The 54651-nt window shown below is 61.1% G+C and carries 43 protein-coding genes and 1 other RNA gene (1 of these 44 cut by a window edge); 17 read left to right on the top strand and 27 right to left on the bottom strand.

The window, feature by feature from the left end; translation table 11 throughout:
* Positions 1–73 precede the first annotated feature (73 nt).
* From HU743_RS20570 to HU743_RS20555, 4 genes are all read right to left on the bottom strand, one after another.
* Positions 74–1744 (bottom strand): bifunctional protein-serine/threonine kinase/phosphatase, encoded by a 1671-nt coding sequence (locus HU743_RS20570; RefSeq protein ID WP_186650892.1) that lies wholly within the window; start codon positions 1742–1744, stop codon positions 74–76.
* A 7-nt stretch (positions 1745–1751) separates the two neighbouring features.
* The gene (locus HU743_RS20565) at positions 1752–2963 is read right to left on the bottom strand and encodes a nitrate/nitrite transporter (protein WP_186551566.1); all 1212 of its coding nucleotides are present in this window, start codon (positions 2961–2963) and stop codon (positions 1752–1754) included.
* 381 nt (positions 2964–3344) lie between these two features.
* Complete coding sequence (locus tag HU743_RS20560) at positions 3345–3920, bottom strand: ANTAR domain-containing protein (protein WP_007916390.1); 576 nt, start codon at positions 3918–3920, stop codon at positions 3345–3347.
* Positions 3921–3935: 15 nt separating this feature from the next.
* The gene (locus HU743_RS20555) at positions 3936–5147 is read right to left on the bottom strand and encodes a CmpA/NrtA family ABC transporter substrate-binding protein (RefSeq protein ID WP_186650890.1); all 1212 of its coding nucleotides are present in this window, start codon (positions 5145–5147) and stop codon (positions 3936–3938) included.
* Between the two features lie 218 nt (positions 5148–5365).
* Between HU743_RS20555 and HU743_RS20550 the strand changes: the two genes are divergently transcribed.
* On the top strand, positions 5366–6385 hold the full coding sequence (locus tag HU743_RS20550) for a quinone-dependent dihydroorotate dehydrogenase (RefSeq protein ID WP_186551564.1): 1020 nt from the start codon (positions 5366–5368) through the stop codon (positions 6383–6385).
* A 275-nt stretch (positions 6386–6660) separates the two neighbouring features.
* Here the strand turns inward: HU743_RS20550 and HU743_RS20545 are convergent, their stop codons facing one another.
* Positions 6661–6876 carry a ribosome modulation factor gene (locus tag HU743_RS20545; protein ID WP_003223300.1) on the bottom strand — a complete coding sequence of 72 codons (216 nt, stop codon included), beginning with the start codon at positions 6874–6876 and terminating at the stop codon, positions 6661–6663.
* A 532-nt stretch (positions 6877–7408) separates the two neighbouring features.
* Here HU743_RS20545 and rlmKL point away from each other — a divergent pair.
* Together rlmKL and HU743_RS20535 are read left to right on the top strand one after the other, a co-directional pair.
* On the top strand, positions 7409–9679 hold the full coding sequence (gene rlmKL / locus HU743_RS20540) for a bifunctional 23S rRNA (guanine(2069)-N(7))-methyltransferase RlmK/23S rRNA (guanine(2445)-N(2))-methyltransferase RlmL (protein WP_186650888.1): 2271 nt from the start codon (positions 7409–7411) through the stop codon (positions 9677–9679).
* 146 nt (positions 9680–9825) lie between these two features.
* Positions 9826–12210, top strand: coding sequence for a GGDEF domain-containing protein (locus HU743_RS20535; RefSeq protein WP_186650886.1), 2385 nt, complete (start codon positions 9826–9828; stop codon positions 12208–12210).
* A 151-nt stretch (positions 12211–12361) separates the two neighbouring features.
* On the opposite strand, the gene dacB is transcribed toward HU743_RS20535, so the two are convergent.
* Positions 12362–13822 (bottom strand): D-alanyl-D-alanine carboxypeptidase/D-alanyl-D-alanine-endopeptidase, encoded by a 1461-nt coding sequence (gene dacB, locus HU743_RS20530; protein WP_186650884.1) that lies wholly within the window; start codon positions 13820–13822, stop codon positions 12362–12364.
* Between the two features lie 234 nt (positions 13823–14056).
* Here dacB and HU743_RS20525 point away from each other — a divergent pair, with 234 nt between their 5' ends.
* The gene (locus HU743_RS20525; RefSeq protein ID WP_016773843.1) at positions 14057–14401 is read left to right on the top strand and encodes a YggL family protein; all 345 of its coding nucleotides are present in this window, start codon (positions 14057–14059) and stop codon (positions 14399–14401) included.
* 163 nt (positions 14402–14564) lie between these two features.
* On the opposite strand, the gene HU743_RS20520 is transcribed toward HU743_RS20525, so the two are convergent.
* Positions 14565–15755 carry a benzoate/H(+) symporter BenE family transporter gene (locus HU743_RS20520; protein ID WP_186650882.1) on the bottom strand — a complete coding sequence of 397 codons (1191 nt, stop codon included), beginning with the start codon at positions 15753–15755 and terminating at the stop codon, positions 14565–14567.
* Positions 15756–16110: 355 nt separating this feature from the next.
* Between HU743_RS20520 and HU743_RS20515 the strand changes: the two genes are divergently transcribed.
* On the top strand, positions 16111–16875 hold the full coding sequence (locus HU743_RS20515) for a GntR family transcriptional regulator (protein WP_186551559.1): 765 nt from the start codon (positions 16111–16113) through the stop codon (positions 16873–16875).
* A gap of 182 nt (positions 16876–17057) precedes the next feature.
* Here HU743_RS20515 and guaD read toward each other — a convergent pair whose 3' ends face one another.
* The 4 genes from guaD to xdhA form a co-directional block, all read right to left on the bottom strand.
* Positions 17058–18362, bottom strand: coding sequence for a guanine deaminase (guaD, locus tag HU743_RS20510; RefSeq protein WP_186650881.1), 1305 nt, complete (start codon positions 18360–18362; stop codon positions 17058–17060).
* Positions 18363–18375: 13 nt separating this feature from the next.
* Complete coding sequence (gene xdhC / locus HU743_RS20505; RefSeq protein ID WP_186650879.1) at positions 18376–19233, bottom strand: xanthine dehydrogenase accessory protein XdhC; 858 nt, start codon at positions 19231–19233, stop codon at positions 18376–18378.
* A 143-nt stretch (positions 19234–19376) separates the two neighbouring features.
* Positions 19377–21779: a xanthine dehydrogenase molybdopterin binding subunit gene (gene xdhB, locus HU743_RS20500; protein WP_186650877.1), complete on the bottom strand. Its 2403-nt coding sequence runs from the start codon at positions 21777–21779 to the stop codon at positions 19377–19379.
* Positions 21772–23226 carry a xanthine dehydrogenase small subunit gene (gene xdhA, locus HU743_RS20495; RefSeq protein WP_186650875.1) on the bottom strand — a complete coding sequence of 485 codons (1455 nt, stop codon included), beginning with the start codon at positions 23224–23226 and terminating at the stop codon, positions 21772–21774. Before xdhA ends, xdhB begins: the two co-directional genes overlap by 8 nt.
* A gap of 268 nt (positions 23227–23494) precedes the next feature.
* On the opposite strand from xdhA, the gene HU743_RS20490 reads away from it, so the two are divergent.
* From HU743_RS20490 to ffs, 6 genes are all read left to right on the top strand, one after another.
* Complete coding sequence (locus HU743_RS20490; RefSeq protein ID WP_186650874.1) at positions 23495–24154, top strand: GntR family transcriptional regulator; 660 nt, start codon at positions 23495–23497, stop codon at positions 24152–24154.
* A 2-nt stretch (positions 24155–24156) separates the two neighbouring features.
* Positions 24157–27645 carry a chromosome segregation protein SMC gene (smc, locus tag HU743_RS20485; protein ID WP_186650872.1) on the top strand — a complete coding sequence of 1163 codons (3489 nt, stop codon included), beginning with the start codon at positions 24157–24159 and terminating at the stop codon, positions 27643–27645.
* Between the two features lie 239 nt (positions 27646–27884).
* Positions 27885–28748: a cell division protein ZipA gene (gene zipA, locus HU743_RS20480; protein WP_186650870.1), complete on the top strand. Its 864-nt coding sequence runs from the start codon at positions 27885–27887 to the stop codon at positions 28746–28748.
* A gap of 170 nt (positions 28749–28918) precedes the next feature.
* On the top strand, positions 28919–31276 hold the full coding sequence (gene ligA, locus HU743_RS20475) for an NAD-dependent DNA ligase LigA (protein WP_186650868.1): 2358 nt from the start codon (positions 28919–28921) through the stop codon (positions 31274–31276).
* A gap of 296 nt (positions 31277–31572) precedes the next feature.
* The gene (locus HU743_RS20470) at positions 31573–32736 is read left to right on the top strand and encodes a putative zinc-binding metallopeptidase (protein ID WP_186650866.1); all 1164 of its coding nucleotides are present in this window, start codon (positions 31573–31575) and stop codon (positions 32734–32736) included.
* A gap of 121 nt (positions 32737–32857) precedes the next feature.
* Positions 32858–32954: signal recognition particle sRNA small type (gene ffs, locus HU743_RS20465), an RNA gene on the top strand.
* Between the two features lie 197 nt (positions 32955–33151).
* On the opposite strand, the gene HU743_RS20460 is transcribed toward ffs, so the two are convergent.
* Complete coding sequence (locus tag HU743_RS20460; RefSeq protein ID WP_186650896.1) at positions 33152–33901, bottom strand: transporter substrate-binding domain-containing protein; 750 nt, start codon at positions 33899–33901, stop codon at positions 33152–33154.
* A 145-nt stretch (positions 33902–34046) separates the two neighbouring features.
* On the opposite strand from HU743_RS20460, the gene dnaX reads away from it, so the two are divergent.
* The 5 genes from dnaX to HU743_RS20435 all read left to right on the top strand — a co-directional run bounded on the left by dnaX (position 34047) and on the right by HU743_RS20435 (position 39900).
* Complete coding sequence (gene dnaX / locus HU743_RS20455) at positions 34047–36149, top strand: DNA polymerase III subunit gamma/tau (RefSeq protein ID WP_186650864.1); 2103 nt, start codon at positions 34047–34049, stop codon at positions 36147–36149.
* Between the two features lie 68 nt (positions 36150–36217).
* Positions 36218–36556: a YbaB/EbfC family nucleoid-associated protein gene (locus tag HU743_RS20450; protein WP_003223337.1), complete on the top strand. Its 339-nt coding sequence runs from the start codon at positions 36218–36220 to the stop codon at positions 36554–36556.
* A 306-nt stretch (positions 36557–36862) separates the two neighbouring features.
* Positions 36863–37897, top strand: coding sequence for an NADP-dependent oxidoreductase (locus tag HU743_RS20445; RefSeq protein WP_186550952.1), 1035 nt, complete (start codon positions 36863–36865; stop codon positions 37895–37897).
* A gap of 66 nt (positions 37898–37963) precedes the next feature.
* The gene (gene recR, locus HU743_RS20440; protein ID WP_186623097.1) at positions 37964–38566 is read left to right on the top strand and encodes a recombination mediator RecR; all 603 of its coding nucleotides are present in this window, start codon (positions 37964–37966) and stop codon (positions 38564–38566) included.
* Positions 38567–38751: 185 nt separating this feature from the next.
* A complete protein-coding gene (locus HU743_RS20435) occupies positions 38752–39900 on the top strand; it encodes an acyl-CoA dehydrogenase family protein (RefSeq protein WP_186650862.1) in 1149 nt (382 codons plus the stop codon).
* A 134-nt stretch (positions 39901–40034) separates the two neighbouring features.
* Here HU743_RS20435 and HU743_RS20430 read toward each other — a convergent pair whose 3' ends face one another.
* Positions 40035–40583 (bottom strand): adenine phosphoribosyltransferase, encoded by a 549-nt coding sequence (locus HU743_RS20430; protein WP_007918333.1) that lies wholly within the window; start codon positions 40581–40583, stop codon positions 40035–40037.
* A 75-nt stretch (positions 40584–40658) separates the two neighbouring features.
* A complete protein-coding gene (gene fnr / locus HU743_RS20425; protein WP_186550955.1) occupies positions 40659–41393 on the bottom strand; it encodes a fumarate/nitrate reduction transcriptional regulator Fnr in 735 nt (244 codons plus the stop codon).
* Positions 41394–41547: 154 nt separating this feature from the next.
* On the opposite strand from fnr, the gene HU743_RS20420 reads away from it, so the two are divergent.
* Entirely contained in the window at positions 41548–42030 is a 483-nt protein-coding gene (locus tag HU743_RS20420; RefSeq protein WP_186550956.1) for a hypothetical protein, read from the top strand.
* On the opposite strand, the gene hemN is transcribed toward HU743_RS20420, so the two are convergent.
* From hemN to ccoP (HU743_RS20355), 13 genes are all read right to left on the bottom strand, one after another.
* Positions 42027–43409 (bottom strand): oxygen-independent coproporphyrinogen III oxidase, encoded by a 1383-nt coding sequence (gene hemN, locus HU743_RS20415; protein ID WP_186638153.1) that lies wholly within the window; start codon positions 43407–43409, stop codon positions 42027–42029. The genes HU743_RS20420 and hemN overlap by 4 nt on opposite strands.
* Before the next feature lie 211 nt (positions 43410–43620).
* Positions 43621–44304: a sulfite exporter TauE/SafE family protein gene (locus HU743_RS20410; RefSeq protein ID WP_186650860.1), complete on the bottom strand. Its 684-nt coding sequence runs from the start codon at positions 44302–44304 to the stop codon at positions 43621–43623.
* Positions 44297–44509, bottom strand: coding sequence for a cbb3-type cytochrome oxidase assembly protein CcoS (gene ccoS, locus HU743_RS20405; protein WP_039763029.1), 213 nt, complete (start codon positions 44507–44509; stop codon positions 44297–44299). The genes HU743_RS20410 and ccoS overlap by 8 nt, the downstream gene beginning before the upstream one ends.
* 22 nt (positions 44510–44531) lie before the next feature.
* Positions 44532–46982, bottom strand: coding sequence for a heavy metal translocating P-type ATPase (locus HU743_RS20400; protein WP_186650858.1), 2451 nt, complete (start codon positions 46980–46982; stop codon positions 44532–44534).
* A gap of 164 nt (positions 46983–47146) precedes the next feature.
* Complete coding sequence (locus HU743_RS20395) at positions 47147–47686, bottom strand: FixH family protein (RefSeq protein ID WP_186550960.1); 540 nt, start codon at positions 47684–47686, stop codon at positions 47147–47149.
* Between the two features lie 11 nt (positions 47687–47697).
* Positions 47698–49113, bottom strand: a complete 1416-nt coding sequence (gene ccoG, locus HU743_RS20390) for a cytochrome c oxidase accessory protein CcoG (protein ID WP_186623105.1) — start codon at positions 49111–49113, stop codon at positions 47698–47700.
* A gap of 222 nt (positions 49114–49335) precedes the next feature.
* Positions 49336–49746, bottom strand: a complete 411-nt coding sequence (locus tag HU743_RS20385) for a type II toxin-antitoxin system VapC family toxin (protein WP_186650856.1) — start codon at positions 49744–49746, stop codon at positions 49336–49338.
* On the bottom strand, positions 49746–50000 hold the full coding sequence (locus tag HU743_RS20380) for a type II toxin-antitoxin system Phd/YefM family antitoxin (protein WP_186650894.1): 255 nt from the start codon (positions 49998–50000) through the stop codon (positions 49746–49748). Before HU743_RS20380 ends, HU743_RS20385 begins: the two co-directional genes overlap by 1 nt.
* Positions 50001–50173: 173 nt before the next feature.
* On the bottom strand, positions 50174–51157 hold the full coding sequence (gene ccoP, locus HU743_RS20375) for a cytochrome-c oxidase, cbb3-type subunit III (protein WP_186638145.1): 984 nt from the start codon (positions 51155–51157) through the stop codon (positions 50174–50176).
* Positions 51154–51339 carry a CcoQ/FixQ family Cbb3-type cytochrome c oxidase assembly chaperone gene (locus tag HU743_RS20370; RefSeq protein WP_003175465.1) on the bottom strand — a complete coding sequence of 62 codons (186 nt, stop codon included), beginning with the start codon at positions 51337–51339 and terminating at the stop codon, positions 51154–51156. Before HU743_RS20370 ends, ccoP (HU743_RS20375) begins: the two co-directional genes overlap by 4 nt.
* Before the next feature lie 5 nt (positions 51340–51344).
* Positions 51345–51953 (bottom strand): cytochrome-c oxidase, cbb3-type subunit II, encoded by a 609-nt coding sequence (ccoO, locus tag HU743_RS20365; protein WP_007917161.1) that lies wholly within the window; start codon positions 51951–51953, stop codon positions 51345–51347.
* Positions 51953–53395, bottom strand: coding sequence for a cytochrome-c oxidase, cbb3-type subunit I (gene ccoN, locus HU743_RS20360; RefSeq protein WP_186550964.1), 1443 nt, complete (start codon positions 53393–53395; stop codon positions 51953–51955). The genes ccoO and ccoN overlap by 1 nt, the downstream gene beginning before the upstream one ends.
* 499 nt (positions 53396–53894) lie before the next feature.
* Positions 53895–54651, bottom strand: the 3' portion of a protein-coding gene (ccoP, locus tag HU743_RS20355; protein ID WP_186650854.1) for a cytochrome-c oxidase, cbb3-type subunit III. The gene runs 200 nt beyond the window's last position; the window shows 757 of its 957 coding nt (coding positions 201–957); its start codon lies beyond the right edge, outside the window; it ends in the stop codon at positions 53895–53897.

The raw sequence follows: 54651 nt of genomic DNA, 5'->3' as shown, positions 1-54651 counted from the left end.
CAGGCTCACTCCTACAGGGGAACGCATTTCAAATTGTAGGAGTGAGCCTGCTCGCGATAGCCGCACTTCGGTCTCAGCCATGAAACAGCAAAACCAGGAGCACCAAATTTCCAAGCAAGGCCACCAACGCCATGGTCCGCCAGACCTTCAACGGCTCCCGCTCCAGTAAAGGCCGGGGCCTGACACTCAAACTGCGCCGCTCGCCCTGTTCCAGTACCAGCAACCACTCTTCGGCCGTTTCGAACCGTTGTTGCGGGTCAGCGGCCACGCCGCGCTCAAGACTCTGCGCCAGCCATTCCGGCAAGTCCGGCCGATAGCGACTGGCGCTGACAGGCACGCCAAATCGGGGGCGCTGGAACGCTTCGATCTCACCGTAGGGAAAGTGCCCGGTCAGCAGGTAATAGAGGGTGATGCCGACCGCATACAAATCCTGTTGCGCACTCGGCGGATCCCCGCGAAACGCTTCCGGGGCGATAAAGCTTGGTGTTCCCGGCAGCGTCGACGGCGTGTCTTCGGACAATCCCGGGCAATACGCCAGGCCGAAATCCAGCACCCGCAGCTCGCCGTCATCGGCCAATAACAGGTTTTCCGGTTTGATATCGCGATGAAAAATCTGCCGCCGATGCAGCAACCCGACCGCACGTAACAGCCGTTCGGCGATGTCCTGCCACTGCGCCATCGGCAACGGGCCGCTCTGCTGGAAGCGCTGCGCCAGAGTGATGCCGGAATATTCACGCATCACGTAGTACAAATGCTGACGCTGATGGCAGGCATGGACTTCCGGAAAATGCCGGCCGGCCACGCGTTTGAGAAACCATTCCTCAGACAGCAGCGCTTGCCCGGCCTGAGCATCAGCGCTTGAACGCGAAGGCAGGGTTTTCAGCAGCCATGGCTGGTCCTGCCCGTCCGTGACCCGATACAACAGCGATTGCTGACTCTGCGCGGCAATGCCCTGCACTTGCCAGCCTTCAAAAGCCTGGCCGGGTTTCAGCGCTGGCGGCAAGGGCCATTGCTGCAAATGAATCAGCGCATCGCCAAGGTTCGCCTCGCCGACATGATCGACCCGAACGAGCAAGGCACTGGCATTGTCCTGACTCCCGGCCAGATGCGCGGCGTTGACCAAGGTGCGTGCGGCGCTGTGCAGGTCGGGCTGATCGCGCAAGATCGCGGCGATCGCGGTATCGCCCAGGGTCGACCACACGCCGTCGCTGAGCAGCACAAAACGCTCGCCGTCACGCAGCTCGCCGTCGAGAAAGTCCAGCACCAGATGTTGATCCAGCCCCAGCGCCCGTTTGAGCACATGCTGCATGCCCGGTTGCTCCCAGACGTGATCCTCGGAGATCCGTTGCAGGCTGTCGGCGTGCCAGCGATAGACCCGGCAGTCGCCGACATGGGCGAGGGTGAACCGCCGGCCACGCATGACCAGCGCGCTGACGGTGGTGAGCAGCGGCTGCCCACCGCCATTGGCCTGCAGCCAGCGGTTCTGCGCGAGCAACAGGCGATCCAGTGCCTGAGCCACGCTCCAGGTTTCCGGGGTGGCGTAATAGTCGAGTGCCAGGGCCTGCAAGGTCGAGCGCGCGGCGAGGCCGCCGTCGGCACATTGACTGACGCCATCGGCGATGGCGAACAGATAACCCTTGCTCGCGGCCAGCGCCGGCGCCGGTGTCACCGAACGCAAAGCGTCCTGGTTTTCCGCACGCGGGCCGGTGGCGCTGGCTTCGGCAAAGCTCAATTGCAGGGCCATTGAAGCCTCAGACCCGTGCCGCCGTGACGGCCGCCGAACCCCAGGTGGTTCTCCAGCGGCGTTTCACCCCGTGCAGACCAAACCAGGCGAGGATGCCCAGGCTGGCGAACAACCACAGGGCGAGCTGATAACTGCCGGTGCTTTGCTTGATCGCGCCCATGCCGGCCGCCAAGGCGAAACCACCGATCCCGCCGGCCATGCCGATCAGTCCGGTCATCACGCCGATTTCCAGACGAAAGCGCTGGGGCACCAGTTGAAACACCGCACCGTTACCGGCGCCGAGACCGAGCATGGTGCAGACGAACAGTGCCAGCGCCGCGTAGGAACTTGGCAGGTTGAAGCCCACGGCCGCGATGCAGATGGCCGCCACGGTGTACATCGCCAGCAACGTGCGAATGCCGCCGAAGCGATCCGCCAGTGCGCCACCCAACGGCCGCATCAGGCTGCCGCCGAACACGCAGGCCGCGGTGTAGTAGCCGGCGGTTACCGGGCTCAGGCCGTATTGGTCGTTGAAGTAGCCGGGCAGGGCGCTGGCCAGACCAATGAAGCCACCGAAGGTTACGCTGTAGAAAAACATGAACCACCAGCTGTCGCGATCGCCAAGGGCCTTGAAGTAGTCGGCCATGGCTTTTGGTTTCGGCCGCTGTGGGGCGTTTTTCGCCAGCCACGCAAATAGCACCAAGGTCAGGATCAGCGGGATCAGAGCGAAACCGAACACGTTGCTCCAGCCGAACGCGGCGGCAATCACCGGGGCGAGCAGGGCGGCGAACACGGTGCCGGAGTTGCCCGCACCGGCAATGCCCATGGCTTTGCCCTGATGTTCTGGCGGATACCACTGCGAGGCCAGCGGCAGGGCTACGGCGAACGAGGCGCCGGCCATGCCGAGGAACAGACCGAGGATCAGCGCCTGTTCATAACTGTGGATGCCGAGCTTCCACGCGCCGAACAGCGCGCAAATGACGATGACCTGGCCGATCAGTCCGGCCGTCTTCGGCGACAAGCGATCGGCCAGCATGCCCATGGCGAAGCGCAACACCGCACCGGCCAGGATCGGCGTGGCGACGACGAGGCCCCGCTGTTGCGTGGTCAGATGCAAATCGGCGGCAATCTGCACCGCCAGTGGGCCGAGCAGGTACCAGACCATGAAGCTCAGGTCGAAATACAGGAAGGCCGCGAACAGGGTCGGGGTATGGCCGGATTTCCAGAAGCTTGAATTCATCGCGCACCTCGGCTGAAAAGAGTCTCGAAAGGAGTCATGTACAGCAGGTGGAGCGCCGCACGGCCGCACCACCGGCCCCGGTCTGTGGGGCCAAAACGCAAAAACGCCGCTACCTGATTCGCCGGGGGGCGAACGGGGTGAGCGACGTCTTTGTCGTAGGTGGGGCAACCGCCGTTGGTTACCTGTACGGTTTACATAGCGAGATTTGTGCCAAGGCTTGAAAAGATCGCAGCCTCGTTGCACTCGTCAGCTTCTACAGAAGGGGCAGATCGTTCCCATGCTCCGCGTGGGAATGCCGCCAGGGACGCTCCGCGTCCGCTCTTGCGAAGTGACGCAGAGCGTCACGGGATGCATTCCCACGCAGAGCGTGGGAACGATCGGTCAGCCCAGCAACTCACTCATGGCAATGATCTGCTCCGCCACCTGTATCAGTTTCTGCTGACGGCTCATGGCCTGGCGGCGCATCAGGGTGTAGGCCTCTTCCTCGTTGCAATCCTTCATTTTCATCAACAAGCCCTTGGCCAGCTCGATGCGCTTGCGCTCGGCCAGTTGTTGGTCGCGGGCCTGCAACTGCGCGCGCAGGGCCTGATCGCTTTCGAAGCGGGCCATCGCCACGTCGAGAATCGGCTGCAAGCGCTGTGCGTGAATGCCTTCGACAATGTAGGCACTGACCCCGGACTTGATCGCCTGACGCATCACCCCCGGATCATGCTCGTCGGTAAACATCACGATCGGCCGTGGCTGATCGCGGCTGACCAGCACCACTTGCTCCATGACATCACGGCTCGGTGACTCGGTATCGATCAGGATCACGTCCGGGCGCACCGTTTCGACGCGCGCGGGCAGGTCGATGGTCAGGCCGGACTCGTCGATCACCTCGAAACCGGCTTCGGTCAGTGCGGCTTTCAGGCGGCCGACTTTTTTCGCGGTGTCGTTGATCAGCAGAATGCGCAACATGTTCGCGATCTCCTGTCAGCGGCGGGCAAGAAGGGGAGTGTCGTCGCTCAGGGCGTGCAAGCGAAAGCTGCGCGCATAGCCGGCCGGGTCGCTGCCATCCCAGATTTTGCCGTCGAGCAATTGGCTGCTGCGCATGTCCGTGTTCCCGGCAGCGACTCCGACGGCGCTGGCTGCTGACCGATAAACGTCCAGTTGTTGAACTTGACGTGCCACGGCCAGGTAATCCGGGTCTTCGCGCAGTAGGCCCCAGCGGCGAAATTGCGTCATGAACCACATGCCGTCGGAGAGGTACGGCAGATTGACCTCGCCCTGAGCGTGAAAGCGCAGCGCATGCGGGTCCTGCCAGCGATTGCCGAGGCCGTCGGCGTAGTCTCCGAGAAAGCGTGGCTCGATACAGGCGGCGGGCGCGTCGAGGTATTCGGCGGCACTGAGCAGTTGTGCCGTACTGCGCCGGTTCTCCGCGCTTTCTTCGATGAAGCGGCTCGCTTCCAGAATCGCCATGACCAGGGCCCGCGCGGTGTTCGGGTAGTGTTCGACGAATTCGCGGGTGCAGCCGAGGACTTTTTCCGGGTGGTCGGGCCAGATGGTCTGGCTGGTGGCGAGGGTGAAGCCCAGATCCTGCTGCACAGCGCTGGCGGCCCACGGTTCGCCGACGCAGAAACCGTCGATGCGGCCGGCTTGCAGGTGCGCGACCATTTGCGGCGGCGGTACGACCACGCTGTCGACATCCTGCAATGGATGGATGCCCTGGCTTGCCAGCCAGTAATACAACCACATTGCGTGAGTGCCGGTGGGGAAGGTCTGGGCGAAGGTCAGTTTTGCGCGGCTTTGGTGCACGTGCCGATCCAGCGCTTCAGGACTGGTCACGCCGAGGGTTTGCAGGCCGTGCGAAAGGTTGAGGCTCTGCCCGTTCTGGTTCAGGCCCATCAGCACTGCCATGTCGGTCGCAGCGACACCGCCAATGCCCAGGTGCACCGCGTAAATCAAGCCGTACAGGCTGTGCGCGGCATCGAGCTCGCCGCTGACCAGGTTGTCGCGCAGATTCGCCCATGAGGCCTGGCGCTTGAGATTCAACGTCAGACCGTAAGGCTGAGCGAAACCCTGTGTCGCGGCGACGACCACCGAGGCGCAATCGCTCAGGGCCATGAAGCCAAGGTTGATCGCGGTTTTTTCCGGGGCATCGCTGCCATTGACCCAGGCCAGCGGCCCTGGCGAAAGTTCATTCATACAACCCACCTCAAAAAAAACGCCGTCCCGGATGTTGCGCTGCAACCCCGGAAACGACGCCATTGTCCTTGCCCGCCTGCCGCCATTGGTCTGCGCGCTGATACTGCATCGGTGCAAGGCATATGCCAGTGCCAGCGATTTGTCCGTGCGCCTCGCGCGGTGGGGCGATGCCCGGCTATAATCGCCGCCTCTTTTCGCCGCCCGAGTCATCGCCGCCCATGTACACCCTGGCCCGTCAGCTGTTGTTCAAACTTTCCCCGGAAACCTCCCACGATCTGTCGCTGGACCTGATCGGCGCGGGCGGGCGTTTGGGCCTTAACGGCTTGCTGTGCAAGGCGCCGGCAAAAGTGCCGGTGACGGTCATGGGTCTGGAATTTCCCAACCCGGTGGGCCTGGCCGCCGGTCTGGACAAGAACGGCGCGGCCATCGATGGCTTTGCCCAACTGGGCTTCGGGTTTGTCGAAATCGGCACCGTGACGCCGCGTCCGCAGCCGGGCAATCCGAAGCCGCGGATCTTCCGCCTGCCGGAAGCCGAGGCGATCATCAACCGCATGGGTTTCAATAACCTGGGCGTGGATAACCTGCTGGCGCGAGTGGCTGCGGCGAAATACAAGGGCGTGCTGGGTATCAATATCGGCAAGAACTTCGACACCCCGGTCGAGCGCGCAGTCGACGATTACCTGATTTGCCTGGACAAGGTCTACGCCCACGCCAGCTATGTGACAGTCAACGTCAGTTCGCCAAATACCCCGGGCCTGCGCAGTCTGCAGTTCGGTGACTCGCTCAAGCAACTGCTCGCCGACCTGGCCACCCGTCGCGCCGAACTGGCCCTGCGCCACGGCAAGCACGTGCCCCTGGCGATCAAGATCGCACCGGACATGACCGACGAAGAAACCGCTCAGGTCGCACAGGCACTGATCGAAACCGGTATGGACGCGGTGATTGCCACCAACACCACCCTCAGCCGTGTCGGGGTTGAAGGCATGGAGCATGGCGACGAGGCGGGCGGCCTGTCCGGTGCACCGGTGCGCGACAAGAGCACGAACACCGTGAAGGTGCTGGCCGCCGAGCTGGCGGGTCGATTGCCAATCATCGCCGCAGGCGGGATTACCGAGGGCAAGCATGCGGCAGAGAAGATCGAGGCGGGTGCGAGCCTGGTGCAGATTTATTCGGGCTTCATCTATAAAGGCCCGGCGCTGATTCGCGAATCGGTGGATGCCATCGCCGCGTTGCGTTGAACATTGTGGCGAGGAAGCTTGCTCCCGCTCGGCTGCGCAGCAGTCGTAGAGCCTGAATAGCGGTTACCCCGCAAACTTCATTGGATGGGTTTGGGGTTGCTGCGCAACCCAGCGGGAGCAAGCTCCCTCGCCACAGAGTGCGGGTCGCGGGATTTTCTCAGGCAATAAAAAGGGCTCCTCAAAGGAGCCCCTGGGCCGTAGCCCGCCGTCCGGGAAGGACGTGCGTGGTTAATTCGTTGCTAGTCAGATTGTCGTGTCGGAATAAATGCCCTGTGTCAGCCGACGGCGTGAAGTTCGTTGAGTCTGTGGATTCCCGCAGTGCCGGTCATACCGTCCCAGTTGTCGCCGCGTCCTTCTCGCCAGCCGTTGATCCAGGCTTGGCGTACCGACGGTAGAGTAAATGGGCAAAGCTCACGGGATTTGCCACCAACGCCATATTGATATCCGCGCAAAAATGCTCTTTCCAACGGATCACGCTTAAGTCTTCTCATAGGGTGTTTCCCTCACTTGTTGACTGTTTGTGTCGCGTCGACCTCAACCGAGGCCTGGCAGAAAGAAACCTGCCATGATGCGGCTCGCTGCCGGCGTGGCGAGCCAAGGTGTTGACGCCGTTGCGACGTCAACCTGTGCTCAGTTCTAACCAATGAGTCACACCGAGGGAATGATCGTTTTGTCATAAGGACGTAACGAAAGTAGTGCTACAGCCATAAGTAAAGATGTGTTTCATCGACGTTTTTTCGGCAAACCCCGGTATGATCGGCGCTGCGCTGGATGATGGGGTTAATGCTTAAGTGAGAATGACCTACGTTCGCGCTGGGGTACTAAGCGACGAAGGGTCGCTTTAAGACTTTTTATTTCTCCAACTTTTTTATCTGTCCTGGCATCTAAGCTCTTTTAACCCGAGCAGCGGGGACGGAACGGCACACCTTCGTGCCACGCGGGCGCTCTTTTAGAAAAGCGCCTGATTGAAAACCGGGTCGGCAATGCGTTGCCGATTCACTAGCCAAAGGTTCTGGAAATACCATGTCCGACCGTTTCGAACTCTTCCTCACTTGCCCCAAAGGCCTCGAAGGCCTGCTCATCGAGGAAGCCGTCGGGCTTGGCCTTGAAGATGCGCGCGAGCACACCTCCGCCGTGCGTGGCATGGCGACCATGGAAACCGCGTATCGCCTGTGCCTCTGGTCACGTCTGGCCAACCGCGTATTGCTGGTACTCAAGCGTTTCCCGATGAAAGACGCCGAAGACCTGTACCACGGCGTTCTCGATATCGACTGGCAGGACCACATGCTCAGCGACGGCACCCTGGCCGTTGAGTTCAGCGGTCACGGTTCGGGCATCGACAACACGCACTTCGGCGCCCTCAAAGTCAAAGACGCCATCGTCGACAAACTGCGCACCCCGCAAGGCGACCGTCCGTCGATCGACAAGCTCAACCCGGACCTGCGCATTCACCTGCGTCTGGATCGCGGTGAAGCGATCCTCTCCCTTGACCTGTCCGGCCACAGCCTGCACCAGCGCGGCTATCGCTTGCAGCAGGGCGCCGCGCCGCTGAAGGAAAACCTCGCGGCAGCGATCCTGATCCGTTCCGGCTGGCCGCGCATTGCCGCCGAAGGCGGCGCACTGGCGGACCCGATGTGCGGTGTCGGCACCTTCCTCGTTGAAGCGGGGATGATTGCCGCCGACATGGCGCCGAACCTGCGTCGCGAGCAGTGGGGTTTTACCGCCTGGCTCGGTCACGTACCGGCGCTGTGGAAAAAACTTCACGAAGAGGCCGTTGAACGTGCTGCGGCCGGCCTGGCCAAGCCACCGCTGTGGATTCGCGGTTACGAAGCCGACCCACGCCTGATTCAACCGGGCCGCAACAACGTCGAGCGCGCCGGTCTGAGCGAGTGGATCAAGATCTACCAGGGCGAAGTCGCGACCTTCGAGCCGCGTCCGGATCAGAACCAGAAAGGTCTGGTGATCTGCAACCCGCCGTACGGCGAGCGTCTCGGCGATGAAGCCAGCCTGTTGTACCTCTACCAGAACCTCGGCGAGCGCCTGCGTCAGGCCTGCCTGAACTGGGAGGCCGCGGTGTTTACCGGCGCGCCTGATCTGGGCAAGCGCATGGGCATCCGCAGCCACAAACAGTATTCGTTCTGGAACGGCGCGTTGCCGTGCAAGCTGCTATTGATCAAGGTGTTGCCGGATCAGTTCGTCACCGGCGAGCGCCGCACTGCGGAGCAACGTCAGGCCGAGCGCGAGCAAGCGGCCTACGATCAGACCCCGGACGAGCCGCAGGAACGCAAGTTCAACAAGAACGGCAACCCGATCAAACCGACGCCAGCCCCGGCGCCAGTGATCGAGCAGCCGCGCTTGAGCGAAGGCGGGCAGATGTTTGCCAACCGCCTGCAAAAGAACCTCAAGGCGATGAGCAAGTGGGTCAAGCGCGAAGGCATCGATTGCTACCGCGTTTATGATGCCGACATGCCGGAATACGCGATGGCGATCGACCTGTACCACGATTGGGTGCATGTCCAGGAGTACGCCGCGCCAAAATCCATCGACCCGGAAAAAGCTTCGGCACGGATGTTCGACGCCTTGGCCGCGATCCCGCAGGCACTGAACGTCGACAAGAACCGCGTAGTGGTCAAGCGCCGCGAGCGCCAGAGCGGCACCAAGCAGTACGAGCGTCAGGCTGCGCAGGGCAAGTTCGTCGAGGTGAATGAAGGCGGTGTGAAGTTGCTGGTCAACCTTACCGATTACCTCGACACCGGCCTGTTCCTCGACCACCGGCCGATGCGCATGCGCATTCAGAAAGAGGCCGCCGGCAAGCGCTTCCTCAATCTGTTCTGCTACACCGCGACCGCCAGCGTGCACGCGGCCAAGGGCGGGGCGCGCAGCACCACCAGCGTCGACCTGTCGAAAACCTATCTGGACTGGGCGCGTCGCAACCTGTCGCTGAACGGCTTCTCGGACAAGAACCGTCTGGAGCAGGGCGACGTGATGGCGTGGCTGGAAAGCTGCCGTGACGAGTACGACCTGATCTTTATCGATCCGCCGACGTTCTCCAACTCCAAGCGCATGGAAGGCATTTTCGACGTGCAGCGTGATCAGGTGCAGTTGATCGACCTGGCCATGGCGCGCCTGGCACCGGGCGGCGTGCTGTACTTCTCCAACAACTTCCGCAAGTTCCAGTTGGAAGACAACCTCGCCGAGCGATACGCGGTCGAGGAAATCAGCGCGCAGACCATTGATCCGGATTTTGCCCGTAACACCAAGATTCACCGCGCCTGGAAAATCACGGCCCGTTGACGCTGCCGCTGGCTGGATTCACAGAGCCTTGATTTTTAAAGGCTCCGTGGATCCGCCGGCGCTAGCTAAATTAGTGGCTAATAGCTATAACTCACACACGGTCAATGGGGTTTTTCCCATGAATGCTGGCGTAGTGAGTTGTCTTTATGTCGTTACACCCCGTGCGCCCCAAAATCCTGGGTTTTATCAGCGAAGACGTCTCGGCCTGGCTGGTCGCGCTGCTGGTATTGCTTGCCGGCGGGATACTCACGGGGCTGCTCGCGTGGGGCACCTTCAACCAGTTTGAGCAACAATCGCGCCAGCGCTTTCAACTGCTGGCCAATGAACGTTACAGCCGCATCGAAGAGCGTTTCCAGGACCAGGAACAGCGTCTGGACAGCCTGCGCCGTTTCTTCGCCAATTCCGAATCGGTGACCCGCGCTGAATTCGACGGTTACGCCCAACCTTTGTTGCTACGCACCCAGGCCTACTCGTTTGCGCTACGGGTCAGTGACGCCGAACGATCGGCGTTTGAGCAGCGTGTGCGCGAGGAAGGCCTGAGCGCCTTCACTGTTCGCGAACTCAACGAACACGGTGAACTGGAACTGGCGGCACGTCGCGACGAGTACGTGGCGGTGTTGTACAGCCAGACGCAGAGCCGTCTCCCCGCACCGTTCGGATACGATCTGCTGGCTCAACCGCTGCGTCGTGACGCCCTCGATCGGGCAGACAGACTTGGCGGTCTGGTGGTGTCGCAACCTATGCATCTGGTGGGTATCGAGCCGTCCTACGCACGCGGTGTGCTGCTGCTGGCGCCGGTGAGCCGTGCGGGGCAGTCACGGCCGTTTGGCTACGTCATGGCGGTGATCAGCATGCGCCAGTTGCTGGCGGACGGCTTGCCCGATGCGCTCCACGATTACCTCTCGGTGCGCATCCTCGACCTGTCGACCCATGATCAGCACGAAGTATTGTTCGAGTCGACCAATGAGGCGATACCCGGTGATTTGTCGGCGACCCGGCTGGTGCGCATGGCCGATCATGATTATCAGGTCGATATCCTGCCCAGCTACGCCTTTATGCAGGCCAACCATTCGTCGGTTGGCAGCGTGATCGTTCTCGGCGGGCTGCTCAGCGTGCTGCTCAGTGCCTTGTTGTATGTGCTGGTCAGTCAGCGTCAGCGCGCATTGCGCCTGGTCCAGTTGCGCACCCAGGAGCTGCACGCGCGTGAGCAGGAACTGCGCGGCACCCACGGCCAGTTACGCGGAGTATTGAATGCCGCCACCCAAGTGGCAATCATCGCTACCGATCTGCGTGGCGTGATCAGCACGTTCAACCCCGGCGCCGAACAGATGCTCGGTTACAGCAGTGCCGACGTGGTCGGGCGCATGACTCTGGAAAACCTGCACCTGCCCCGCGAGCTGTCGGCGCGGGCGGCGGAGTTGAGTGTGCGTTACGGCAAAAGCATCCCCACCTGCCACGCGATGTTGGTTGAGGGCGGCGAAGTCGGCGGTCACGAAGCCCGTGAATGGACGCTGGTGCGCAGCGATGGCAGCCATTTGCCGGTGAACATGCTCGCCACGCCGGTGCTGGATGAACAGGGCTTGTGGGTCGGGCATCTGGCGATTTGCATCGACATCACCGAGCGCAAGCGCGTGCACGAAGTCTTGGCCGCGCGCGATGTACTGCTCAAGAAGCTGAGTGCCCATGTGCCCGGAGGTATTTATCAATTCAAAATGGAATTCGACGGGCGTTTCAGCGTGATCTATGCCAGCGATGGCATCCGCGAGATCTACGAGCTGGAGCCCGACGTGCTGTTGTTCGACGCTGAGGCGATTTTCACGCGGATCCATCCTCAGGACGTCACGCGCGTGCGCACCTCCATCCGCACTTCGGCGGAGAGTCTCAGTCCGTGGCGCGAGGAGTACCGTGTGCAATTACCTGAGCGAGGCCTGCGCTGGGTACGTGGCGAGGCAACGCCGGAAGAGCTGCCGGGCGGTGGCGTCCTCTGGCATGGCTACATTTCGGATATTTCCGACCTCAAGCGCGTGGAGGAAGAGTTGCGCGCGTTGTCGGTGACCGACTCATTGACCGGCATTTACAACCGCCGCTACTTCCAGGAGCGCCTGACCACCGAGATGGCCCGGGTCGAGCGTGGCGGCGGCGAGTTATCGGTGATCATGCTCGACATCGACCATTTCAAACGCATCAACGACCACTACGGCCACGCGGTCGGAGACCGGGTGCTGCAAGCGGTGTGCGAACGCATCGGCCATCGCCTGCGCCGCACTGACGTGTTCTGCCGGTTGGGCGGTGAAGAATTCATGGTGCTGTGCCCGGACATCGACGCCGAGCACGCTTACATGCTCGCGATGGAACTGTGGGAGGGCTTGCGCAGTGCACCGGTAGATGTCGTCGGCGTAGTCACCGCCAGCTTCGGCATCGCCAGTTGGCACCCGGGAGAGGGCGCGGACGCCTTGTTACTGCGTGCGGACTCGGGGGTATACGCAGCGAAGCAGAATGGCCGCGACCGGGTTGAGCGGCCGATGAACTGAGCCGTCACGCCGATCCCTTGTAGAAACCGGTCATTGTGGTGAGGGAGCTTGCTCCCGCTTGAGTGCGCAGCGCTCACGAGATGTTGGGGCCGCTGCGCAGCCCAGCGGGAGCAAGCTCCCTCGCCACAAAATCCTTTTGATGATTCGGTAATTACAGGGCCGAAGCGGTCTGTGGCAGTTTCGGCTGTTTATACAAGTCCAGCAGGACCTGATCGAGCACCGACGAGGCGCCAAACGGTGCCTTGTCGTTGAGGATCGCCACCACCGCCCAGGTGTTGCCGTTCACATCACGGCTGAAACCGGCAATCGCCCGCACGGTGTTCAGGGTGCCGGTCTTGACGTGCGCTTCACCGCGCATCGCCGTGGTTTTCAGGCGTTTGCGCATCGTGCCGTCGGTACCGGCGATTGGCAGCGAGCTGATGTATTCGGCGGCGTACGGGCTGTGCCAGGCGGCTTGCAGCATGTTCGCCATCTCGCGTGCGCTGACCCGCTCGGCACGCGACAGACCGGAGCCGTTTTCCATCACCAGATGCGGTGCGGTGATGCCTTTCTTCGCCAGCCACTGACGCACCACGCGCTGCGCTGCCCTGGCGTCATCACCGTCAGCTTCGTTGCGGAAACGCTGGCCGAGGCTGAGGAACAGCTGCTGGGCCATGGTGTTGTTACTGTATTTATTGATGTCGCGGATGATCTCCGCCAGGTCCGGCGAATAGGCGCGGGCGAGCAGCTTGGCGCTGCTCGGTGTCGGCGCCAGACGATCCTTGCCCTGGATGCTGCCACCCAGTTCTTTCCAGATCGCGCGAACGGCGCCGGCGGTGTAGGTCGCGTGGTCGAGCAGCGACAGGTAAGTCTGCGAGCTGCAGCCTTCGCCCAACTGACCGCCAACGGTCACGGTCACGCTGCCATCGGCCTGCGGCACCGGGTTGTAGCGTACGCCGCCGGTGCATTGTTTGGACGGCAGCGCCTTGACGGTATTTTCGATGCGGATGCTGGCGATCGGTGGCTCTACCGAAATCAATACGCGGCCACCGTCGTTGCGCGCGACAAAGCGCAGGGCCTTGAGGTTGACCAGCAGCGAGTCGGGCTTGACCAGGAACGGCTTGTTCTCGTCGTTGCCGTCATCGTTGAACTCCGGCAGTTGCGGCTGCACGAAGAAGTTGCGGTCAAGGATCAGATCCCCGGTGATCTGGGTCACGCCATTGGCGCGCAAGTCGCGCATCAACAGCCAGAGTTTTTCCATGTTCAGCTTCGGATCGCCGCCACCCTTGAGGTAGAGGTTACCGTTGAGAATGCCGCCGCTCAGGTCGCCGTCGGTGTAGAACTCGGTTTTCCACTGATGGTTGGGGCCGAGCATTTCCAGCGCCGCATAGGTGGTGACCAGTTTCATGGTCGAGGCCGGGTTGACCGACACATCGGCGTTGAACACGGTCGGCGTGCCCGGACCGTCAAGCGGCACCATGACCAATGACAGTGCGCTGGGTTGCAGCTTGCTGGCCTTGAGGGCTTTTTCGACGTTCGGAGTGAGAGAGGTGTTGATGGTGGCAGCGCAAACGGGTAGGGCCAGAGGCAGAAGAAGACCGGCGAGAAGCAGTGGACGCAACGATTTGATCATATGAAATAAAACCCTGCTGAAGAGGGGAAAAAAGACGAGGACATGGATGAAAAGGTCCTCAGTGGTCATGAAAGTGTCGGCATTATGCCCCAAGCTGTTACAGCTTGTGCCGTGTCAGGGGCGGCCAATACGTTATTTTTTTACAGGCGGTCGGCCACAGCGGCCAGAGAGTCGGGCAATCGCTGGCTTAAACTGGTAAAGTGCCGGCCGTTATTACTTAAGAGGATTGTTCCAATGGCGACTAACCGTTCCCAGCGTCTGCGCAAAAAACTGTGCGTTGATGAATTTCAAGAGCTGGGTTTCGAACTGAACCTGGACTTCAAAGAAGACTTGTCCGAAGAAGCCATTGACGCTTTCCTCGAAGCATTCATCAAAGAAGCCATGGAAGCCAACGGTCTGGGTTATGTTGGCGGCGACGACTTCGGTCTGGTGTGCCTGCAGAAGCGTGGCTCGGTCAACGAAGAGCAGCGCGCTGCCGTTGAAGCCTGGCTGAAAAACCGCTCCGAGCTGACCAAGTACGAAGTCAGCCCGTTGCTGGACGTTTGGTATCCGGAAAAGCCGATCAACGCGGCGAAGTGATACTGAAAAAAACGGCGACCTGAGGGTCGCCGTTTTTTTATGCCTGCCTGCCAGGGTTGTCGTCCTGCAGGACGCATTCGCGAGCAGGCTCGCTCCCACACGATTCACCTGAGCGACTCGAATTACCTGTGGGAGCGAGCCTGCTCGCGAAGCTTTTATACAGTCAACGCTTGTTCCAGTTCAGAATCACCAGCGTCAACACCCCCGCAACAATCCCCCAGAATGCCGAACCAATGGAAAACAGCGTCAGCCCCGACGCCGTGACCATAAAGGTGATCAACGCCGCTTCCCGTTCCTTCGCCTCGCTCATGGCAATGCTCAAGCCGTTGATGATCGAGCCGAACAGCGCCAGCGCGGCAATCGACAGCACCAGTTCTTTGGGTAACGCGGCAAACAACGCCGCCAGCGTCGCGCCGAATACTCCGGCAATCCCGTAGAAAACTCCACACCACACCGCCGCGGTGTAGCGCTTGTTGCGATCTTCGTGGGCATGCGGGCCGGTGCAGATCGCCGCGCTGATGGCCGCGAGGTTGATGCCGTGGGATCCGAACGGCGCCAACAGCAGCGAAGCGATGCCGGTGGTGGTGATCAGCGGCGAGGCGGGCACGGTGTAGCCGTCGGCACGTAACACGGCGATTCCTGGCATGTTCTGCGACGTCATTGCCACGACGAACAACGGGATGCCGATGCTGATGGTTGCGGCCAGGGAAAAATGTGGCGTGGTCCATACCGGTGTCGCGATTTCCAGATGAAAACCACTGAAATCCAGCAGCCCCATGAAGCCTGACAACGCGGTGCCGATCAGCAGTGCGGCGAGTACCGCATAGCGCGGCGACAGGCGCTTGACTATTAAATAGGTAAAGAACATCCCCAGCACCAGCCCGGTGCGGTGTTGCGCGGCGACGAAGATTTCGCTGCCGATCTTGAACAGGATCCCTGCGAGCAACGCCGCCGCCAGCGAGGCCGGAATCTTTTTCACCAGCCGTTCGAAGCTGCCGGTCAGCCCGCAGATCGTCACCAGCACCGCGCAGGTGATATAGGCGCCGATGGCCTCGCCATAACTCACGCCGCCCAGACTGGTGATCAGCAGGGCCGCGCCGGGCGTTGACCAGGCGATGGTGATCGGCGTGCGATAGCGCAGCGACAGGCCGATCGAGCACACCGCCATGCCAATCGAAATCGCCCAGATCCAAGAGGAAATCTGCCCGCTGGTCAGGCCGACCGCTTGCCCGGCCTGGAACATCAACACCAGGGAACTGGTGTAGCCGGTCATCATCGCGATGAAGCCGGCGACGAGGGCGGAAGCCGAAGTGTCAGCGAGGGGGCGCAGTCGGGTGTGGGTGGCGTCGGTCATGACGGCGGTGTTCCTTATACCAGTGAAGATCTCCCCTTTGACGCAATCCCCTGTAGGAGTGAGCCTGCTCGCGATGGCGGTGTGTCATTCAGCAATAATTCGACTGACACACCGCCATCGCGAGCAGGCTCACTCCTACAGGGATTGTGCGTAGAAGGCGGATTCTGCGATCAAGCCTAAACTCAAACCTGACAAACCGTTGCAATACAGCCGAAGTCGCAAATAGCCGTACAGTCGTGTTGCCACCATTCATTGTGTACAATCGCGCTGTTTTTTACGCGATACTTGCCAGCGACCTACTGTGCCGTATTACAGTCACGGTCTATTCGCCGCAGTTTTCCCGACTCGAGTGCCCATGAACGAACAGTTGCAACCCCTCAAGAAACAACCGCGAGCAGGCAAAGCCGGCCGCAGCGGAACCCAGGACGATATTGTCTACGCGCATATCTTCGAGGCGATCCTCGAACAGCGCCTGGCGCCCGGCACCAAATTGAGCGAAGAAGCGCTGGGGGAAATCTTCGGGGTCAGCCGCACCATCATTCGCCGCGCGCTGTCGCGTCTGGCCCATGAAGGCGTCGTGCTGTTGCGGCCCAACCGTGGCGCGGTGGTTGCCAGCCCGAGCGTTGAAGAAGCGCGTCAGGTGTTCATGGCCCGTCGTCTGGTCGAGCGCGCCATCACCGAACTGGCGGTGCAACACGCCACCACCGAGCAAATCGCCGAACTGCGGCAGATGGTCAATGACGAGCGCGACAGTTTCTCCCGTGGTGATCGCGGCGCCGGCATTCGTCTGTCGGGCGAATTCCACCTGAAACTGGCCGAAGCGGCAAAAAATGCACCGTTGGTGAGCTTCCAGCGGAGCCTGGTCTCGCAGACCTCGCTGATCATTGCCCAGTATGAAAGCGGCAACCGTTCGCACTGTTCGTATGACGAGCACACCCAGTTGATCGACGCGATCGAGAAGCGCGACGCTGAGCTGGCGGTGAATCTGATGATGCACCACATGGATCACATCGACAGCAAGCTCAACCTTGACGAGGAAGGCGCGTCGGATGACCTGCATGCAGTGTTTTCGCATTTGTTGCAGACCAAGAAGCCGGGACGGTCGAGCGCCAAGCTTTAAGGTAGACCGAGTTGCTCCCAATCGCTGGCAAGCCAGCTCCCACAGGGTTTTGTGGGGCTCGCGCGATCTGTGATGTACCGAAAAACCTGTGGGAGCTGGCTTGCCAGCGATAGCAATCTGACAGGCAATAAAAATCCCCCGGAGTGAAAAGTACCGGGGGATTTTTTATGCCTTGGGAAAGCTTAGCGCTGATGCACCAGCGCCCCCGCAGCATATGTCTGCGCCACCGTCCGGTCATCCCCCAGCGTCATCAACACAAACAACGTCTCGGCAATGTTATTGGCTTGCTTCAAACGATAGCTGAGCAGCGGCGTGGCGTTGTAATCCAGCACCAGGAAGTCGGCATCGCTGCCCGGTTGCAGGTTGCCGATCCGGTCCTCCAGCCGCAGCGCCCGCGCGCCGCCCAGGGTCGCCAGGTACAGTGACTTGAACGGACTCAAGCGTGCGCCTTGCAACTGCATCACTTTGTAGGCTTCGTTCAAGGTCTGCAGCAGCGAGAAACTGGTACCGCCGCCAACGTCAGTGCCCAGGCCGACATTGAGCTTGTGCTTCTCGGCCATCGGCAGGTTGAACAGACCGCTGCCGAGGAACAGGTTCGACGTCGGGCAGAACGAGACCGCCGAACCGGTTTGCGCCAGCCGCGCGCATTCTTCATCGCACAGATGAACGCCGTGGGCGAACACCGAGCGTTCACCGAGCAGTTGGTAGTGATCGTAAACGTCGAGGTAGCCCTTGCGCTCCGGGAACAGCTCTTTGACCCATTCGATTTCCTTAAGGTTTTCGCTGATGTGGGTCTGCATGTACAGATCCGGGTATTCGCTCAGCAACTGCCCGGCGAGGGTCAGTTGTTCCGGGGTGCTGGTCGGTGCGAAACGCGGCGTCACCGCATAGTGCAAACGACCCTTGCCGTGCCAGCGCTCGATCAGCGCCTTGCTCTCGACGTAACTGGTTTCGGCAGTGTCAGTCAGGTAGTCCGGGGCGTTGCGGTCCATCATCACCTTGCCGGCGATCATCCGCAGGTCAAGCTTTTCGGCCGCTTCGAAAAACGAGTTCACCGATTGCGGGTGCACGCTGCCGAATACCAGCGCGGTGGTGGTGCCGTTGCGCAGCAGTTCCTTGATGAAAATGTCGGCCACTTCGTCGGCATGCGCCTTGTCGTCGAACTGGCTTTCGCACGGGAAAGTGTAGGTATTGAGCCAGTCGAGCAATTGCTCGCCGTAGGCACCGACCATGCCGGTTTGCGGCAGGTGGATATGCGTGTCGATGAAGCCCGGAGTGATCAGCGCATCCTGATAATGGTTGATCTCGATATCCGCCGGCAGGGTCGGCAGCAGGTCGCTGGCGCGGCCGAGGGCGCTGATCTTGCCGTCATCGACCACCAGCAAGCCATCCTCGAAATATTCGTAAGAGGCTTCGATGCCGACCTCGGCGGGGTCGGCGATGCTGTGCAAGATGGCGGCGCGGTAGGCTTTGCGAGTCAGAGGCATGAGGGTTCTCTAATCAGTTTGAGGCTTTGAGTTTGGCGGCCTGACTGCGGCGCGAGGCGGGTAGCAGTCGAGCAATCGGTTCGGCGCGGGCGCTGTGCTGGCCGAAACTGGCGTTGTAGGTGGCGATGATTTCGCCGGCGATGGAAATGGCGATTTCCACAGGCAATTTGCCTTTGACTTCAGCGATGCCCATCGGGCAGCGCATGCGTTGCACGACGCTGGCGTCGAAGCCGCGATCACGCAGTCGGTGCTCGAACCTGGCGCGTTTGGTTTTCGAGCCGATCAGGCCGAACCAGGTGAAATCGTTGCGCTTGAGGATCGCGGCGGTCAGCTCCAGATCGAGCTGATGATTGTGGGTCATGACAATGCAGTAGCTGCCGGCGGGCAGGTCATCGACTTCATCCACCGGCTCTTCGCTGACGATTTTACGCACGCCGTGGGGGATGTATTCGGGAAACTCGGCCGCGCGCGAGTCGATCCAGCGCACCCGGCAGGGCAGGCTGGCGAGCAACGGCACCAGGGCGCGACCGACATGGCCGGCACCGAACACGGCAATCTGCGCCTGCACCTGGCCCATCGGTTCGAACAGCAACACTGTGGCGCCGCCGCAGCACTGGCCGAGGCTGGCGCCGAGGCTGAAGCGCTCCAGATGGGTGTCCTGCTTGCCGCTGGCGAGCATCTCGCGGGCGATCTGCATGGCTTTGAATTCCAGATGGCCGCCACCAATGGTGTCGAACGTCCGGTTGGTACTCACGACCATTTTCGAGCCGGCATTGCGTGGCGTTGAGCCGAGTTCTTCGATGATCGTCACCAGCACACAGGGCTCGCCCTGATTCTGCAGGTCGGCGAGGGCGTCGATCCAGTTGTACATAGTTCACCCCTACAACATCGTTGTCTGTGCGGGCCTTTTCGCTGGCAAGCCAGCTCCCACAGGATTTGTGTTGAATCCAGATTCTGTGAGCACCACAAAACCCTGTGGGAGCTGGCTTGCCGGCGATTGGCCGCGCCTCGGTCCTAGAGCGGAGCCAGCTCGGTTTCAAAAGCTTCGGCCGCTTTCACCGCTTTCAGCTGACGCATCTGCTCACACCCCCACAACACCCGCTCCGGCGTCGCCGGCGCATCGATTTTCGGTTGATGCCGATAATCACCGAGGCTCGCCACCGCATCCTTGATCGCGCACCACGCGGCAATCCCGAGCATGAACGGCGGTTCACCGACCGCTTTGGAATGGAACACCGTGTCTTCCGGGTTCTTGCGGTTCTCCACCAGTTTCACCCGCAGGTCGAGCGGCATGTCCGCCACCGCCGGGATCTTGTAGCTGGCCGGGCCGTTGGTCATCAGCTTGCCCTTGTTGTTCCAGACCAGTTCTTCCATGGTCAGCCAGCCCATGCCTTGCACGAAACCGCCTTCGACCTGACCGATGTCGATCGACGGGTTCAACGAGGCGCCGACGTCGTGAAGAATGTCAGTACGCAGCATCTTGTACTCGCCGGTCAGGGTGTCGACGATCACTTCGCAGCACGCCGCGCCGAAGGCGAAGTAATAGAACGGGCGGCCGCGTGCCTGGCTGCGGTCGTAATAGATTTTCGGGGTCTTGTAGAACCCGGTGCTCGACAGCGACACCTGATTGAAATACGCCTGCTGGACCAGCGCTTCAAAGGTCATGATCTGCTCGCGCACGCGCACATGACCGTTGCGGAATTCGACGTCTTCTTCGCTGACCTTATAGTGGCGTGCGGCAAATTCGATCAGGCGCTTCTTGATGGTTTCGGCAGCGTTCTGCGCGGCTTTGCCGTTGAGATCCGCGCCGCTCGACGCAGCGGTCGGCGAGGTGTTCGGCACCTTGTCGGTGTTGGTCGCGGTGATCTGCACGCGATCGATTTCAACCTGGAACACTTCAGACACGACCTGGGCGACTTTAGTGTTCAGGCCCTGACCCATTTCGGTGCCGCCGTGGTTCAGGTGGATGCTGCCGTCGGTGTAGATATGGATCAGCGCGCCGGCCTGATTGAGGAAGCTGGCAGTGAAGGAAATGCCGAATTTCACCGGGGTCAGCGCCAGGCCTTTTTTCAGGATCGGGCTGTTGGCGTTGTAGCGGCGGATCGCTTCGCGGCGTTCGACGTACTGGCTGCTTTCTTCCAGTTCGGCAGTCATCTCTTCGAGCATGTTGTGCTCGACGGTCTGGTAGTAATGCGTGACGTTGCGCTCGGTCTTGCCGTAGTAGTTGGCTTTGCGCACCGCCAGCGGATCAAGCTGCAAGTGACGGGCAATCGCGTCCATCACTTCCTCGATCGCAACCATCCCCTGCGGGCCACCGAAACCGCGATACGCGGTGTTCGACGCGGTGTTGGTCTTGCAGCGATGACCGTTGATGGTCGCATCGCCGAGGTAGTACGAATTGTCCGAGTGGAACATCGCCCGGTCGACGATCGACGCGGACAAGTCCGGCGAACAACCGCAGTTGCCGGCCAGGTCCATGTTGATGCCGTGGAGGCGCCCACTGCTGTCGAAGCCGACGTCGTACTCGACATAGAACGGGTGGCGCTTGCCGGTCATCAGCATGTCTTCAACGCGCGGCAGGCGCATCTTGGTTGGCTGGCCGGTGAGGTGGGCGACCACCGCACACAGGCACGCCGGGCTGGCGGCCTGGGTTTCCTTGCCACCGAAACCACCGCCCATGCGCCGCATGTCGACGACGATTTTGTTCATCGACACGTCGAGCACTTCGGCGACCAGTTTCTGCACTTCAGTCGGATTCTGCGTCGAGCAGTAGACGATCATGCCGCCGTCTTCGGTGGGCATCACCGAAGAGATTTGCGTCTCCAGATAGAAGTGCTCCTGGCCGCCGATGTGCAGCGTGCCCTGAATGCGGTGTTCAGCCGTGGCCAGCGCCGAAGCTGAATCGCCACGCTGATGGGTGTGGCTGTCGAGCACGAAATGGCGTTTGCGCAGCGCTTCGACGACGTCGAGCACCGGTTCGAGATCTTCGTATTCGATGATCGCCGCCATCGCCGCTTTGCGTGCGGTTTCCAGATCTTTCGCCGCGACCGCCAGCACCGGTTGGCCGACGAACTGCACGTCATCGATCGCCAGCAGCGGGTCGCCCGGCATCAGCGGGCCGATGTCTTTCAGGCCCGGCACGTCTTCGTGGGTAATGACGATGCGCACGCCTTCGAAGGCGTAGCACGGCTGCGTGTCGATGCTGATGATTTTCGCGTGGGCGCGGTCCGACAGACGCGCGTACAGGTGCAGTTGATTGGGAAATTCCAGGCGATCATCGATGTACTGCGCTTCACCGGACACGTGCTTGGCGGCGCTGTCGTGCTTGACGCTGCGACCGACACCGGTGGTCAGTTCCTTGGCGAACAGTTCGGCCAATTCAGCCTGAGTTTTCTCTACGGCGTGATGGTTAGACATAAGCGGTCACCCGAGTCTCGATGTGCGGTGTTTGCAGTTCGATGAAGTATTTGCGCAGCAGATTCTGCGCGCTGAGCAGGCGGTATTCCTTGCTGGCGCGGAAGTCCGAGAGTGGCGTGAAGTCTTCGGCCAGGGCGGCGCAGGCGCGCTCGATCACGGCGTTGTTGAAGGGCGCGCCATTGAGCACGGCTTCGCAATGCGCGGCGCGTTTCGGGATCGCGGCCATGCCACCGAAGGCCACGCGCGCGTCGCTGATCACGCCGTTTTCCAGGCGCAGGTTGAATGCGGCGCACACGGCGGAAATGTCATCGTCGAGACGCTTGGAAACTTTATAGGCGCGGAACAGTTGTTCGGCGCGGGCACGCGGGACGATGATCTTTTCGATGAACTCGCTTTCCTGGCGCGCGGTGACTTTGTAGTCGATGAAGTAATCTTCCAGGTTCAGGGTGCGACGGGTTTCGCCCTTGCACAGCACGAGCTGCGCGCCGAGCGCGATCAGCAGCGGTGGCGAGTCACCGATTGGCGAGGCGTTGCCGATGTTGCCGCCGAGGGTGCCCTGATTGCGGATCTGCAACGAGGCGAAGCGGTGCAGCAGTTCGCCGAAGTCCGGGTACTCGGCGGTCAACGCTTCATAGCAGTCGGAGAGGGCGGTGGCGGCGCCGATTTCGATGCGGTCTTCAAACGTTTCGATGCGCTTCATTTCGGCTACGTTGCCGACGTAGATCATCACCGGCAGGGTGCGGTGGAACTGGGTGACTTCCAGCGCCAGATCGGTGCCGCCAGCGAGCAGCCGCGCCTGTGGATAAGCGTCGTAGAGATCGGCCAGATCGGCCACGGTCAGCGGCACCAGGCAGCGCTTGTCGCCGCTGTTGAGTTCGCCGATATCGGTCGGCGCGATAGTTTTGAGGCGGGCAATGGTCTCGGCTTCGCGGGCGTCGAACTGATCCGCTGGTTTGCCGCAGCAGGATTGTTCGGCAGCCGCCAGAATCGGCCGGTAGCCGGTGCAGCGACAGAGGTTGCCGGCCAACGCTTCGTGGGCCTTGGCCGGGTCCGGCGCATCGCTATTCTTTTGCAGGGCGAACAGCGACATGACGAAACCGGGGGTGCAGAAACCGCATTGCGAGCCGTGGCACTCGACCATAGCCTTTTGCACGCTGTGCAGTTCGCCCTTGTGCTTGAGGTCTTCAACGCTGATCAGTTGTTTGCCGTGCAGCGACGACACGAAGGTCAGGCACGAATTGAGGCTGCGATAGCGAATGTGTTCACGACCCGCGTCATCTATCTGCAACTCGCCGACCACCACGGTGCAGGCGCCGCAGTCACCGCTGGCGCAACCCTCTTTGGTGCCGGGCTTGCCCACGTGTTCGCGCAGGTAATTGAGCACGGTCAGATTCGGGTCCAGGGCATGCTCGCTACGGAGTTCCTGGTTTAGTAAAAACTGGATCACGGAAGGCCTCGCAGACTCATTATTGTTGTTAACCGACGTGAACCGAATTTAGCAGGTCTGACTTTTCGGTCAATGGTTTTCTGACTTAAAGGTCAGGAAAATCCGTTTCGTCGATCAACAGCGTGTCTATTCAGTATTGACCTTCATCGGTCACTGCGCTTTTTTGCGGGATTCGTGCCAAAAACCGCTGAGTGGGCACTCCGCCATGACCGTGCATTTGCGCTACACTGCGCCGCTTGTGCAGATCGATAGAGTTTGAAGGACAACCATGACGTTCAAGGCGCCGGACAGCCTCGCCGAGCAAATCGCTCACCACCTCGCCGAACGCATCATTCGCGGCGAAATGAAGCCAGGAGAGCGCATCCAGGAACAGAAGGTCACGCTGGCGCTCAACGTCAGTCGCGGTTCCGTCCGCGAAGCCTTGCTGATCCTCGAGCGCCGTCACCTGATCGCGATCCTGCCGCGTCGTGGCGCTCATGTCACCGAGCTGACGCCGCACAAGGTGCAGAGTCTGTGCACGTTGATGAGCGAGCTGTACATCCTGCTCGGCAATGCGGTCGCCAACGGCTGGCAAGTTCAATCGGACATGGCGCCGTTCGTACAGATTCAGCAGCGCCTGACCGCCAGCTACGAACGTGGCGATATCCGCACCTTCGTCGACGACAGCTTCGCGGTGATGCGCGCCGCCTATCCGTTTGCCAATAACCCGTACCTGCAGGAAACCGTCGAGAACCTGCAACCGGCGATGAGTCGCGCGTATTTCCTCGCGCTCGAACAGCGCAAGGCGGAAATGAGCGAATTCCTCGAACTGTTCGAACGCTTGCTCGCCGCCGTGCTCGCCCGTGATTTGCCGCAGATCCGCATCGCGCTGACGGCGTACGCCCAGCGCAGTTGTGATCTGGTGGTGTCTGCGCTGACGGTTGCTTAAGCGTGCGGCTAAAGTGCATCAAACTGGCGGGGTTCAAATCCTTCGTCGACCCGACCACGGTGAACTTCCCCAGTAACATGGCGGCGGTCGTCGGGCCGAACGGTTGCGGCAAGTCGAACATCATCGACGCCGTACGCTGGGTGATGGGCGAAAGTTCGGCGAAGAACCTCCGTGGCGAGTCGATGACCGACGTCATCTTCAACGGTTCGACCAGCCGCAAACCCGTAAGTCAGGCCAGTATCGAGCTGGTCTTCGACAACTCCGACGGCACGCTACTGGGCGAATACGCGGCCTACGCGGAAATTTCCATTCGCCGCAAAGTCACCCGCGACAGCCAGACCACCTATTACCTCAACGGCACCAAGTGCCGTCGTCGCGACATCACCGATATCTTTCTCGGCACCGGCCTCGGCCCGCGCAGTTACTCGATCATCGAGCAGGGGATGATCTCCAAGCTGATCGAATCCAAGCCGGAAGACCTGCGCAACTTCATCGAAGAAGCGGCGGGCATCTCCAAGTACAAGGAGCGTCGCCGCGAGACTGAAAACCGTATCCGCCGTACCCACGAGAACCTCGCCCGCCTGACCGACCTGCGCGAAGAGCTGGAGCGCCAGCTCGAACGCCTGCACCGTCAGGCCGAGGCGGCGAAAAAGTATCAGGAACTCAAGGCCGAAGAGCGTCAGCTCAAGGCGCAACTGTCGGCCCTGCGCTGGCAGGATCTCAACGAGCAGGTCGGCCAGCGCGAGTCGATCATCGGCAACCAGGAAGTCAGCTTCGAAGCATTGGTCGCCGAGCAGCGTAATGCCGATGCGGCCATCGAACGCCTGCGCGACGGCCATCACGAGCTGTCCGAGCGCTTCAATCTGGTGCAGGGACGCTTCTATTCGGTCGGCGGCGACATCGCCCGGGTTGAGCAGAGCATCCAGCACGGTCAGCAGCGTCTGCGCCAGTTGCAGGACGATCTGAAAGAAGCCGAACGCGCGCGCCTGGAAACCGAATCGCACCTGGGCCACGACCGCACGCTGTTGCTGACCCTCGGCGAAGAGCTGGACATGCTCACCCCCGAGCAGGAAGTCACCAGCGCCGCCGCCGAGGAAGCCGCCGCTGCCCTGGAAGAAGCCGAAAGCACCATGCACGGCTGGCAGGAGCAGTGGGATACCTTCAACCTGACCGCCGCCGAACCGCGTCGCCAGGCCGAAGTGCAGCAGTCGCGCATTCAGCAGCTGGAAAGCAGCATGGAGCGTCTGGCCGATCGGCAGAAGCGCCTCGCTGAGGAGCGCGCGTTGCTCTCGGCCGACCCTGAAGATGCGGCGATCATGGCGCTCAACGAGCAGCTCGCCGAGTCCGAAGCAACCCTGGAAGATTTGCAGACCAGCGAAGAAGCGCAGGTCGAAAAACTTGAACAATTGCGTCAGGAGTTGCAGCAGGCGTTGACCGCGCAGCAACAGGCGCAGGGTGATTTGCAGCGGCTTAACGGACGTCTGGCGTCGCTGGAAGCCTTGCAGCAAGCCGCGCTCGATCCGGGCACCGGCACCGCTGAATGGCTGAAAGAACACAACCTCGCCGAGCGACCGCGTCTGGCCGAAGGTCTCAAGGTTGAGGCTGGTTGGGAGTTGGCGGTGGAAACCGTGCTCGGCGCCGATCTGCAAGCGGTGCTGGTCGATGATTTCAGCGGCTTCGATTTGTCCGGTTTCACTCAGGGCGATCTGCGCCTGCTCAGCCCGGCCAGCGATGGCATGCGCGTGGCGGGCAGTCTGCTGGATAAAGTCGAGGCGCAGATCGATCTGTCGCCGTGGCTTGGTCAGGTCAAACCGGTCGACAGTCTGGAGCAGGCGCTGGCCTTGCGCAGTCAGTTGAGCGACGGCCAAAGCCTGATCAGCCGCGATGGCTATTGGGTCGGTCGGCACTTCCTGCGCGTGCGCCGGGCCAGCGAAGCGGAAAGCGGCATGCTCGCCCGCGGCCAGGAAATCGAAGATTTGCAGCTGGAACGCGAAGAGCGCGAAGCCACGGTCGAGGCCATGGAAACCCGTCTGCAAACCCTGCGCGCACAACAGCGTCAGCAGGAAAACGGTCGCGAACATCTGCGCCGTTTGCTGCAAGACGAAGCGCGCCAGCAAGGTGAACTGAAAGCGCAATTGTCAGCGGGCAAAGCCAAGGCTGAGCAGCTCACCTTGCGCCGCACTCGTCTCGATGAAGAGCTGGTCGAGCTTGGCGAGCAGCGCGAGCTTGAGCACGAACAAGTCGGCGAAGCACGCATGCAATTGCAGGAAGCGCTGGATGCCATGGCGCTGGACACCGAGCAGCGCGAGTTGCTGCTGGCCCAGCGCGACAGCCTGCGCGAACGCCTCGACCGCGTGCGTCAGGAAGCGCGGCAGCACAAGGATCACGCCCATCAACTGGCCGTGCGTCTTGGCTCGTTGCGCGTCCAGCACGACTCCACGCGTCAGGCGCTGGAGCGTCTGGAAATGCAGGCCGAGCGCCTCACCGAAAAGCGCGAGCAGTTGAGCCTGAATCTGGAGGAGGGCGAGGCGCCGCTGGAAGAGCTGCGCCTGAAGCTCGAAGAACTGCTCGACAAGCGCATGACCGTCGATGAAGAACTCAAGACCGCGCAGATCGCCCTGGAAGACGCCGACCGCGAACTGCGCGACGCGGAAAAACGCCGCACCCAGGCCGAGCAGCAATCGCAGTTGATTCGCGGCCAGCTCGAACAACAGCGCATGGAATGGCAAGCCCTGACCGTGCGCCGCAAGGCCTTGCAGGATCAACTGCTCGAAGATGGCTACGACCTCAACGGCGTCCTCGCGACCTTGACGGCGCAAGCCAGTGAACGCGAAGCCGAAGAAGAACTCGAACGCATCAATGCGCGGATTCAGCGCCTGGGCGCGATCAACCTCGCGGCCATCGACGAATACACGCAACAATCGGAGCGTAAACGTTATCTGGACGCACAGGACGCCGATCTGGTCGAAGCCCTAGACACCCTGGAAAACGTCATCCGCAAGATCGACAAGGAAACCCGTAACCGTTTCAAGGATACCTTTGATCAGATCAATGGCGGTTTACAGGCGCTTTTCCCAAAAGTTTTCGGCGGCGGGCGCGCGTATTTGGAACTGACGGGCGAAGATCTACTCGATACAGGGGTGACGATCATGGCGCAGCCGCCCGGGAAGAAGAACAGCACGATCCATTTGCTCTCCGGCGGGGAAAAAGCCCTGACCGCGCTGGCACTGGTTTTTGCCATCTTCAAGTTGAATCCGGCGCCGTTCTGCATGCTCGATGAGGTTGACGCGCCGCTGGATGACGCTAACGTTGGACGCTACGCGCGCCTGGTCAAAGAAATGTCCCAGACCGTGCAATTCATCTACATCACCCACAACAAGATCGCCATGGAAATGGCCGAACAGTTGATGGGTGTGACGATGCATGAACCGGGTTGCTCGCGACTGGTGGCGGTGGATGTCGAGGAGGCGATGGCGATGGTGGACGCCTAGCGGCGCAGCTGTAAGTTACGAGCTACAAGCTCCAAGCTCCAAGCGGCAAGTGGACGGCTTGTAGCTTGGCGCTTCAAGCTTGTAGCTGCGAAGCCGTTGATCGTGCTAGTTTAATGTCAATTTTTCGTATACGTGGGCAAAACGCCTGTCAGAACATAGAGTTGGCGCCACGTTTTAAAGCGGTTTACGCAGTGTAAACCCCTTATTTTTCAGCATTTTTTATAGAGGCACGGGATTACATGGAAATCGGTCTGCGCGAGTGGCTGATCGTCATCGGCATCATTGTGATAGCCGGTATTCTTTTCGATGGCTGGCGCCGTATGCGCGGCGGCAAGGGAAAACTGAAATTCCGTCTTGACCGAAGTCTGTCCAACCTGCCCGACGAGGACACCGGCGCCGAGCTGTTGGGCCCGGCCCGTGTGCTGGACACGCACAAGGAGCCGCAGCTGGACGAGCACGATCTGCCGTCGGTGAGCATGCCCAATCGCGAAGCCCGCGAGCCGCGCGAATCCGGCTCCAAGCGTGGCAAGCGCGGCAGCAACGGTCCGGCCCAGGGCGACCTGAACCTCGACCTGGATCTGGACGGCGGCCCGAGCTTCAGCAGCCGGGACGACGATTTTGCCGACGACAGCAAACCTGCAGCGGCCGTGGCGGAAAAAGATCAGCCGCAAGCCGAAGAAGTCCTGGTCATCAGCGTGATCTGCCGTGACCCGGCCGGCTTCAAAGGCCCGGCGCTGTTGCAGAACATCCTCGAAAGCGGTCTGCGTTTCGGCGAAATGGATATCTTTCACCGCCACGAAAGCATGGCGGGCAACGGTGAAGTCCTGTTCTCCATGGCCAACGCGGTCAAGCCGGGCATCTTCGATCTGGACGACATTGACCATTTCAGCACCCCGGCGGTGAGCTTCTTCCTCGGCCTGCCAGGCCCGCGTCATCCGAAGCAGGCCTTCGACGTGATGGTCGCGGCAGCACGCAAGCTCTCGCAGGAACTGAACGGCGAACTGAAAGATGACCAGCGCAGCGTCCTGACCGCGCAGACCATCGAACATTACCGTCAGCGCATCGTCGAATTCGAACGCCGCGCCCTGACCCAGAAGCGCTAAGGCTGTGGCGAGGGAGCTTGCTCCCGCCGGGTTGCGAAGCGACCCCGAATTTGCGGCGGCTTCGCCACCGAGCGGGAGCAAGCTCCCTCGCCACAGGGTCTACAGCCTTGAGCGATTTGATTAGAAATTGAGCAGCCTCGGCTGCTCTTTTGCTTTATGAGAGAACACCCATGACCGCCGCCAAAATCCGCATTCTAGAGCTGCGCGCTGAACTCGATCAGCACAACTACCGTTACCACGTCCTCGATGAGCCGAGCATTCCGGACGCCGAGTACGACCGGTTGTTTCACGAACTCAAAGCACTGGAAGCGGCCAACCCGGAACTGATCACCAGCGACTCGCCGACCCAGCGCGTCGGCAGCATGGCGCTGACCGCGTTCACCCAGGTGCGTCACGAAATCCCGATGCTCAGCCTCGGCAACGCGTTCGAAGAATCCGACATGCGCGAATTTGATCGCCGCGTGACCGAAGGTCTGGATATCCCCGCTGGCGATCTCTTCGGTGGCGGCGCGGCGGTGGAGTACAGCTGCGAGCCGAAGCTCGATGGCCTGGCGGTCAGCCTGCTGTATCAGGACGGCCTGCTGGTGCGCGGCGCTACTCGTGGCGATGGCACCACCGGCGAGGACATCAGCGTCAATGTGCGCACCGTGCGCAACATTCCTCTGAAGCTGCACGGCGAGGGCTGGCCGGCGACCCTGGAAGTGCGCGGTGAAGTATTCATGTCCAAGGCCGGTTTCGAACGCCTCAACGCTTCGCAATTGGAGATTGGCGGCAAGACCTTCGCCAACCCGCGCAACGCGGCGGCGGGCAGCCTGCGTCAGTTGGATTCGAAAATCACTGCCAACCGGCCGCTGGAATTTTGCTGCTATGGCATTGGCCAGGTCTCCCACGATATTTCCGACACCCACATTGGCAACCTCAAGCAATTGCAAAAGTGGGGCATGCCGATCAGTCACGAACTGAAGCTGGCCAAGGGCATCGACGAATGCCTCGAGTACTACCGCGACATCGGTGCACGGCGCAATGCGCTGGCCTATGAAATCGATGGCGTGGTGTTCAAGGTCAACAGCATTGCCGACCAGCGTGAGCTGGGCTTTCGCGCCCGCGAACCGCGCTGGGCGATTGCGCATAAGTTTCCGGCGATGGAAGAACTCACTGAATTGCTCGATGTGGAATTTCAAGTCGGCCGCACGGGCGCGGTGACGCCGGTGGCGCGTCTGAAACCGGTGAAAGTCGCCGGCGTCACTGTGGCCAACGCCACGCTGCACAATATGGACGAAGTCGCGCGTCTGGGCTTGATGATCGGTGACACCGTGATCATCCGCCGCGCCGGTGACGTGATTCCGCAGGTGGTGCAAGTGGTCACCGAGCGTCGCCCGGATAATGCGCGCCCGGTCGCCATTCCTGAAAGCTGCCCAGTGTGCGGCTCGCACGTTGAACGCACGCAACTGGTCAAACGCAGCAAGGGCAAGGAAACCGTCAGCGAGGGCGCGGTGTATCGCTGCGTTGGGCGGCTGGCCTGTGGCGCGCAACTGAAGCAGGCGATCATTCACTTCGTCTCGCGCCGGGCGATGGACATCGAAGGGCTGGGCGACAAGAGCGTCGAGCAACTGGTCGATGAAGGTCTGGTCAACTCGCCGGCCGATCTGTATGCGTTGAAATTCGATGACATCGTCGATCTGGAAGGCTTCGCCGAGGTCTCCAGCAACAAGCTTTTGAAGGCCATTGAAGACAGCAAGCAACCGGGGCTGGCACGCTTCATCTACGCCCTCGGGATTCCCGATGTTGGCGAAGAAACGGCCAAGGTGCTGGCGCGCTCGCTGGGGTCGCTGGAACGCGTGCAACAGGCCTTGCCGCACGTGCTGACCTACCTGCCGGACGTCGGCCTGGAAGTGGCGCATGAGATTCACAGCTTCTTTGAAGACGCGCACAACCAGCAGGTGATCACCCAATTGCTGGGCCACGGCCTGCAAATTCAGGATCAGGGCGAACTGGGCGCCGAGTTCGCCGCCAGCACCACGCTGGGCGGCTTGCTCGACAAGCTGCATATTCCTTTCGTCGGTCCCGGTGGCGCGCAAAAACTGGCAGACAAGTTCGGTTCGCTCGAAGCGGTGATGAACGCTGACTGGCTGGACATGCGTCAGGCGTTGCCGGAGAAACAGGCCAACTCGGTGCGCGAATTTTTTGCCGTGCCCGAGCATCGCCAACTGGCCGAGCAAACCGAGCAACAGCTGCGCGATTTTGGCATGCACTGGCAGAGCGAGAAGAAGGTCGTCGAAGGCCTGCCGTTAGCCGGGGAAACCTGGGTGCTGACCGGCAAGGTCGAGCTGATGAGCCGGGATGTGGCTAAAGATCACCTCGAAAGCCTTGGCGCCAAGGTCGCCGGTTCAGTCTCGGCGAAAACCCATTGTGTGGTCGCCGGTCCAGGTGCCGGGTCGAAACTGACCAAGGCCAACGAGCTGGGCGTGAAGGTCATGGATGAAGAGGCGTTTATTGCCTTTCTCAAAACCCATGGTGTCGCCGTGTAGGGCATGCGCCGCTCTTGTGGCGAGGGAGCTTGCTCCCGCTGGGCTGCGAAGCAGCCCCAAACCCTTGTAAGGGATGCACCGCTCTTGTGGTGAGGGAGCTTGCTCCCGCTGGGCTGCGAAGCAGCCCCAAACCCTTGCAGGCACGCCGAGGGCTTTGATTTTGCGACGACTTCGTCGCCGAGCGGGAGCAAGCTCCCTCGCCACAATCGCGGTGTCACTCAGGAGCGACGCTATATTCGGGAACGATGTTGTCGTGGGAATGATCTAGTCTTGGCCAGTCCCAGGGAGAGATCGCCATGCACCGCTTTTTCGAGCAGCTCAGTTCCCGCATCATCGCGCCGTTTGCGGGCGGATCTTCACGTAACAGCAAAGTCTGGCCGTGCCGTTGCGGGCAGTCGCTGTTCTTTCGCAACAGCCAGTGCCTGGCCTGCAACGCGTTACTCGGCTACCAGCCGGAAGAAAGTCGCCTGACCTCATTGCAGCCAGGACCACAGGAAGGCACCTGGACGCTCGACGTCGATCCCGCTGCCGGTCTGTTCCGCCGCTGCGCCAATCTCGACACGCCCGCCGCGTGCAACTGGCTGCTGCCGGCCAACGACCACGACAGCCTGTGTGTCGCCTGCAGCCTCAATCGCACCATCCCAGACCTGTCGGTCCCGGAAAACCACGAGCGCTGGCGCAAGGTCGAGATCGCCAAACGTCGTCTGGTCGCGCAATTGATCACCCTCGGCCTGCCGGTCATTGCGAAAACCGTGGACGACGAGACCGGGCTGGCCTTTGATTTCATCGGCGTCGACCTCGAAGGCAACGCGCCCATGACCGGCCACGCCGACGGCCTGATCACCCTCGACATCAAGGAAGCCGACGACGCCCACCGAGAGCGGGTGAGGGCGCAGATGCACGAGCCCTATCGCACACTGCTTGGGCATTTTCGCCATGAAGTCGGCCACTATTATTGGGATCGACTGATCGCCAACGGCCCGTGGCTCGATGCGTTCCGCCACCTGTTCGGCGACGAACGTGCCAGTTACGCCGACGCGCTGGACCGGCATTACCAGCAGGGCGCGCCACTGGACTGGCCGCAGCAGTACGTCAGCGCCTACGCGACCATGCACCCGTGGGAAGACTGGGCGGAAACCTGGGCGCATTACCTGCACATGATGGACGCGGTGGACACCGCGCTGGGCTTCGGCATGAGTGCGCGGGAAATGGACTTCGACTACCAGCCGTTTCCGACCAGCACCCTGTACGACCCGCAGCATCCTGGCGGTGAAGCGTTCCTGTCATTCGTCAACGCCTGGATCGAACTGGCCGGTATGCTCAACGAGTTGTCGCGCAGCATGGGCCAGCCGGATTTCTACCCGTTCGTCCTGCCGGCGCCGGCGATTGCCAAGCTGCACTTTATCCATCTGGTGATCCAGCAGGCCGGCGGCAAGGCCGACGAGGTGCTGGCGCTGTAGCCGCGATGTTTATGTCCTTGAAGCCGTTCAGGTTTTTTATCTGCAACCAACGGTTGTAACTTCACCTCAGATAGGTACAATGGCGCGGCTCGCCGACAGGCAAGCGTCGTTATGGTGACCCCATCGGTCCCCCCGCAACGATTACCCGTGAACCTGGTCAGATCCGGAAGGAAGCAGCCACAGCGGGAACATTGTGTGCCGGGGTGTGGCTGGTGGGGGCACCACCTTAACGAACAACTGAATGCTTCAATCAGAACTGCATGGGTTTCGCCCACTGCGGTTTTTTTGTGTCTGTGATTTGTCGGATTGACACAAATCCCCTCTGTAGGAGTGAGCCTGCTCGCGATAGCGGAGTATCAGTCACTTATCAATGGCAGATAGACCGCCATCGCGAGCAGGCTCACTCCTACAGGGGTTATGGGGTGTTTTCAGAATTGCCGGTGTAGAGCCGGATAATCTGATCAATTTCCCCGGACATCCTCATCCGCAACAACGTGCGCAGGATCCGCTGTACCGGCACCCGCGAATCGTTCCTCACATAGCAACCGACTTCTTGCTCCTGCAGCACCGCGACGCCTTGCAGTTGCTGCTCCGGCATCAGGCGCTGGTTGACCCAGTCGAGCGTCCACTGATTGCTCACCGCATAGCGATAACGCCCGGCCAGGAGTTTTTCCAGCACCTGCTCCTGATTGCGCGCGTCTTCGCGTTGCAGTTGGTCAGCGTCAAACAGCGGTTGCAGGGTGGGGTAGCTGTAACCGAGGACGGTGCCGATGGCCTGGCGGGGCAGGGTGGCGGGATCAGTGGTTGCAGGTGGGTTCTTGCGACTGATCAACAGATCGCGCTGGAAAAACAGCGGCACGCTCCAGAGGTAGTCGCCGGACTGGTTTGGCAGCCACGATTGCGCGGCATAGCAGCGCACGTCGATTTCGCCGTGTTCCATAGCGCTCTGTATTCGAGCGCGCGGCAGTACGATGAATTGCGCCGGTACGCCGACCTGCGTCGCCAGGCTGAGCATGATGTCGTGGAGGATGCCCTGGGTCGGCCGGCCGCCTTCGAACTGCACCATCGGCATGGCCCAGCTGTCGGGCATGGCGAAGCGCAAGGGGGCTGGTGCTGCCGTCGCGCTCAGGCTGATACCCAGCAATGCCCCCATGGCCCACCGCATTAACGCTCTGGTCATTGCCCGTCCCGAGCCGATAAAAGCCTTTGTCCATGCAGCTTAGCCACATTAGACGAGGACACCGGATGCAATTTTGCCCTTGCTCCGCTAGCATTAGCCGCTTCAGCTTCCTTCGTTGCGACGGTTTTCGATGAGTTATCAGGTTCTTGCACGTAAATGGCGTCCGCGCTCGTTCCGCGAAATGGTCGGCCAGACCCATGTGCTCAAGGCTCTGATCAATGCCTTGGACAGCCAGCGGCTGCACCACGCGTACCTGTTTACCGGTACGCGCGGGGTGGGTAAGACCACGATTGCGCGGATCATTGCCAAATGCCTGAACTGTGAGACAGGTATCACTTCCAGCCCCTGTGGCGAATGTTCGGTGTGCCGCGAGATCGACGAGGGCCGTTTCGTCGACCTGATCGAGATCGACGCCGCGAGCCGCACCAAGGTCGAAGACACCCGCGAACTGCTCGACAACGTGCAGTACGCGCCAAGCCGTGGGCGCTTCAAGGTCTACCTGATCGACGAAGTGCACATGCTGTCCAGCCATTCGTTCAATGCGCTGTTGAAAACCCTCGAAGAGCCACCGCCCTACGTCAAGTTCATCCTGGCGACTACCGATCCGCAGAAACTTCCGGCAACGATTCTTTCGCGTTGCCTGCAATTCTCGCTGAAGAACATGACGCCGGAGCGTGTGGTTGAGCATTTGACCCACGTGCTTAGCGCCGAGAACGTGCCGTTCGAAGACGATGCCCTGTGGCTGCTCGGTCGCGCCGCCGATGGCTCGATGCGTGACGCCATGAGCCTGACCGATCAGGCGATCGCCTTCGGTGAGGGCAAAGTGCTGGCCGCCGATGTGCGGGCGATGCTCGGCACGCTGGATCACGGCCAGGTCTTTGACGTTCTGCATTCGCTGATCGAAGGTGATGCCAAGGCACTGCTCGAAGCGGTGCGGCATCTGGCCGAGCAGGGGCCGGACTGGAATGGCGTGCTCTCGGAAATTCTCAACGTACTGCACCGCGTGGCGATTGCCCAGGCCTTGCCGGAAGGTGTCGACAATGGCCATGGCGACCGCGATCGCGTGTTGGCGCTGGCCCAGGCGTTGCCCGCCGAAGACGTGCAGTTTTATTACCAGATGGGCCTGATCGGTCGCCGCGATTTGCCGCTGGCGCCGGACCCGCGCGGTGGCTTCGAGATGGTCTTGCTGCGGATGCTGGCGTTCCGGCCGGCAGATACCGCGGACGCCCCGAGGCAACCGCTAAAGCCAGTGGGGATCAGCCAGGCCACAGTTGATTCCGCGAACGCAGTGGCTGCCGCGCCCAAGCCTGCCCCGGTCGTCGCTGCGGCGGTTGCGCCGGCACCTGCGCCCGTGACGCCGGCTGCACCGATAACCGCGCCGACGCCTCAGTCAGTAGCGGTTGCGCCGGTTGCTGAACCTGTACCGGAACCTGAGCCCGAGCCGGTTGCTGTCGAAGCTGCCGTCGATCTGCCGTGGAACGACCCGGTAGAAGCCGAGCCTGAGCCGGCGCCGGTGCAGCAACCGGCCGTCGAACCGGTGCTGGAAACCGCCGCCGAGCAACCCGAGTTGCCGCCGATGCCGCTGCCGACCCCGGACAGCGTCGTCCCGGATGCGCCGGAGTGGGCTGCCGCGCCGATTCCCGAGCCGTCTGTCGCCGACGTCGATGCCGCCACACCGGGCATGGACATGGACGACGAACCGCCGCTGGACGAAGACTACATCGAGCCGGACATGGATTCGGCCTACAGCTATCTCGACGAACTGGCCAGCGAACACGCCGCCGAGCCGACACCTGCGCCCGAGCCGGAACCGGCCGCCGCGCCGGCCACCGGTCTGGCCCTGCAATGGCTGGAAATGTTTCCGAAACTGCCGATTTCCGGCATGACCGGCAGCATCGCCGCCAACTGCACCTTGATCGCGGTCGATGGCGATCATTGGCTGATGCACCTCGATCCGGCTCACAGCGCGTTATTCAACGCCACGCAACAGCGCCGGCTGAATGATGCATTGAACCAGTTCCACGGGCGCACGCTGACCCTGACCATCGAGCTGATCAAGCCCGAGCAGGAAACCCCCGCCCAGGCCGCGTCCCGCCGGCGCGCCAACCGACAGCGCGAGGCGGAAGAATCGATCCACGGTGATCCGTTCATCCAGCAGATGGTCCAGCAGTTCGGTGCAGTGGTACGACACGATACTATTGAACCTGTCGACGCCCTGGTGACTCAGGGCTAATAACTGAAGGCGTTCGGCTTCGCTGGCCGGGCGCTGTTTTGATCCAAGTACTTTTTGAGGTGATTCCCATGATGAAGGGTGGCATGGCCGGCCTGATGAAGCAGGCGCAGCAGATGCAGGAAAAAATGGCCAAGATGCAGGAAGAACTGGCCAATGCCGAAGTCACCGGCAAGGCCGGCGGCGATATGGTCACCGTGGTGATGACCGGGCGTCACGACGTCAAAAGCGTCAGCATCGACCCAAGCCTGGTCGAAGGCCTGAGCGAAGACGACAAAGAGATGCTCGAAGCTGTGGTCGCTGCCGCTGTCAATGACGCCGTGCGCAAGATCGAAGCCAATAGCCAGGAAAAAATGGGCAGCATGACCGCCGGCATGAACCTGCCAGCGGGGATGAAACTGCCGTTCTGATTCGCCATCCGGCGACAGATGAGCTACACAAAATGCCAGGCCTTGCGCCTGGCATTTTTGTTTCTGACGCATCCTGAATGTGCGCCTTGTGATGTCTGTGGCGAGGGAGCTTGCTCCCGCTGGAGTGCGAAGCGCTCCCCTGCATACTTTCAGGAATATCGCGCTGAAAGGTTTTGCGACTGCTGCGCAGCCGAGCGGGAGCAAGCTCCCTCGCCACAGGTGCAGAGTAGAAACATCGAACGCGCAAAAGCCACAACGGTCTGCTCCCTATACCCGCTGAATTAACCCTTCACAGGAGACGCTGACATGTCCGACCCTCTCACCCTCAACCAACGCTTCGTCCTCGCCTCGCGCCCGACCGGCGCGCCGACGCCGGAAAACTTTCGCCTGGAGCGCGAAGCTTTGCCGGACCTGCAGGACGGTCAGGTGCTGCTGAAAACCCTGTACCTGTCGCTCGATCCGTACATGCGCGGGCGTATGAGCGACGCACCGTCCTACGCGGCTCCGGTGCAAATCGGCGAAGTCATGACCGGTGGAGCGGTCAGCCGGGTGGAACGCTCCAATCATCCGAAATTCCATGCCGGTGACCTGGTGGTTGGCGCGACCGGCTGGCAAAGCCACAGCATCAGCGACGGACGCAACATCATGCCGATCCCGGCCGGCCTGCCGAGCCCGTCGATGGCCCTCGGCGTCCTGGGTATGCCGGGCATGACCGCCTATATGGGCCTGATGGACATCGGCCAGCCAAAAGAAGGCGAAACGCTGGTGGTGGCCGCAGCGTCCGGTGCTGTCGGCTCGGTGGTCGGTCAGGTGGCGAAGATCAAGGGTTTGCGCGTCGTCGGTGTGGCCGGCGGTGCCGAGAAATGCAGATACGTGGTTGAAGAGCTGGGTTTCGACGCGTGCATCGATCACAAGGCAGCAGACTTTGCCGAACAACTGGCCAAGGCTTGCCCCGAGGGCATCGACATCTATTTCGAAAACGTCGGTGGTCATGTCTTCGACGCTGTCGTGCCGCTGCTCAATCCCAAGGCGCGCGTTCCGCTGTGTGGTCTGATTGCCGGTTACAACGCCTCGGAAACTCCCAAAGGCCCGGATCGCCTGCCGTTGCTGCAACGCACGCTGCTGACCAAGCGGGTACGCATCCAGGGCTTTATCGTGTTCGATGACTACGGCGATCGCCAGCCGGAATTCATCAGCCACATGGTGCCGTGGGTGCGCGATGGCAAGGTCAAATTCCGCGAGGACGTGGTCGAAGGCCTGGAGCAGGCGCCTGAAGCGTTTATCGGTCTGCTGGAGGGACGCAACTTCGGCAAACTGGTGGTCCGGGTCGCCCAGAACTGAGGATTTGACGCTGGCCGGAGGCGCGGGTATAAACCGCGTCTCGTTGTTTAGTCGGACTGTTTACCCATGAGCTTCAGCCCTTTGATTCGCCAACTGATCGACGCCCTGCGCACCTTGCCGGGCGTGGGTCAGAAAACCGCTCAGCGCATGGCGTTGCAGTTGCTCGAACGCGACCGCAGCGGCGGCACGCGCCTGGCCCAGGCCCTGAGCCAGGCGATGGAAGGGGTCGGCCACTGCCGCCAGTGCCGCACGCTGACTGAAGACGATCTCTGCCCGCAATGCGCCGACAGCCGGCGCGACGACACGCTGCTGTGCGTGGTCGAAGGGCCGATGGATGTTTACGCGGTCGAGCAGACCGGGTTCCGTGGCCGTTATTTTGTGCTCAAGGGGCATTTGTCGCCGCTTGATGGATTGGGGCCCGAAGCAATCGGCATTCCGCAACTGATGGCGCGGATTGAAGAGGCAGGGACGTTTACCGAGGTCATCCTCGCGACCAACCCGACCGTGGAAGGCGAGGCGACAGCGCACTACATCGCGCAGTTGCTCAGCAACAAAGGCTTGATCGCTTCGCGCATTGCCCATGGCGTGCCGTTGGGCGGAGAGCTGGAGCTGGTCGACGGCGGGACGCTGGCGCATTCGTTTGCCGGGCGCAAGCCTATTTCCTTGTAAATCTCTATCGCCTGTTCTGGCCCTATCGCGAGCAGGCTCATTCCTACAATTGAAATGCGTTCCCCTGTAGGAGTGAGCCTGCTCGCGATAGCCGCGACTCGGTCCCCGAGACCCGCAAAACAATTTCATTGAAAACCAAGCAAGCGCTCGGTTAACGTCGGCGAACCCTTCCGTGGAGCTCGCCCATGCCTGCCTTTCAGGAATACTTCGACCCCAGCCACCAATTGGTCCGCGACAGCGTCAGACGTTTCGTCGAGCGCGAGATCCTGCCGGACATTGATCAGTGGGAAGAAGCCGAAAGTTTTCCCCGCGAACTGTATCTGAAGGCCGGCGCTGCGGGCATTCTCGGCATCGGCTATGCCGAAGCCCTGGGCGGCAGCCATGAAGGCGATCTGTTCGCCAAGATTGCCGCCAGTGAGGAGTTGATGCGCTGCGGCTCCGGTGGCCTGGTGGCCGGTCTGGGGTCGCTGGACATCGGCCTGCCGCCGATCGTCAAATGGGCGCGGCCCGAGGTTCGCGAGCGGGTCGTGCCGCCAGTGCTCAGCGGTGAAAAAATCAGCGCCCTGGCAGTCACCGAACCGGGTGGCGGCTCCGACGTCGCCAACCTGCAAACCCGCGCCGTGCGTGACGGCGATTTCTACCGGGTCAGCGGCAGCAAAACCTTTATTACCAGTGGCGTGCGCGCCGATTTCTACACCGTTGCGGTGCGTACCGGCGCGCCGGGGTTCGGCGGCATCAGCCTGTTGCTGATCGAGAAGGGCACGCCAGGTTTCACCGTCGGCCGGCAGTTGAAGAAAATGGGCTGGTGGGCGTCGGACACCGCTGAATTATTCTTTGATGACTGCCGCGTGCCTGTAGACAATCTGATCGGCGCCGAGAACATGGGCTTCGCTTGCATCATGGGCAATTTCCAGAGCGAACGCCTGGCGCTGGCGCTGATGGCAAACATGACTTCGCAACTGGCGCTGGAACAGAGCCTGAAATGGGCGCGCGAGCGCGAGGCGTTTGGCAAGCCGATCGGCAAATTTCAGGTGATCAAGCATCGTCTCGCCGAGATGGCCACGGCGCTGGAAGTGTCGCGGGAGTTCACTTATCGGCAAGCGGCGAAGATGGCGGCGGGGCAGAGTGTGATCAAGGAGATTTCCATGGCGAAGAATTTCGCCACCGACACCTCGGACCGCATCACCACGGAGGCGGTGCAGATTCTTGGCGGGCTGGGTTACATGCGCGAAAGCCTGGTGGAGCGGCTGTATCGGGATAACCGCATCCTGTCGATTGGCGGCGGGACGCGTGAGGTGATGAACGAAATCATCAGCAGGCAGATGGGGCTTTGACCTCCCTCCATGATCGTTCCCACGCTCTGCGTGGGAATGCCTCAAGGGACGCTCTGCGTTCCAGCTTGCGATAGGGACGCGGAGCGTCCCGGGCTGCATTCCCACGCAGAGCGTGGGAATGATCAATGTGAGGCTTATTTATCGGTCAACGCGAACTGCGTCAGGCAGAAGGTAGGAATGCCCATATCCTCAAGACGCTGCGAACCTTGCAACTCTGGCAAGTCGATAATCGCCGCCGCTTCATGCACGCGCGCACCCATGCGGCGAATCAGATTGGCCGCTGCGATCAGCGTGCCGCCGGTGGCGATCAAATCATCGAACATCACCACCGAATCGCCTTCGCACAGGCTGTCGGCGTGGACTTCCAGAAACGCTTCGCCGTATTCGGTCGCGTAACCTTCGGCCAGCACGTCGGCCGGCAGTTTGCCCTGTTTGCGAAACAGCACCAGCGGCTTGTTCAGTTGGTAAGCCAGTACCGAACCGATCAGGAAGCCACGGGCATCCATCGCACCGATGTGGGTGAAATCGGCTTCGACATAGCGGTGGGCGAAGCTGTCCATCACCAGGCGCAGGGCCGTTGGCGACTGGAACAGCGGGGTGATGTCGCGAAAGATCACGCCCGGTTTCGGGAAGTCGATCACGGGGCGGATCAGGGATTTGATGTCGAAGGAGTCGAAGACCATCGGGGTGTCCTGGCAGGGCTGCAAACGGCGCAGTATACCCGCGGCTGAAACGATTCGCTCAACCGCGGGTCGTGATCAGCCGTCGATCGAGCCACCGGCCAGGGCGCACAGCTGAATCGGGTCGAGGATGTGGATCTCTTTGCCCTCGGCGGCGATCAGCTCGTTCTGCTGGAAGCGCGTGAACACCCGCGACACGGTTTCCACCGCCAGGCCCAGGTAGTTGCCGATTTCATTGCGCGACATGCTCAGGCGGAACTGATTGGCCGAGAAGCCGCGGGCACGGAAACGCGCCGACAGGTTGACGAGGAAGGTGGCGATGCGCTCGTCGGCGGTTTTCTTCGACAGCAGCAACATCATTTGCTGGTCGTCGCGGATCTCACGGCTCATCACGCGCATCAACTGACGGCGCAGTTGCGGCAGTTGCAAGGCCAGTTCATCAAGACGTTCGAAGGGGATTTCGCAGACCGAGGTCGTCTCCAGCGCTTGAGCCGACACCGGGTGTTTCTCTGTGTCCATACCGGACAGTCCGACCAGTTCGCTCGGCAAGTGGAAACCCGTCAGTTGCTCCTCGCCGCCGTCGCTGAGGCTGAAGGTCTTCAGGGCGCCGGAGCGTACTGCATAAACGGAATCGAACGTGTCGCCCTGACGGAACAGGAACTCGCCCTTTTTCAACGGGCGGCCGCGTTTAACGATTTCGTCCAGCGCATCCATGTCTTCCAGATTCAAAGAAAGTGGCAGGCAGAGAGGGGCCAGGCTGCAATCCTTGCAATGGGCCTGGTTGTGAGCGCGCAGTTTAACTGGCTCGGACATTTCTTAAATCCTTGTGGGAAAACACACATAAGCCGTAAGGGTAACTCACGGGAGGACATTCAGGCCAGCGTGCAACGACGTTGTCCTACAGGCATAAAGCCGCAGCCCTGGCGGCCGATAAACCGGTATCAGAACGCACGGAAGGAAGGATTCGATGAGCGCCATTGGCACGCTGAACCCCGGTAATCATGGCGTTGCGGCGTTGCCGGAGGGTCTGAATAATGACTCTGCCGTTGACCGCGACGCCGACTCTTCAACGCAGGCAACCCCGACCTTGGTCGAGGGCGTCAAAGTGTCGCTGTCCGGTGCTGCCATTGCAAAATCTGCCGCGGTCGGCGGCGAAAACAGCGATATCGACAACAGTGGCTTGCCGGAGAACATCCAGCAGTTGCTGAAAATGATCCGCAAAATACAAAAAGAGATTGTCGAGAAAAAAGCCCGCATGGCGGCTGTGATGTCCGACAAGACCCTGTCCAATGAAGAAAAAACCAACAAGCTCGCCGCGCTGCGCGGTGCCATCGCAGCCTTGAGCAGTGGCCTGATCACCGCCAACCTTGCCCTGTCCAAGGTGATGAATCAGTCGGCGTTGACCCCGGATCAAAACTTCAAGGTCGGCTCGCTCCTGACCAAGCCCTAGATTACTCGCGAGAAGCGCTGGCGGTTCTGCTGCTCAAGGTAGGCATCGAACACCATGCACACCGAGCGCACCAGCAGGCGTCCGGCCGGCAACACCTCGATGCGTTCGCGTTCGAGTCTGATCAGGCCATCCTCGGCCATACTCTGCAGTTGCGGCCATAGCGCGCCGAAATAGCCCTGAAAATCGACGTTGAATTGCTGTTCGATGGTGGCGAATTCCAGCCTGAAAGTGCAGATCAGTTGCTGGATCACCGCGCGGCGCAGGCGATCGTCGGCGTTGCACACCAGGCCGCGACTGGTGGCCAGTTGCGCGCTGGCGAGGGTGTTTTGATAGGCGTTGAGATCGCTGCTGTTCTGGCAGTACAGATCGCCGATCTGGCTGATCGCCGAAACCCCCAGGCCAATCAGGTCGCAATGACCGTGGGTGGTGTAACCCTGGAAGTTGCGTTGCAGGGTGGCTTCTTCCTGGGCGATCGCCAGTTCGTCGTCGGGCAGGGCGAAGTGGTCCATGCCGATGTAGCGATAGCCGGCGGTCGTGAGCTGTTCAATGGTGCGCTGGAACATCTCCAGTTTTTGCGCCGGGCTCGGCAACTCGCTGCTGTTGATGCGCCGCTGCGGCATGAAGCGTTCCGGCAGATGCGCATAGTTGAACACCGAGAGCCGGTCCGGTTGCAGGCTGATGACTTCGTCGACAGTGCGGGCGAAGTTGTCCGGGGTCTGCTTCGGCAAGCCGTAGATCAAATCAATGTTGATCGAGCGAAATTGCAACGTGCGCGCAGCGTCGATCACCGCGCGGGTTTCTTCCAGGCTTTGCAGGCGATTGACCGCACGCTGCACCGCCGGGTCGAGGTCCTGCAGGCCGATGCTGACGCGGTTGAAACCCAGTTCACGCAACAGGCCCATGGTCGACCAGTCGGCTTCACGCGGGTCGATCTCGATGCCGTAATCGCCAGAGTCGTCCTCCAGCAGATTGAAGTGCTTGCGCAAGTGCGCCATCAATTGGCGCAGTTCGTCGTGGCTGAGAAAAGTCGGGGTACCGCCGCCGAAATGCAGCTGCTCGACTGTCTGCGCGGGGTCGAGGTGGCAGGCGACCAGCTGGATTTCCTGCTCGAGCCGTTGCAGATACGGCTGTGCACGGCCGCGATCCTTGGTGATGACTTTGTTGCAGGCGCAGTAGTAGCAGATGTTTGCGCAGAACGGTACATGCACATAAAGCGACAACGGCCGCAGGGCTTTGCGGCTGTCGCGCAGGGCGTGGAACAGGTCGAAGGTGCCGACCTGACCGTGAAATTGCACGGCCGTCGGATACGAGGTGTAGCGCGGCCCCGCCAGGTCATAGCGGCGGATCAAATCGGTGTCCCAACGAATGGCGTCGAGCATGCGGGCATTCCCCCCGGATAGGCTGGCAGTGTGGCGAGTCTAGGGGAGGGCGCGGCGGGGCATCTTGATTTGCATCAAGGGCTGCGGATAGTCAGTGCTTATGTGGCGAGGGAGCTTGCTCCCGCTGGACTGCGCAGCAGGCCTGATGCCTGAGGCAAAAGCGGGGGCGCTGCGCACCCCGGCGGGAGCAAGCTCCCTCGCCACAGAATAATCAATGGCCCATCAACCAATGCTGATGCGGTCCAGGCAGCGTCCAGAGGCCAAAAAGGATGACCAGCAACCCGCCAGCCATGCGTACGCTGCGTTTGCGCAGGATCGCCGTGACCCGTTCAGCCGCCAGCCCGGTGGCCAGCAGCACCGGCCAGGTGCCGAGACCAAACGCGAGCATCAGCAACGCACTGTCCAGCGCATTGCCCTGACTCGCGCTCCACAACAACGTGCTGTAAACCAGCCCGCACGGCAGCCAGCCCCACAACGCGCCGAGCAGCAGGGCACGCGGCACACTCGACACCGGCAGCAAGCGATTCGCCACGGGCTGGATATAGCGCCACAACCCCCGCCCGAGGGATTCGATGCGCGTCAGGCCGCTCCACCAACCCGCGAGATACAAGCCCATCGCGATCAGCAGCAACCCGGCCATTACCCGCATGAACAACGCCGCCGGGCTGTTTGCCAGCGCCCAGCCGGCCAGCCCGATCAACAACCCTGCCGTGGCATAACTGAGAATCCGCCCCAGGTTGTAGGCCAGCAACAAGCGAAAGCGTCGGCTGCGCTGTTCCTTGGGAATCGCCAGGGTCAAGGCGCCCATCAAGCCACCGCACATGCCCAGGCAATGTCCGCCGCCGAGCAGGCCGAGGATCAGCGCCGAGACCAGTAGCGGCGCCAGTTCAAGCATGGGGTGGCGCCTTGTCGTCCGGTTTGCCGGCGTTGGCTTCGTCCACCGCAGCGGTGTGGTTCGGGTCCTGATCATCGAAGAGGATGCTGTGGGCGGGGCCGTCGAGGTCGTCGTACTGGCCGCTGTCCACCGCCCAGAAGAAGATGTACACGGCGATGGCTACGATCAGCAGGGCCGCGGGGATCATCACGTAGAGAGCTGGCATCTGTACTCCAGGCCCGTGCGGCTCAGGCCGGCAATGGGCGGGTTTCTGACGAGGTGTGCGCGGCTGGCGCGCCCGGCACGCGAGTCAGGCGCAGGGCGTTGAGCACCACGGTCAGCGAACTGATCGACATGCCGACGGCGGCCCAAACCGGAGTGATCCAGCCGAGGGCGGCGAACGGCAACATGAGGCCATTGTACAGCGCAGCCCACAACAGGTTCTCGATGATCACCCGGCGGGTACGTCGCGCCAGGCTGAAGGCTTGCACCAAGGCGTCGAGGCGGTTGGACAGCAGCACCGCGTCGGCGCTGGTTTTCGCCAGATCGGTGGCCGAACCCATCGCCACGCTGATGTCCGCAGCGGCGAGCACCGGCACATCGTTGACGCCGTCGCCGAGCATCAGCACTTTGCGACCCTGCTGGTGCAGTTGCTGCAGCACTTGCAGTTTGTCATCCGGGCGCAAGCCGCCGCGGGCCTCATCAATACCCAGTTCGGCGGCGACGCTGGCGACCATCGGCGAGCTGTCCCCGGACAACAGCAGTGTGCGCCAGCCACGTGCCTTGCACGCCGCAAGCAGGGCGGGGGCGTCGTCGCGCAAGCGATCATCGAGGACGAACCAGGCCAGCGGGCCGTCAGTGTCCGCGAGCAGCAACCATTGCCCGGCTTCATCGGGCATCAACGGTACCGGCGCGCCGCTCGGGGCGCAGGCAAATGCTGCCTGGCCGATGCGCAAACGCTGGCCGTCCACCACGCCTTCCAGACCCAGCCCCGGCGTGCTGTGGACTTCTTCAGCGGCCAGCGGGGCGCGGCCGAACGCTCGGGCAATGGGGTGTTCCGAACGGTTTTCCAGGGCGGCGGCAAGGCTCAGACATTGTTCGCTGTCAAGGCCACCGAGCGGGCGAATCGAGCGCAGGACCAGACGGCCTTCGGTCAGGGTGCCGGTCTTGTCGAAAATCACCGTATCGATTTGATTGAGGCCTTCAAGCACATGGCCGCGGGTCAACAGCAGGCCGAGTTTGTGCAGCGTGCCGGTGGCGGCGGTGAGGGCGGTTGGCGTCGCCAGCGACAGCGCGCAGGGGCAGGTCGCGACCAGCATGGCGAGGACGATCCAGAATGCCCGCGAAGAATCGAGTTGCCACCAGAGCAGGCCGATCACTGCCGCCGCGATCAGCGACAGCAACAGAAACCATTGCGCGGCGCGGTCGGCGATTTCTGCCAGACGTGGTTTTTCCGCCTGGGCGCGGTCGAGCAGGCGGACAATTGCGGACAGGCGCGTGTCTTGTCCCAACGCCTGCACTTCGACCGTCAATGCGCCTTCGACGTTGAGCGTGCCGGCAGTCACCGCATCGCCCAAGGTTCGTGGCTGCGGCAGGTATTCGCCGGTCAGCAGCGATTCGTCGATGCTGGACTGGCCGTCGATGATTTTGCCGTCAGCCGGCAGAATCGAGCCGGGCTGCACCAGAATCCGCTCGCCCAGGCGCAGCTCGCTGAGCAGGATGCGTTCGCTCTGGCCGTTCGCATCAAGACGCAGGCACGAGGCCGGCAACAGATTTACCAATTGCGCGGTGGCGGCGGCGGTGCGTTCGCGGGCGCGGCGTTCCAGATAACGCCCGGCCAAAAGAAACAGCGCAAACATGCCGACCGCATCGAAGTACAGCTCGCCGACAGCGGTGATCGACGTCCAGATCCCAGCGATATAAGCGCTGCCGATCGCCAGGGAAACGGACACATCCATGGTCAGGTGACGGGTGCGCAAATCGCGCATCGCGCCTTTGAAGAACGGTGCGCAGCTGTAGAACACGATCGGCGTGGTCAGAAACAGCGCGACCCAGCGCAGGATCGTGTGCAGTTCGGGACTGAGGTCAATGTTGAATTCCGGCCAGGTGGCCATCGTCGCCATCATCGCCTGGAACCACAGCAACCCGGCGACGCCGAGCTGACGCAGGGCCAGGCGATTCTCGCTGGCCAGTTGTTCGCTGGCGCGGTCGGCTTGGTAGGGATGGGCGGCGTAGCCGATATGGCGCAGTTCGGCGAGCAACTGGCTCAGCGGCAATTGCGCGTCGGCCCAGCTGACGTGCAGACGATGGTTGGACAGGTTCAGTCGCGCCTCGGCGACCGCCGGCAGCGTGCGCAGGTGTTTCTCGATCAGCCAGCCACAGGCAGCGCAACTGATGCCTTCCATCAACAGAGTGGTTTCGGCCAGATCGCCTTCGTGGCGGACGAAGGGTTGTTGCACGTCGGCGCGGTCGTACAGCGCCAGTTCATCGCTCAGTTGCACCGGCAGCGCTTCGGGGTTGGCCGAGGCTTCGCTGCGATGCTGGTAGTAGCTTTCCAGACCGCCGGCGACGATGGCTTCGGCCACGGCCTGACAGCCCGGGCAGCAGAATTCGCGGGACTGCCCGAGTACGACGGCGGTGAAGCGGCTGCCGGACGGGACGGGCAGGGCGCAGTGGTAGCAGGGAAGTGGGGTGGTCATTTCTGTTGCCATGGAAATCCATTGTAGCGAGGGAGCTTGCTCCCGCTCGACGGCGAAGCAGTCGCAAAGCAGCAGACTCACTATGCCTGAATGCGCCAGGAAGCCAATTTCAGGGGCACTTCGCGCCCCCGGCGGGAGCAAGCTCCCTCGCCACAATGGCAGGCTTATTTCTTGAGGTCTTCCGCACCCTGCAATGGCTCATCGCCGAGTAGCAGATCCTTGTCATGGCTGACAAGTTCTTCTTCAAACATACGCCACACGTGGTCATCCTGACTGCCGAGCAACTCGACAAACCGACGTCCCTCGACCTTGTCCCCGAGTTGGCCGATGTAGCGCCCGGTTTCACTGTCACTGCGGGTAAGGACTATTTTGCGATCCTTCTCCGGCTGGGTTGGCGATATCAGATTCAACTCCAGGGTTTGCGGCTGGCTGTCACCGCTCAGGCGCAGGTCGACTTCGCCGGTGACGCCGTCCAGGTGCACGTTGGCGCGCATCTTCAGGTTCTGCGCCAGCAACTCACGGTCCAGCGAACGGTTGATGCCTTTGCCTGCTTCGTAATAGTTGTCGTTGACCAGATTGTCCGGATTGTTGACCGCAATGGTCACCATGGACAGGGTCAGGGTCACCGAGCAGGCCAGAATCGCGATGATGATCCATGGCCAGAGGTGCTTGTACCAGGGACTTGCAGCGTTTGCAGCGGGCATGTGCAGTTCTCTCAACGGATTTGTGGGCCGATGAATCGGCTCTTGGCTTCAACGTGGACGCTATCGTCATCGGCGTCCTTGAGGATGAATTTCACCTCATTGGTGCTCGATGGCAGTTGCTCCGGTGCGCTCGACAACTCGACCGGCATGCTGACGATATCCCCGGCGGCAACCTTGATCTCGCGCTTGCCTTGCAGGCGCAGGTCCGGCAGGCCTTCAGCTTCCAGCACATAGGTATGATCGTGCTGATCCTTGTTCATGATCTTCAGGCTGTAGACGTTTTCGATCCGGCCTTCGGCGTTTTCGCGGTACAGCACGCGGTCTTTGCTGACGTCGAAACCGACCAGCGAGCGCATGAAGAACGCGGCGACCAGCAGACTGATCATCGCCAGCAACACCAGCGCATAGCCGATCAGGCGTGGCCGCAGTTTATGGGTTTTCTGCCCGGACAGATTGTGTTCGGTGGTGTAGCTGATCAGCCCGCGCGGGTAGTCCATCTTGTCCATGATGCTGTCGCAGGCATCGATGCACGCCGCGCAGCCAATGCACTCGATCTGCAGGCCGTCGCGTATGTCGATGCCGGTCGGGCAGACCTGCACGCACATCGTGCAGTCAATGCAATCGCCCAGGCCAAGGGCCTTGTAGTCGACGCCTTTCTTGCGCGGGCCACGGCTTTCGCCACGGCGCGGGTCGTAGGAAACGATCAGCGTGTCCTTGTCGAACATCACGCTCTGAAAGCGCGCGTAAGGACACATGTAGATGCACACCTGCTCACGCAACCAACCGGCATTGCCGTACGTGGCGAGGGTGAAAAAACCGACCCAGAAATACGACCAGCCATCGGCCTGGCCGGTGAAGAACTCGATGACCAGCTCGCGGATCGGCGAGAAGTAACCGACGAAGGTCATGCCTGTGACAAAACCGATCAGCAGCCACAGCGAGTGCTTGGCCAGTTTGCGCATGAATTTATTTGCGCTCATCGGCGCCTTGTCGAGCTTGATGCGCTGGTTGCGGTCGCCCTCGGTGACTTTCTCGCACCACATGAAAATCCACGTCCACACGCTTTGCGGGCAGGTGTAGCCGCACCAGACGCGACCGGCATACACGGTGATGAAGAACAGGCCGAACGCGGCAATGATCAACAGGCCCGAGAGCAAGATGAAATCCTGCGGCCAGAACGTAGCGCCGAAGATGAAAAACTTACGCTCCGGCAGGTTCCACCACACCGCTTGGTGGCCGCCCCAGTTCAGCCACACCGTGCCGAAATACAACAGAAATAGCGCCGCCCCGCCGAGCATCCGCAGATTGCGGAACAGGCCGGTGAAGGCGCGGGTGTAGATTTTTTCTCGTGAGGCGTAAAGATCGACGCTGTTGCTCGGGTTTTTACTCGGCGGCGTGACGTCGTGTACCGGAATCTGATTGCTCATCATTGCATCCCACGGCAGTGGAAAAATGCCTCGGTCGATACGTGCCAACCAAGGTCAAAAAAGGCTGTTGCAGTGGCGCAATGATACGCCTGCAGCTCTGGCTCAAGGGTGCGACCTTTGGTCGCGTTGGGTAAAAAGTGCGGATGGTGTAGCGATTGCGCAAAAGCCTGACGCAGATCAATTGACTTGTTGAGTATGGACGGTTTTGGTGGGCTGGCTAATTCACGGTTCCCAAGGGTTGAGCAGTGCGACGCCGCTGGCTTGAAAGCCGCTGACGTTGCGGGTGACGACGGTAAGGCCGTGAACCAGGGCCGTTGCGGCAATCAGCGAGTCGCTCTCACTGGCGCGATCCGGGACGTGCAAGCTGGCACAGCGAATGGCGACAGCCGCATCCACCGGCAGGATTCTCGCATCGAATGTTGGAAGTACGTGGCGGTTCAGCCAACTGCGCAACACCTTGCCTTGCGCCGGATCCCGGCGTTCGATGCGCAACACGCCGGTTTCCAGTTCCTTCACGGTGATGGCTGAAATGAACATGCGAGGAGCGATGACGCTTTTGGCCCAAGCGACAACATTTTTGTCAGCTTGGGGTTTACGCAATTCTGATATTACATTGGTGTCGAGCAAATACATCAGGACAGATCCACAGGGCGATGAGTGATAACGGCACGCTCGGTTTCGAACTCGATATCAGCCGCCTCAGGCATGACTAACAGGTCGACAATACTTGCGTTTTGGCCGGTGAGTTTCTGGTACTCCTCAATGCTTAGCAGTACGTGGGCAGGCCTGCCACGGTCGGTAATGATTACCGGCCCCTGACGCGTGGCTTTTTTGGCACTACTTGTGTCTTGGTTGAATTCGCGACTGGAAATGGTGGTAATGGCCATCATGTGTATCCGCCCTCAATGATGCTTTGTAGAAACGTTACTACTTCAAAGTCCAGCCGACAACCTTGGCAGCCCATCAAGCGCTACCATTGGTCGAAAGCAAGGGCGTCAAACAAAACGGCCCCGCCAATTCCCATTGGCGGGGCCGTCTCGTATTGCTTCAGGCGCAGGCCTTACTCGGCGTCCGCTTCCGGTGCTTTTTCACCGTGCGACAGGCTATAAACGTACGCTGCGAGCAGGTGCACCTTGTCGTTACCCTGCAGTTGTTCCTGCGCGGGCATCTGGCCCTGACGGCCATAACGGATGGTCTGCTGCAGTTGCGCGAAGCTCGATCCGTAAATGAACGCGCCCGGATGCGTCAGGTCAGGCGCGCCCATGGCTGGGGTGCCTTTGCCGGCCGGGCCGTGGCAGGCCACGCAGTTGGCGGCGAACAGTTTCTGGCCGTTGGCCGGGTCGGCCTTGGCGTCTTCCGGCAGCTTGCGGCCATCCAGGTTGGTCACTACATAAGCCGCGACATCAGCCACGCCTTGCTCACCGATCACCTCCGCCCAAGCCGGCATCACCGCGTGACGGCCGCCCATGATGGTGGTCTTGATGGTTTCCGGCTCACCGCCCCAGCGCCAGTCGGCGTCGGTCAGGTTGGGGAAACCGTAGGCGCCCTTGGCGTCGGAACCGTGGCACACGGAGCAGTTGGAGGCGAACAGACGACCGCCCATTTTCAGTGCTTGCGGATCCTTGGCGACTTCTTCGATCGGCATGGCGGCGAACTTGGCGAAGATCGGACCGAACCTGGCGTCCGAACGCGCCATTTCCTTTTCCCATTCGTGCACGCCGGTCCAGCCGGTCTGGCCGTTGGCGAACGCGGTCTGCTTTTCCGTATCGAGATAGTTGTAGCCCGGCAGCAGGCCCTTCCAGTTGCCCAGGCCTGGATACAGCACCAGGTAACCCAAGGCAAAAATGATGGTGCCGACGAACAGCATGAACCACCATTTTGGCAGCGGGTTGTCGTACTCCTCGATCCCGTCGAAGGAGTGGCCGACCGTCTCGTCCGTCTGTTCGCTGCGCTGGCCCTTGCGGGTCGACAGCAGCAGCCAGGTCAGGGCGAAGATCGTACCGAGACTGAGGACTGTGACGTACAGACTCCAGAATGTAGTCATTCTTTGTTACTCCTAGAAGCTTGCTCGACGTGCTTGATGGCTTCGGGATCATCCGCAAAAGGCAGCAAGGTCGCGTCTTCAAACTCCGACTTGCGCTTGGGGCTGAACACCCACAACGCCAGACCGATAAAGGCCACCATCACGACAACGGTGCCCAGGCCTCGAATCATCCCGATATCCATCAGATTCACCGTTTGCTTTTGATGATGGTGCCCAGGCCTTGCAGATAGGCCACCAGCGCGTCCATTTCGGTTTTGCCCTTCACGGCATCCTGTGCACCGGCGATGTCTTCGTCGGTGTAAGGCACGCCGAGGGTGCGCAAGACTTCCATTTTTTTCGCGGTTTCCTTGCCGTCGAGCTTGTTTTCCACGAGGAACGGGTAAGCCGGCATTTTCGACTCAGGCACCACGTTGCGCGGGTTGTACAAGTGCGCACGCTGCCAGTCATCGGAGTAACGACCGCCCACCCGGGCCAGGTCCGGGCCGGTACGTTTGGAACCCCACAGGAACGGGTGATCCCAGACGCTTTCACCGGCAACCGAATAGTGGCCATAGCGTTCGGTTTCAGCGCGGAACGGACGGATCATCTGCGAGTGGCAGCCGACACAACCGTTGGCGATGTAGACGTCGCGGCCTTCCAGTTCCAGCGCCGAGCGTGGCTTCATGCCCTCGACCGGCTTATTGGTGACGTCCTGAAAGAACAGCGGAACAATTTGGGTCAGACCACCGACGCTGACGGCGATCACCATGAAGAAGGCCAGCAGGCCAATATTCTTCTCGACAGCTTCATGCTTCATCAGTGAGCTCCAACGACGGCGATCTTGGCGGCGGCTTCGGCTTCAACCGGGTCCGACGCACGTACGGTGCGATAAACGTTGTAAGCCATCAGCAGCATGCCGCTGGCAAAGAACGCACCGCCCAGCGCGCGGACGATGAAGCCCGGGTGGCTGGCCTGCAGCGCTTCGACGAACGAGTAGGTGAGGGTGCCGTCATCGTTGATGGCGCGCCACATCAGGCCCTGGGTGATGCCGTTGACCCACATCGAGGCGATGTAGAGCACGGTGCCGATGGTGGCGAGCCAGAAGTGCGCGTTGATCAGCCCGGTGCTGTGCATCTGCGCGCGGCCGAACAGTTTCGGGATCATGTGGTAGATCGCGCCGATCGAGATCATTGCTACCCAACCGAGGGCGCCGGCGTGTACGTGGCCGATGGTCCAGTCGGTGTAGTGCGAGAGCGAGTTGACGGTTTTGATCGCCATCATCGGCCCTTCGAAAGTCGACATGCCGTAGAACGCCAGCGATACGACGAGGAAGCGCAGGATCGGGTCGGTGCGCAACTTATGCCAGGCGCCCGACAGGGTCATCATGCCGTTGATCATGCCGCCCCAGCTTGGCGCCAGCAGAATGATCGACATCGCCATGCCCAGCGATTGTGCCCAGTCCGGCAGGGCGGTGTAGTGCAGGTGGTGCGGGCCGGCCCAGATGTACAGGGTGATCAGCGCCCAGAAATGCACGATCGACAGGCGATAGGAATAGATCGGACGTTCGGCCTGTTTCGGCACGAAGTAGTACATCATCCCGAGGAAACCGGTGGTGAGGAAGAAGCCCACCGCGTTGTGGCCGTACCACCACTGGATCATCGCGTCAGTGGCACCGGAGTAGGCCGAATATGACTTGAACAGGCTGACCGGCAGCGACATGTGGTTGACGATGTGCAGCATCGCGGTGACGACGATGAACGCGCCGTAGAACCAGTTGCCGACATAGATGTGCTTGGTTTTGCGCTTGGTGATGGTGCCGAAGAACACCAGACCGTAGGTGACCCAGACAATGGCCAGCAAAATGGCCAGCGGCCATTCCAGTTCGGCGTATTCCTTGGTGGTGGTGTAACCCAGCGGCAAGGTAATGATGGCGCCGACGATGACCGCTTGCCAGCCCCAGAAGGTGAACGCCGCGAGGCTGTCGGAAATCAGTCGCGTCTGGCAGGTTCGCTGCACGACATAGTAGGAAGTGGCGAACAGTGCACAACCACCGAAGGCAAAAATCACCAGGTTTGTGTGCAACGGGCGCAAGCGTCCAAAGCTCGTCCACGGCAGACCGAAGTTCAATTCCGGCCAGACCAGTTGCGAGGCAATGAAGACACCGAGCCCCATGCCAAGGATCCCCCAGACCACCGTCATGATGGCGAACTGGCGGACTACCTTATAGTTATAAGCAGTCGGACTGATTGCTGTGCTCATTCTAAGGTTCCACGGTTTGGGTGTTTTATTAGGATTAAAATCGGCCGCAAGTATGCAGAGAGCAGGGGGTCATTGCAACGCGCCATGACCTGGGTCAATGCTTTCCAACGCTGATTCTGCGGCCTTTCCATGCGCCGCGTAGGGTCAAAAATGACCTCTGACAAAATGTCGCACCGAGCGAAAAAAACCAGCGCTGCGGATCGCCGTCGACGGCGCATCTTCATGCGTCGTGATCGGGGGATGAAGGGCAATCGGCGCAACAGCCGTTATCCATCAGCGTTTGCGGCGAATCTGTCAGCCGGTTCATCGAACGCATCGCTCGGGATTGATCTGAAAACCGACGCTGGCCGGTCCGCTTCGGTGAAGCGTAGACCCGATTCCGGGGATTCGAAAGGAGAGGTTGCCAGGGGTGCGACAAAAAGAAGCAGCTAGGAGCTGTAAGCTGCAAGCGACAAGTAGGTTCAAGTCGCTTGCAGAAGTGTATACAAAGATGTTGATTTTACTTGGAGCTTTCAGCTTGAAGCTTGCCGCTCAATTGCTCACTAGTTTTCGAAAGGCTGTACACATAAGCCGCAAGCAATTGCACTTTATCGTTGCCCAGCAATTCAATCTGCGCTGGCATGTGGCCCTGGCGACCATGGCGAATGGTCTGTTCCAGTTGGGTCAGACTGGTGCCATAAATGAAGCCCGCCGGATGGGTCAGGTTTGGCGCGCCCATGGCGGGGGTGCCCTGACCGGTGGCGCCATGACAAGCTACGCAAGTGGTGCTGAACGCCTGTTGCCCGGCTTGCAGGTCCGCCTTGCTGTCGGCGGGCAGCGGCAGGCCGGCCAGTTCATGGCGCACATACGCGGCAACGTTTTTCACCCCGGCCTCGCCGAGTACTTCACCCCAGGCCGGCATTGCCGCCATCCGCCCGCCCATGATCGTGGTCTTGATCGTCTCGGCGTCGCCGCCCCAGCGCCAGTCGCTGTCGGCGAGGTTAGGGAAACCGAACGCGCCCTTGGCATCCGAGCCGTGGCACACCGAGCAGTTGGAAGCGAACAGGCGACCGCCCATTTTCAGCGCCTGCGGATCCTTGGCCACTTCTTCCAACGGCATCGCCGCGAATTTGGCGAAGATCGGGCCGAATTTGGCGTCGGCCTTGTTCATTTCCTTTTCCCACTCGTGAACGCCGGTCCAGCCGTCCTCGTAACCCGGCAGGATACCTTTCCAGTTGCCCAGGCCCGGATACAGAATCAGATAGCCCACCGAGAAC

The sequence above is a fragment of the Pseudomonas sp. SWRI99 genome (genome assembly GCF_014270125.1).
GTDB classification, from domain to species: domain Bacteria; phylum Pseudomonadota; class Gammaproteobacteria; order Pseudomonadales; family Pseudomonadaceae; genus Aquipseudomonas; species Aquipseudomonas hamedanensis.
Note: the sequence above shows the minus strand (reverse complement) of the source record. Positions and strands in the feature narration are given on the sequence as shown.

Excerpts from the sequence above, each read along its gene's own strand:
- HU743_RS20460 (WP_186650896.1), bottom strand. The coding sequence starts at position 33,901 with ATGCGGTGGGCCATGGGGGCATTGCTGGGTATCAGCCTGAGCGCGACG.
- xdhC (WP_186650879.1), bottom strand. The coding sequence starts at position 19,233 with ATGTACAACTGGATCGACGCCCTCGCCGACCTGCAGAATCAGGGCGAG.
- HU743_RS20570 (WP_186650892.1), bottom strand. The coding sequence starts at position 1,744 with ATGGCCCTGCAATTGAGCTTTGCCGAAGCCAGCGCCACCGGCCCGCGT.
- ccoP (WP_186638145.1), bottom strand. The coding sequence starts at position 51,157 with ATGACTACATTCTGGAGTCTGTACGTCACAGTCCTCAGTCTCGGTACG.
- ccoS (WP_039763029.1), bottom strand. The coding sequence starts at position 44,509 with ATGCCAGCTCTCTACGTGATGATCCCCGCGGCCCTGCTGATCGTAGCC.
- HU743_RS20445 (WP_186550952.1), top strand. The coding sequence starts at position 36,863 with ATGTCCGACCCTCTCACCCTCAACCAACGCTTCGTCCTCGCCTCGCGC.
- ccoN (WP_186550964.1), bottom strand. The coding sequence starts at position 53,395 with ATGAGCACAGCAATCAGTCCGACTGCTTATAACTATAAGGTAGTCCGC.
- fnr (WP_186550955.1), bottom strand. The coding sequence starts at position 41,393 with ATGTCCGAGCCAGTTAAACTGCGCGCTCACAACCAGGCCCATTGCAAG.
- dacB (WP_186650884.1), bottom strand. The coding sequence starts at position 13,822 with ATGATCAAATCGTTGCGTCCACTGCTTCTCGCCGGTCTTCTTCTGCCT.
- HU743_RS20545 (WP_003223300.1), bottom strand. The coding sequence starts at position 6,876 with ATGAGAAGACTTAAGCGTGATCCGTTGGAAAGAGCATTTTTGCGCGGA.
- HU743_RS20395 (WP_186550960.1), bottom strand. The coding sequence starts at position 47,686 with ATGCCCGCTGCAAACGCTGCAAGTCCCTGGTACAAGCACCTCTGGCCA.
- recR (WP_186623097.1), top strand. The coding sequence starts at position 37,964 with ATGAGCTTCAGCCCTTTGATTCGCCAACTGATCGACGCCCTGCGCACC.
- HU743_RS20470 (WP_186650866.1), top strand. The coding sequence starts at position 31,573 with ATGCACCGCTTTTTCGAGCAGCTCAGTTCCCGCATCATCGCGCCGTTT.
- ccoG (WP_186623105.1), bottom strand. The coding sequence starts at position 49,113 with ATGAGCAATCAGATTCCGGTACACGACGTCACGCCGCCGAGTAAAAAC.
- HU743_RS20400 (WP_186650858.1), bottom strand. The coding sequence starts at position 46,982 with ATGACCACCCCACTTCCCTGCTACCACTGCGCCCTGCCCGTCCCGTCC.
- rlmKL (WP_186650888.1), top strand. The coding sequence starts at position 7,409 with ATGTCCGACCGTTTCGAACTCTTCCTCACTTGCCCCAAAGGCCTCGAA.
- guaD (WP_186650881.1), bottom strand. The coding sequence starts at position 18,362 with ATGCCTCTGACTCGCAAAGCCTACCGCGCCGCCATCTTGCACAGCATC.
- HU743_RS20520 (WP_186650882.1), bottom strand. The coding sequence starts at position 15,755 with ATGACCGACGCCACCCACACCCGACTGCGCCCCCTCGCTGACACTTCG.
- HU743_RS20515 (WP_186551559.1), top strand. The coding sequence starts at position 16,111 with ATGAACGAACAGTTGCAACCCCTCAAGAAACAACCGCGAGCAGGCAAA.
- hemN (WP_186638153.1), bottom strand. The coding sequence starts at position 43,409 with ATGCTCGACGCCATTCGTTGGGACACCGATTTGATCCGCCGCTATGAC.
- HU743_RS20535 (WP_186650886.1), top strand. The coding sequence starts at position 9,826 with ATGTCGTTACACCCCGTGCGCCCCAAAATCCTGGGTTTTATCAGCGAA.
- ligA (WP_186650868.1), top strand. The coding sequence starts at position 28,919 with ATGACCGCCGCCAAAATCCGCATTCTAGAGCTGCGCGCTGAACTCGAT.
- HU743_RS20565 (WP_186551566.1), bottom strand. The coding sequence starts at position 2,963 with ATGAATTCAAGCTTCTGGAAATCCGGCCATACCCCGACCCTGTTCGCG.
- HU743_RS20370 (WP_003175465.1), bottom strand. The coding sequence starts at position 51,339 with ATGGATATCGGGATGATTCGAGGCCTGGGCACCGTTGTCGTGATGGTG.
- dnaX (WP_186650864.1), top strand. The coding sequence starts at position 34,047 with ATGAGTTATCAGGTTCTTGCACGTAAATGGCGTCCGCGCTCGTTCCGC.
- HU743_RS20525 (WP_016773843.1), top strand. The coding sequence starts at position 14,057 with ATGGCGACTAACCGTTCCCAGCGTCTGCGCAAAAAACTGTGCGTTGAT.
- HU743_RS20450 (WP_003223337.1), top strand. The coding sequence starts at position 36,218 with ATGATGAAGGGTGGCATGGCCGGCCTGATGAAGCAGGCGCAGCAGATG.
- HU743_RS20430 (WP_007918333.1), bottom strand. The coding sequence starts at position 40,583 with ATGGTCTTCGACTCCTTCGACATCAAATCCCTGATCCGCCCCGTGATC.
- HU743_RS20550 (WP_186551564.1), top strand. The coding sequence starts at position 5,366 with ATGTACACCCTGGCCCGTCAGCTGTTGTTCAAACTTTCCCCGGAAACC.
- HU743_RS20560 (WP_007916390.1), bottom strand. The coding sequence starts at position 3,920 with ATGTTGCGCATTCTGCTGATCAACGACACCGCGAAAAAAGTCGGCCGC.
- HU743_RS20490 (WP_186650874.1), top strand. The coding sequence starts at position 23,495 with ATGACGTTCAAGGCGCCGGACAGCCTCGCCGAGCAAATCGCTCACCAC.
- HU743_RS20410 (WP_186650860.1), bottom strand. The coding sequence starts at position 44,304 with ATGCTTGAACTGGCGCCGCTACTGGTCTCGGCGCTGATCCTCGGCCTG.
- HU743_RS20380 (WP_186650894.1), bottom strand. The coding sequence starts at position 50,000 with ATGGCCATTACCACCATTTCCAGTCGCGAATTCAACCAAGACACAAGT.
- HU743_RS20385 (WP_186650856.1), bottom strand. The coding sequence starts at position 49,746 with ATGTATTTGCTCGACACCAATGTAATATCAGAATTGCGTAAACCCCAA.
- HU743_RS20420 (WP_186550956.1), top strand. The coding sequence starts at position 41,548 with ATGAGCGCCATTGGCACGCTGAACCCCGGTAATCATGGCGTTGCGGCG.
- HU743_RS20435 (WP_186650862.1), top strand. The coding sequence starts at position 38,752 with ATGCCTGCCTTTCAGGAATACTTCGACCCCAGCCACCAATTGGTCCGC.
- ccoO (WP_007917161.1), bottom strand. The coding sequence starts at position 51,953 with ATGAAGCATGAAGCTGTCGAGAAGAATATTGGCCTGCTGGCCTTCTTC.
- HU743_RS20555 (WP_186650890.1), bottom strand. The coding sequence starts at position 5,147 with ATGAATGAACTTTCGCCAGGGCCGCTGGCCTGGGTCAATGGCAGCGAT.
- zipA (WP_186650870.1), top strand. The coding sequence starts at position 27,885 with ATGGAAATCGGTCTGCGCGAGTGGCTGATCGTCATCGGCATCATTGTG.
- xdhB (WP_186650877.1), bottom strand. The coding sequence starts at position 21,779 with ATGTCTAACCATCACGCCGTAGAGAAAACTCAGGCTGAATTGGCCGAA.